The 56,989-nt window shown below is 69.3% G+C and carries 51 protein-coding genes (2 of these 51 only partly in view); 26 read left to right on the top strand and 25 right to left on the bottom strand.

From position 1 onward, the window contains the following. The 4 genes from DLJ59_RS17190 to DLJ59_RS17175 form a co-directional block, all read left to right on the top strand. Positions 1 to 74, top strand: partial view of a sensor histidine kinase gene (locus DLJ59_RS17190; protein ID WP_244236076.1) — the 3' portion only. 1,057 nt of this gene lie to the left of the window's left edge; only the last 74 of its 1,131 coding nucleotides appear in the window; the start codon falls outside the window, past its left edge; it ends in the stop codon at positions 72 to 74. Positions 75 to 99: 25 nt separating this feature from the next. Further along, on the top strand, positions 100 to 762 hold the full coding sequence (locus DLJ59_RS17185; protein ID WP_124773650.1) for a response regulator: 663 nt from the start codon (positions 100 to 102) through the stop codon (positions 760 to 762). A 106-nt stretch (positions 763 to 868) separates the two neighbouring features. Further along, positions 869 to 1,582, top strand: coding sequence for a hypothetical protein (locus DLJ59_RS17180; RefSeq protein WP_124773649.1), 714 nt, complete (start codon positions 869 to 871; stop codon positions 1,580 to 1,582). Positions 1,583 to 1,690: 108 nt separating this feature from the next. Continuing rightward, the gene (locus DLJ59_RS17175; protein ID WP_124773648.1) at positions 1,691 to 3,217 is read left to right on the top strand and encodes a gluconokinase; all 1,527 of its coding nucleotides are present in this window, start codon (positions 1,691 to 1,693) and stop codon (positions 3,215 to 3,217) included. Here DLJ59_RS17175 and DLJ59_RS17170 read toward each other — a convergent pair. The 4 genes from DLJ59_RS17170 to DLJ59_RS17155 are packed head-to-tail and all read right to left on the bottom strand — an operon-like array spanning position 3,195 to position 7,310. Next, positions 3,195 to 4,085, bottom strand: coding sequence for an ABC transporter permease (locus DLJ59_RS17170; RefSeq protein WP_124773647.1), 891 nt, complete (start codon positions 4,083 to 4,085; stop codon positions 3,195 to 3,197). The two genes, DLJ59_RS17175 and DLJ59_RS17170, sit on opposite strands and share 23 nt — an antisense overlap. Continuing rightward, the gene (locus DLJ59_RS17165) at positions 4,085 to 4,984 is read right to left on the bottom strand and encodes an ABC transporter permease (RefSeq protein WP_124773646.1); all 900 of its coding nucleotides are present in this window, start codon (positions 4,982 to 4,984) and stop codon (positions 4,085 to 4,087) included. Before DLJ59_RS17165 ends, DLJ59_RS17170 begins: the two co-directional genes overlap by 1 nt. After that, the gene (locus DLJ59_RS17160) at positions 4,981 to 6,093 is read right to left on the bottom strand and encodes an ABC transporter ATP-binding protein (RefSeq protein ID WP_124773645.1); all 1,113 of its coding nucleotides are present in this window, start codon (positions 6,091 to 6,093) and stop codon (positions 4,981 to 4,983) included. Before DLJ59_RS17160 ends, DLJ59_RS17165 begins: the two co-directional genes overlap by 4 nt. Beyond that, entirely contained in the window at positions 6,090 to 7,310 is a 1,221-nt protein-coding gene (locus DLJ59_RS17155) for an ABC transporter substrate-binding protein (RefSeq protein WP_124773644.1), read from the bottom strand. Before DLJ59_RS17155 ends, DLJ59_RS17160 begins: the two co-directional genes overlap by 4 nt. Before the next feature lie 187 nt (positions 7,311 to 7,497). On the opposite strand from DLJ59_RS17155, the gene DLJ59_RS17150 reads away from it, so the two are divergent. Then, the gene (locus tag DLJ59_RS17150) at positions 7,498 to 8,580 is read left to right on the top strand and encodes a LacI family DNA-binding transcriptional regulator (protein ID WP_124773643.1); all 1,083 of its coding nucleotides are present in this window, start codon (positions 7,498 to 7,500) and stop codon (positions 8,578 to 8,580) included. 147 nt (positions 8,581 to 8,727) lie between these two features. Next, positions 8,728 to 12,189, top strand: coding sequence for an alpha-glucuronidase family glycosyl hydrolase (locus DLJ59_RS17145; protein WP_124773642.1), 3,462 nt, complete (start codon positions 8,728 to 8,730; stop codon positions 12,187 to 12,189). Positions 12,190 to 12,345: 156 nt separating this feature from the next. Here DLJ59_RS17145 and DLJ59_RS17140 read toward each other — a convergent pair whose 3' ends face one another. Next, the gene (locus DLJ59_RS17140) at positions 12,346 to 15,345 is read right to left on the bottom strand and encodes a glycoside hydrolase family 95 protein (RefSeq protein WP_124773641.1); all 3,000 of its coding nucleotides are present in this window, start codon (positions 15,343 to 15,345) and stop codon (positions 12,346 to 12,348) included. Positions 15,346 to 15,799: 454 nt separating this feature from the next. On the opposite strand from DLJ59_RS17140, the gene DLJ59_RS17135 reads away from it, so the two are divergent. The 4 genes from DLJ59_RS17135 to DLJ59_RS17120 all read left to right on the top strand — a co-directional run bounded on the left by DLJ59_RS17135 (position 15,800) and on the right by DLJ59_RS17120 (position 18,206). Continuing rightward, complete coding sequence (locus DLJ59_RS17135; protein WP_124773640.1) at positions 15,800 to 16,276, top strand: hypothetical protein; 477 nt, start codon at positions 15,800 to 15,802, stop codon at positions 16,274 to 16,276. Positions 16,277 to 16,348: 72 nt separating this feature from the next. Beyond that, entirely contained in the window at positions 16,349 to 16,693 is a 345-nt protein-coding gene (locus tag DLJ59_RS17130) for a DUF1330 domain-containing protein (protein WP_124773639.1), read from the top strand. A 112-nt stretch (positions 16,694 to 16,805) separates the two neighbouring features. After that, positions 16,806 to 17,681, top strand: coding sequence for an alpha/beta fold hydrolase (locus DLJ59_RS17125; protein ID WP_208648732.1), 876 nt, complete (start codon positions 16,806 to 16,808; stop codon positions 17,679 to 17,681). A 126-nt stretch (positions 17,682 to 17,807) separates the two neighbouring features. Continuing rightward, positions 17,808 to 18,206 (top strand): hypothetical protein, encoded by a 399-nt coding sequence (locus DLJ59_RS17120; RefSeq protein ID WP_124773638.1) that lies wholly within the window; start codon positions 17,808 to 17,810, stop codon positions 18,204 to 18,206. A gap of 23 nt (positions 18,207 to 18,229) precedes the next feature. Here DLJ59_RS17120 and DLJ59_RS17115 read toward each other — a convergent pair whose 3' ends face one another. Both DLJ59_RS17115 and DLJ59_RS17110 read right to left on the bottom strand, forming a co-directional pair. After that, positions 18,230 to 19,399, bottom strand: a complete 1,170-nt coding sequence (locus tag DLJ59_RS17115; RefSeq protein ID WP_124773637.1) for a hypothetical protein — start codon at positions 19,397 to 19,399, stop codon at positions 18,230 to 18,232. After that, positions 19,396 to 19,911, bottom strand: coding sequence for a SigE family RNA polymerase sigma factor (locus DLJ59_RS17110; protein WP_124773636.1), 516 nt, complete (start codon positions 19,909 to 19,911; stop codon positions 19,396 to 19,398). The genes DLJ59_RS17115 and DLJ59_RS17110 overlap by 4 nt, the downstream gene beginning before the upstream one ends. A 323-nt stretch (positions 19,912 to 20,234) precedes the next feature. Here DLJ59_RS17110 and DLJ59_RS17105 point away from each other — a divergent pair, with 323 nt between their 5' ends. The 3 genes from DLJ59_RS17105 to DLJ59_RS17095 all read left to right on the top strand — a co-directional run bounded on the left by DLJ59_RS17105 (position 20,235) and on the right by DLJ59_RS17095 (position 22,947). Then, a complete protein-coding gene (locus tag DLJ59_RS17105; RefSeq protein ID WP_124773635.1) occupies positions 20,235 to 21,281 on the top strand; it encodes an SMP-30/gluconolactonase/LRE family protein in 1,047 nt (348 codons plus the stop codon). A gap of 128 nt (positions 21,282 to 21,409) precedes the next feature. Beyond that, a complete protein-coding gene (locus DLJ59_RS17100) occupies positions 21,410 to 22,090 on the top strand; it encodes a haloacid dehalogenase-like hydrolase (RefSeq protein ID WP_124773634.1) in 681 nt (226 codons plus the stop codon). Then, the gene (locus DLJ59_RS17095) at positions 22,087 to 22,947 is read left to right on the top strand and encodes an oxygenase MpaB family protein (RefSeq protein ID WP_124773633.1); all 861 of its coding nucleotides are present in this window, start codon (positions 22,087 to 22,089) and stop codon (positions 22,945 to 22,947) included. The genes DLJ59_RS17100 and DLJ59_RS17095 overlap by 4 nt, the downstream gene beginning before the upstream one ends. 163 nt (positions 22,948 to 23,110) lie before the next feature. Here the strand turns inward: DLJ59_RS17095 and DLJ59_RS17090 are convergent, their stop codons facing one another. Genes DLJ59_RS17090 through DLJ59_RS17075 form a run of 4 tightly spaced genes read right to left on the bottom strand, consistent with a single transcriptional unit; the run spans position 23,111 to position 28,639 of the window. Continuing rightward, a complete protein-coding gene (locus DLJ59_RS17090; RefSeq protein WP_124773632.1) occupies positions 23,111 to 25,435 on the bottom strand; it encodes a beta-xylosidase/alpha-l-arabinosidase in 2,325 nt (774 codons plus the stop codon). Positions 25,436 to 25,473: 38 nt separating this feature from the next. Next, complete coding sequence (locus tag DLJ59_RS17085) at positions 25,474 to 26,340, bottom strand: carbohydrate ABC transporter permease (protein ID WP_124773631.1); 867 nt, start codon at positions 26,338 to 26,340, stop codon at positions 25,474 to 25,476. Beyond that, the gene (locus tag DLJ59_RS17080) at positions 26,337 to 27,335 is read right to left on the bottom strand and encodes a carbohydrate ABC transporter permease (protein ID WP_124773630.1); all 999 of its coding nucleotides are present in this window, start codon (positions 27,333 to 27,335) and stop codon (positions 26,337 to 26,339) included. The genes DLJ59_RS17085 and DLJ59_RS17080 overlap by 4 nt, the downstream gene beginning before the upstream one ends. Then, positions 27,332 to 28,639, bottom strand: a complete 1,308-nt coding sequence (locus DLJ59_RS17075; protein ID WP_124773629.1) for an ABC transporter substrate-binding protein — start codon at positions 28,637 to 28,639, stop codon at positions 27,332 to 27,334. The genes DLJ59_RS17080 and DLJ59_RS17075 overlap by 4 nt, the downstream gene beginning before the upstream one ends. Positions 28,640 to 28,780: 141 nt before the next feature. Here DLJ59_RS17075 and DLJ59_RS17070 point away from each other — a divergent pair, with 141 nt between their 5' ends. The 6 genes from DLJ59_RS17070 (at position 28,781) to DLJ59_RS17045 (ending at position 37,722) form a co-directional block, all read left to right on the top strand. Then, on the top strand, positions 28,781 to 29,785 hold the full coding sequence (locus DLJ59_RS17070; protein ID WP_124773628.1) for a LacI family DNA-binding transcriptional regulator: 1,005 nt from the start codon (positions 28,781 to 28,783) through the stop codon (positions 29,783 to 29,785). A 110-nt stretch (positions 29,786 to 29,895) separates the two neighbouring features. Continuing rightward, positions 29,896 to 31,743, top strand: coding sequence for a glycoside hydrolase family 15 protein (locus tag DLJ59_RS17065; protein WP_124773627.1), 1,848 nt, complete (start codon positions 29,896 to 29,898; stop codon positions 31,741 to 31,743). Between the two features lie 128 nt (positions 31,744 to 31,871). Further along, on the top strand, positions 31,872 to 32,426 hold the full coding sequence (locus DLJ59_RS17060) for a hypothetical protein (RefSeq protein ID WP_124773626.1): 555 nt from the start codon (positions 31,872 to 31,874) through the stop codon (positions 32,424 to 32,426). A gap of 239 nt (positions 32,427 to 32,665) precedes the next feature. Continuing rightward, positions 32,666 to 34,846, top strand: coding sequence for a HelD family protein (locus tag DLJ59_RS17055; RefSeq protein ID WP_124773625.1), 2,181 nt, complete (start codon positions 32,666 to 32,668; stop codon positions 34,844 to 34,846). Positions 34,847 to 34,999: 153 nt separating this feature from the next. Then, entirely contained in the window at positions 35,000 to 36,787 is a 1,788-nt protein-coding gene (locus tag DLJ59_RS17050) for a glycoside hydrolase family 15 protein (protein ID WP_124773624.1), read from the top strand. Between the two features lie 155 nt (positions 36,788 to 36,942). Continuing rightward, entirely contained in the window at positions 36,943 to 37,722 is a 780-nt protein-coding gene (locus DLJ59_RS17045) for an SDR family oxidoreductase (protein WP_124773623.1), read from the top strand. A gap of 61 nt (positions 37,723 to 37,783) precedes the next feature. On the opposite strand, the gene DLJ59_RS17040 is transcribed toward DLJ59_RS17045, so the two are convergent. Beyond that, positions 37,784 to 38,383: a TetR/AcrR family transcriptional regulator gene (locus tag DLJ59_RS17040; RefSeq protein ID WP_124773622.1), complete on the bottom strand. Its 600-nt coding sequence runs from the start codon at positions 38,381 to 38,383 to the stop codon at positions 37,784 to 37,786. A gap of 126 nt (positions 38,384 to 38,509) precedes the next feature. Between DLJ59_RS17040 and DLJ59_RS17035 the strand changes: the two genes are divergently transcribed. Beyond that, complete coding sequence (locus DLJ59_RS17035) at positions 38,510 to 38,902, top strand: ester cyclase (protein WP_124773621.1); 393 nt, start codon at positions 38,510 to 38,512, stop codon at positions 38,900 to 38,902. Between the two features lie 124 nt (positions 38,903 to 39,026). Here the strand turns inward: DLJ59_RS17035 and DLJ59_RS17030 are convergent, their stop codons facing one another. Then, on the bottom strand, positions 39,027 to 39,641 hold the full coding sequence (locus DLJ59_RS17030) for a lytic polysaccharide monooxygenase auxiliary activity family 9 protein (RefSeq protein ID WP_244236075.1): 615 nt from the start codon (positions 39,639 to 39,641) through the stop codon (positions 39,027 to 39,029). A 280-nt stretch (positions 39,642 to 39,921) separates the two neighbouring features. Continuing rightward, positions 39,922 to 40,500: a hypothetical protein gene (locus DLJ59_RS17025; RefSeq protein WP_124773619.1), complete on the bottom strand. Its 579-nt coding sequence runs from the start codon at positions 40,498 to 40,500 to the stop codon at positions 39,922 to 39,924. A 457-nt stretch (positions 40,501 to 40,957) separates the two neighbouring features. Between DLJ59_RS17025 and DLJ59_RS17020 the strand changes: the two genes are divergently transcribed. Both DLJ59_RS17020 and DLJ59_RS17015 read left to right on the top strand, forming a co-directional pair. Continuing rightward, entirely contained in the window at positions 40,958 to 42,193 is a 1,236-nt protein-coding gene (locus DLJ59_RS17020) for a PQQ-dependent sugar dehydrogenase (RefSeq protein WP_124773618.1), read from the top strand. Between the two features lie 209 nt (positions 42,194 to 42,402). Next, on the top strand, positions 42,403 to 42,687 hold the full coding sequence (locus DLJ59_RS17015) for a hypothetical protein (protein WP_124773617.1): 285 nt from the start codon (positions 42,403 to 42,405) through the stop codon (positions 42,685 to 42,687). Positions 42,688 to 42,711: 24 nt separating this feature from the next. On the opposite strand, the gene DLJ59_RS17010 is transcribed toward DLJ59_RS17015, so the two are convergent. After that, the gene (locus DLJ59_RS17010) at positions 42,712 to 43,422 is read right to left on the bottom strand and encodes an alpha/beta fold hydrolase (protein WP_208648730.1); all 711 of its coding nucleotides are present in this window, start codon (positions 43,420 to 43,422) and stop codon (positions 42,712 to 42,714) included. Between the two features lie 186 nt (positions 43,423 to 43,608). Between DLJ59_RS17010 and DLJ59_RS17005 the strand changes: the two genes are divergently transcribed. After that, on the top strand, positions 43,609 to 44,217 hold the full coding sequence (locus DLJ59_RS17005; RefSeq protein WP_124773615.1) for a TetR/AcrR family transcriptional regulator: 609 nt from the start codon (positions 43,609 to 43,611) through the stop codon (positions 44,215 to 44,217). 30 nt (positions 44,218 to 44,247) lie between these two features. Here DLJ59_RS17005 and DLJ59_RS17000 read toward each other — a convergent pair whose 3' ends face one another. The 8 genes from DLJ59_RS17000 to DLJ59_RS16965 form a co-directional block, all read right to left on the bottom strand. Then, positions 44,248 to 45,687 carry a dihydrolipoyl dehydrogenase family protein gene (locus tag DLJ59_RS17000; RefSeq protein ID WP_124773614.1) on the bottom strand — a complete coding sequence of 480 codons (1,440 nt, stop codon included), beginning with the start codon at positions 45,685 to 45,687 and terminating at the stop codon, positions 44,248 to 44,250. A gap of 1 nt (position 45,688) precedes the next feature. Continuing rightward, the gene (locus DLJ59_RS16995) at positions 45,689 to 46,246 is read right to left on the bottom strand and encodes a hypothetical protein (protein WP_124773613.1); all 558 of its coding nucleotides are present in this window, start codon (positions 46,244 to 46,246) and stop codon (positions 45,689 to 45,691) included. Positions 46,247 to 46,321: 75 nt separating this feature from the next. Continuing rightward, positions 46,322 to 46,621, bottom strand: coding sequence for a hypothetical protein (locus DLJ59_RS16990; RefSeq protein ID WP_208648729.1), 300 nt, complete (start codon positions 46,619 to 46,621; stop codon positions 46,322 to 46,324). Between the two features lie 212 nt (positions 46,622 to 46,833). Beyond that, positions 46,834 to 48,201 (bottom strand): pyridoxal phosphate-dependent decarboxylase family protein, encoded by a 1,368-nt coding sequence (locus tag DLJ59_RS16985; protein ID WP_124773612.1) that lies wholly within the window; start codon positions 48,199 to 48,201, stop codon positions 46,834 to 46,836. Between the two features lie 34 nt (positions 48,202 to 48,235). Continuing rightward, positions 48,236 to 49,414 (bottom strand): GDSL-type esterase/lipase family protein, encoded by a 1,179-nt coding sequence (locus DLJ59_RS16980; RefSeq protein WP_124773611.1) that lies wholly within the window; start codon positions 49,412 to 49,414, stop codon positions 48,236 to 48,238. A gap of 165 nt (positions 49,415 to 49,579) precedes the next feature. Continuing rightward, positions 49,580 to 50,815, bottom strand: a complete 1,236-nt coding sequence (locus tag DLJ59_RS16975) for a low temperature requirement protein A (protein ID WP_124773610.1) — start codon at positions 50,813 to 50,815, stop codon at positions 49,580 to 49,582. A 148-nt stretch (positions 50,816 to 50,963) separates the two neighbouring features. After that, positions 50,964 to 51,440, bottom strand: a complete 477-nt coding sequence (locus DLJ59_RS16970) for a hypothetical protein (RefSeq protein ID WP_124773609.1) — start codon at positions 51,438 to 51,440, stop codon at positions 50,964 to 50,966. Further along, positions 51,437 to 51,949: a DUF1772 domain-containing protein gene (locus DLJ59_RS16965; protein ID WP_244236074.1), complete on the bottom strand. Its 513-nt coding sequence runs from the start codon at positions 51,947 to 51,949 to the stop codon at positions 51,437 to 51,439. The genes DLJ59_RS16970 and DLJ59_RS16965 overlap by 4 nt, the downstream gene beginning before the upstream one ends. 196 nt (positions 51,950 to 52,145) lie before the next feature. On the opposite strand from DLJ59_RS16965, the gene DLJ59_RS16960 reads away from it, so the two are divergent. Together DLJ59_RS16960 and DLJ59_RS16955 are read left to right on the top strand one after the other, a co-directional pair. Further along, on the top strand, positions 52,146 to 53,294 hold the full coding sequence (locus DLJ59_RS16960) for a sensor histidine kinase (RefSeq protein ID WP_124773608.1): 1,149 nt from the start codon (positions 52,146 to 52,148) through the stop codon (positions 53,292 to 53,294). Next, positions 53,291 to 53,953, top strand: coding sequence for a response regulator transcription factor (locus tag DLJ59_RS16955; protein WP_124773607.1), 663 nt, complete (start codon positions 53,291 to 53,293; stop codon positions 53,951 to 53,953). Before DLJ59_RS16960 ends, DLJ59_RS16955 begins: the two co-directional genes overlap by 4 nt. A gap of 68 nt (positions 53,954 to 54,021) precedes the next feature. On the opposite strand, the gene DLJ59_RS16950 is transcribed toward DLJ59_RS16955, so the two are convergent. Then, positions 54,022 to 54,954 (bottom strand): helix-turn-helix domain-containing protein, encoded by a 933-nt coding sequence (locus DLJ59_RS16950; protein WP_158630848.1) that lies wholly within the window; start codon positions 54,952 to 54,954, stop codon positions 54,022 to 54,024. A 183-nt stretch (positions 54,955 to 55,137) separates the two neighbouring features. Between DLJ59_RS16950 and DLJ59_RS16945 the strand changes: the two genes are divergently transcribed. Beyond that, positions 55,138 to 55,512 carry a CU044_2847 family protein gene (locus tag DLJ59_RS16945; protein ID WP_124773605.1) on the top strand — a complete coding sequence of 125 codons (375 nt, stop codon included), beginning with the start codon at positions 55,138 to 55,140 and terminating at the stop codon, positions 55,510 to 55,512. Here DLJ59_RS16945 and DLJ59_RS16940 read toward each other — a convergent pair. Next, positions 55,445 to 56,989, bottom strand: the 3' portion of a protein-coding gene (locus DLJ59_RS16940) for a peptide deformylase (protein ID WP_124773604.1). The gene runs 420 nt beyond the window's last position; only the last 1,545 of its 1,965 coding nucleotides appear in the window; the start codon falls outside the window, past its right edge — the gene reads right to left on this strand; the stop codon is at positions 55,445 to 55,447. The genes DLJ59_RS16945 and DLJ59_RS16940 overlap by 68 nt on opposite strands.

Raw genomic sequence — 56,989 nt, 5'->3', positions numbered from 1 at the left:
CACTGCGGACCGCCGCGCACGACGACCACGGCTTCACCGTACGGGCCACCTTCCCGCTGGACGGCCCGCGATGACCGTCCGACGGCCAACGGAGCCGGGATGATCCGGGTGCTGCTCGCCGACGACCAGGCGCTGATGCGAGCCGGTTTCCGGGCGCTGCTCGACGCCGAAGACCACCTGGAGGTCGTCGGTGAGGCGACCGACGGCACCTCGGCCGTCCAAATGTCGCGGTGCCTGCGCCCGGACGTCGTCCTGATGGACGTGCAGATGCCGGGCCTCGACGGCATCGAGGCCACCCGGCGCATCGCCGCCGATCCCGACCTTGCCGCCACCCGGGTTCTCATCCTGACCAACTACGGGCTCGACTCCTACGTCTTCGCCGCCCTGCGCGCGGGCGCCAGCGGCTTCCTCCTCAAGGACGCCGACCCCGCCGACCTGCTGCACGCCGTCACCGTCGTCGCGCGCGGTGACGCGCTTCTCGCGCCGACCGTCACCCGCACGCTGATCAGTGAGTTCGTGGCCGGCCCACCGCCAGCCGAGCCGACGGCCGGACGCGACGTGCTGACCGCCCGGGAGCAGGAAATCGTCGAACTGGTCGCACGCGGGCTGACCAACGACGAGATCGCCGCGCGCATGGTGATCAGTCCGCTGACCGCCAAGACACACGTCAACCGGGCGATGACGAAGCTGCACTGCCGCGACCGGGCCCAGTTGGTGGTGTGGGCGTACGAGTCGGGGCTGATCACGCCGCGTCGTCGGTGAGCGCCGTCCCTGAGAGCGGAGTCGATCAACCCCCTTGGCGACATGAGGGAGAGTCGACGCACTAGCATTGCCGCCGTCCGCGACGGCTCTGCTGAATCGAGGCGACATGCGTTGGCTCCGTCGGTTGCTGGGCGGTAGGCGAGTCCAGCTCGACCCGGGACGCCAGCAGGCGCTGCTGCACGACGTCCAGTCCCGGTACGGCTCCCACGCGCGGATCCGGTTCAACGACCAGGTCGAGGCGCTCACCGGCTCGCTCGACAGCGACGACGGCCTGGTGGTGGCGGCCCGGATCGTGAGTCAGGTCGCCGATGAGGCCCATGTGGACCTTCAGGCTCAGGCCCAGGAGATCCACCGGCGGACGGGCCGGCGACTGCTGGTGCACCGCCGTAACTACCGGCCGCTGTGGAAGGAGGCGGGCCCGGCCCTGCGCTGGCCGCTGTTCGCGTTGCCGTGCGGCTTCCACCCGTACGCGCAGGTGGCCGCCGCCGTCACGGTGGTCGGCAGCCGGGCGCCCCGGCTCGACCGGGTGACCGACCCGACCCCGGTGCTGACCCGCGTGTTCGAGGTGCTCGACCTGACCACCGCCGGCTGGGAGTACGGCCGGGTGCGGGTGGACACCGACGCCGCCACCCTGGCCGATCGACTGATCTCCAGTGCCGGGCAGGTGCTCCTGGCCATGGACGACCCGCCGCGACTGCCGCCCGCCGTTCGTGAGCTGATGCGTCGCAACAACACCGTCGCCGTGCACGATCCGGCCGGCCCACGGGCCGTCGGCGGGATCAACCTGGGCGCGCGGATGCGGGAGGAGTTCCTGGTCTGAGCACCCGCCGTCGCAGCGGGTCGGTTACCCGCCGCGGGTGCCCCCGCCGTGACGACAACTGCGCGCAACCGCTTGCCGGCGCGCCGAACGCCGCTCGACCATGGGCGAATGGGGCCGGAGCGTCGGGTGATCGTCGGAGTCGACGTGGGCACCAGGGCCGCGCGGGCGGCCGCGTTCGCACTGGACGGCACCGCACGACACGTCGCGACGCGGGAGTACCCGCTGCTTGAACCGGTGCCCGGCTGGCGGGTACAGGAGCCGGACGTCCTCGTGGCGGCGACCCTGGCGGCGACGTCCGCCTGTGTGGCCGGCACCGCCGGGGCGGAGGTGGTCGCCCTCGCGCTGAGTTCCGCCAGGTACGGCCTGATCGGGTTGGACGCGGCGATGACACCGGTGACGCCGCTGCTGACCCGCTGTGACACGCGGTCGTCGGAGGCGGCCCGTGAACTGCGGTCGTCCGGCCAGAGCCGGGAGCTGCACCGGTTGACGGGTACCCCGGTGCACCCGATGAACCCGCTCTGCAAGCTCCTGTGGTTCGCCCGCCACGAGCCGTACCTCTGCACGGCCACACGGTGGTGGGTCGGCCTCAAGGACTACGTGGTCCATCGGCTCACCGGGATGCTGGTGACCGAGTTGTCCTCGGCCTCCGGCACCGGGATGTTCGACGTGCACCGTCGGGCGTGGAGCTCCGCCGTACTCGATCTCGCCGGGGTGTCCGAGAGTCAACTGCCCCCGGTCCTGCCCACGACGGCGGTGTTGCGGCTGTCGCCGACGGCCGGACGCGCGATCGGCCTGCCGTCGGGCACACCGGTCGTCGTCGGCGCGGGTGACGGGCCGTTGCGGAGTCTGGGCGCGGCGGCGATCGACCCCACCGTCGGTGGCCTGACGCTCGGCGCCACCGGGGCTCTGCGGACTGTCGTCAAGGCCCCCCGCATTGACCTGGCCGAAACCTTCTCCTGTGGGGCGCTGACCGACGACGCGTGGGTTGTCCGCGGGGCGGTCGGCAACGGCGGCAACGTCGTGCGGTGGGCGGGACGGGTCCTCGGTGACGACCACGCCGTACCCGCGCTGCTGGATCTCGCCGAACGGATCGCACCGGGCAGCGACGGTCTCGTGATGCTGCCCTACCTGTGGGCCGACGAGGCCCCACCGGAGGGCTGCGCCCCGCCCGGCGCGTTCCTGGGGCTGCGCAGCGAGCACTCGCGCGGGCACCTGGTCCGGGCCGCCGTGGAGGGGGTCTGCCTGCAACTCGGCGATCTCCGTGACCGGCTGGCCGACGTGACACCGATCGGCAGCGTACGCCTCACCGGCGGCGCCTTCCGGTCTCCGTTGTGGCGCGAGGTGATGGCCGCGGTGCTGGACTGCCCCGTCCACGTCGCGGGTGCGGCCGACCACGTCACCCTCGGCGCGGCGGCGCTCGGGCTCTTCGCGATCGGCCACAGCGCCGATCTCCCGGCGGCGGTCACCCAGCTCGATCCCGGGGTCCCCGGCGGCGAGCCCGTCACTGTCGACCCGGCTCTCACCGCGGCCTACCGCGGTCTGCGGACCCGGCTGCCCGCGCTCATCACTGTCGCGGGTCGCCTGGGTGAGATCCTCGACGCCGGCGCCGACGTCAGTGCTCCGGCTCGTCCTTGACCTGCGCCACCAGCTGGGTCGGGTTGACGTAGCGCAGTGCGACGACGAGCAGGACCAGCATCATCGAGGTGTAGATGACGGCCATGGCGTCGACCGACTGCTGGGCCCTGATCCCGGACGCGGACATCGAGTAGTAGAGCGCCACCACCAGGGTCTGCGAGTCGGGCCCCGCGGTCAGGAAGGTCAGCTCGAACATGCCCACGGTCCGGACCAGCACGAGGATCGCGGAGGCGAGGATGCCCGGCACCAGCAGCGGCGTGAGGACCCGCAGGAACACGGTGCGCAGGCCCGCGCCGCACATCCGCGCGGCACTCTCGATCCGCGGGTCGATCTGCTCGATGAACGGGGTCATGGTCAGGATGACGAACGGCACCGACGGTACGAGGTTCGCGAGCACCACCCCGGACATGTGCCCGGCCAGGCCGAACTTGTACAGGACGGTCGCCAGCGGGATGCCGTACGTGATCGGGGGCATGAGGATGGGCAGCAGGAACACCAGGAAGATCAGCCGCTTGCCCGGGAACGAGCGTCGCGCGAGGGCGTAGGCGGCCGGCACGCCGATCAGCAGCGACAGACCCACAACGAGTACGGAGACCTCCAGCGTCACGACGATGACCTGCAGGAGCGCGAACTCGTCCCAGGCTCGGGCGTACCAACTGGTGGTGTAGCCGTCCGGGAGCCAGGTGTCGAACCATCGCTGGCCGAACGAGCTGACCAGCACGGACGCCACCACGCCCAGCAGGTTGAGGAAGAAGAAGATGACGACGCCCCACACGAGCCAGGCGGCCGGCCTCGCGGCGATGCGCCGCCGCCGGTCGGTGCTGGTGGCGGGGGGTCGCGCCGGCCGCGCCCGGGTGGTCGTTGCCATCAGCCCTTGCCTCCGGTGGAACCGGTGTAGAAGCGGCTGCGAGCGGCCAGCACCACCGCGATGATGACCAGCTCGACGAAGCCCATGATCATGGCGATCGCGGACGCGTACGGGTAGTCGTACCGCTCATACGCGGCCTGGTAGGCGGCGAGGGAGATGACCCGGGTCTCACCGGCCGGGTTGCCGACCAGGACCGCCGACGGGAACACGCTGAACGCCAGCACGAAGGTCAGGCAGAAGGTGGTGGCGAGGCCGGGCATCAGCAGCGGCAGGGTGATCCGGGTGAACCGGCGACGCCAGTCCGCGCCCAACGTCGCCGCGGCCCGTTCCAGGGTCGGGTCGATGCCGGACAGGTACGAGAGCACCAGCAGGAACGCGAACGGAAAGCCGGTGATCACCAGCGAGAAGAACACGCCCCAGTAGTTGTGGGTCAGCCGCACCGGCTCCTCGACGAGGTTGGTGGCCAGCAGGATCCGGTTGAACCAGCCGGTCGGGCCGAGGAAGTTCAACAACCCCTGCGCGGTGAGGACCGTGCCGAGCGTGATCGGCACGACCAGCAGCGTGGTGACCAAGCGCTTGCCCCGGAACCGGCCGCGCATCCGGTAGGCGATCGGCACCGCGGCGAGGACGTTCAGCAACGCGGCGGGCAACGCGATCCGCAGCGTGATCCAGATCGTGCCCCGCTCGTACGAGTCGGAGAAGAACCGGGCGTAGTCGCTGAACGGTCCGCCCCTGGTCGGCTGGAACGAGAGCGTCAACCCGTAGAAGAACGGGTAGAGGAACAGGGCGACGACGAAGACCAGCGCCGGGACCAGCAACCAGAGCTGACGGTCGACGCCCCGCTCGGCGAGACGGTGCTGCCAGTGCGTCAGCGGCCTCCCGGGCCCGGCGCCGCTCACCGCGTCGCCCCCGAGGCGTCCGCGAGGCGGTCGGCCCGCGCCGACACGTCGGCGGGGTAGACGAGCAGCCGCTGCGGGTCGACGGCGAGCTTGACCTGGTCGCCCGGGGCGATGCGCTGCTCGGTCCGCAGGTGCAGCAGCAGCCCGGTGTCGGTGCGGGCCTCGGCCGCCAACTCGCGACCCTGATACTCCACCACCTCGACGGTCGCCGACATGGTGTTGCGCGTTTCGCCGGGCCCGTCGACGCGGATGTCCTCGGGGCGTACCGCGACGACGGCCTCCGCCCGGCTCTGGAGGCCACCGACCGCCTCGCCGAGCAGGCGATGGCCGGACGACTCGACGGTGGCCTGGGCACCGTCGAGCTGCTCCACCCGCCCCCGCCACAGGTTGCGGTAGCCCATGAAGTCGGCGACGTGCCAGTTCGCCGGCCGGGTGTGCAGCTCGCGCGGCGAGCCGATCTGCTGCACCCGCCCCTCCCGCAGCACCACCAGCCGGTCGGCCAGGGAGAGCGCCTCCTCCTGGTCGTGGGTCACGTAGACGGTGGTGAGCCCCAGCGACTGGTGCAGCCGGCGGATCTCGGTCCGCATCTCCAGGCGCAGCTTGGCGTCGAGGTTGCTCAACGGCTCGTCCATCAACACCAGGGACGGCTCGAACACGACGGCGCGGGCGATCGCGACGCGCTGCTGCTGCCCACCCGAGAGCTGACCGGGGAGCTTGTCGACGTGGTCCTCCAGTCGCACCAGCCGTACCGCCTCCTCCGTACGCCGGCGGGTCTCCTCCTTGGGCAGCCGCCGCATCCGCAGTCCGAAGGCGATGTTCGCCCGGACCGTCAGGTGCGGGAAGAGGGCGTAGCTCTGGAACACCATGCCGAAGCCGCGCCGCTCCGGTGGCAGCGTGTCGATGCGGCGCTCGTCCTGCCAGATGCTCCCCGCCGTCAACGGCAGGAGCCCGGCCAGACAGTTCAACGCCGTCGACTTGCCGCAGCCGGACGGGCCGAGCAGGGCGATGAACTCCCCCGCCTCGATCGTCAAGTCCAGCTCGGTGAGCGCGGCCTGACCACCGAACCGGCGGGACACCCCGTCCAGCCGCAGCTGGGAGAAGCCGCTCATCCCTGCTTGACCTTCCCGCCACCGATCTCGCGGTCCCAGCGGCTGAACGCCGCCACCAGGCTCTTCGCGTCGAGCGGGACCTCGGTCGGGTTCCCGGCGATCAGCGCGTCGTACTCCGGGCGACCGAACTCCCGGATCGCGTCCTGACTCTTCTGCGGCGCCGACGAGAGCTGGACCTCCTTGATCGCCGGGCCCGGGTAGAAGTAGCCCTCGTCGTACGCCTTCGCCTGCTGTTCGGGGGTGAGCATGAACGCCAACAGGGCCAGCACCGCGGCCTGGGTGTCGGTCGACACGCCCTTGGGCATGACCGCGTAGTGCGCGTCGGTGACCCAGTGGAAGCCGTCGATCGGGGTGATCCTGGCCTCCTTGGGCACCGTGCCGAGCACCCGCGGGTTGATGTCCCAACCGGTCGTGCTGACGATCAGGTGCGCGGTGCCGTTGGCGAGGTTCTTCATCGTCTCGGTGGTGCCGGACGGGTAGTAGTCGACGTACTGGCCCAACTCCTTGAGGAAGGCCCACGTCTTGTCCCACCCCGCGGTGGGGTCCTTGGGGTTCGAGTCGCCGAGGATGTAGGGCAGACCCATCAGGAAGGTCCGGCCCGGGCCGGAGTTGGCCGGGCGGGCGTACTGGAACTTCTTGGGGTTGGCCTTGGCCCAGGCGAGCAACGCGTCCGCGCTGGTGGGAGGCGAGGCGAGGCGGGACGGCAGGTATTCGAGCAGCGGGCCGGACGGGTAGTAGGTGACGGTGACGCCCGCGTTGCCGGCGAGCTGCTGCATCGCGGCGGCCGGCGTCAGGTAGTCGCGCATGCCGCCGAGGCGGTCCTGGAAGGTCGGCAGCACGTCGATCCAGAGCCCTTGCTCGATCCCGGCGGCCAGGCCGTCGACGCCGGTCAGCACGAGACCGATGTCCACCCGGTCCGCCCCCTGCTGGGCCTTGATCTTCCCGGCCAGCTCGGGCGCCGGCGCCTTCGAATAGGTCACCCGGGAGATCACCTCGGGGTTCTTCGAGACGAACTCGTCGATCATCCCCTGGGTCAACTGGAGGTTGCCCGCCACGTCGAGGACGTTGAGCGTGACGGCCTTACCGGGCCGCTGTGGCACCTCGCCCGTGGTGTCGCCCTCGGTGCCACCGGGAGCTTCGGGTGCCCCGCACCCGACCGCGCCCACCAGGAGCGACGATGCCGTGACCAGGAGAGCTCCGCGCCGCGTCATACCCATGAGCCGTTCCCTCCGCCAGGTGTCATCCCCGCTGATTGAGACAGCCGGCCCGCCACCGCGGCAACGGGTTGCCATGTATTGCCTCGCGCGAATGCGATCCGGCGGCCCCGGATTGTTGCCGGGGCATTGCCGAGTATTCACGGCCGCCATACCATGATCACGCCGCGTAGCCGGGAGGAGCATGCAGATGCCCGACCACACCAGGCCGCCGGGAAAGAGAGTCACGATCTACGACGTCGCTGTCGAGGCCGACGTGTCACCGTCCACGGTGTCCCGCGCCTTCTCCCGGCCGAGTCGCGTCAACTCCGAGACCGCCGAACGGATCCGGCGGGTCGCCGAGCGGTTGGGCTACCGGACCAACCCCCTCGCCCGCGCCCTCACCACGTCCCGCACGCAGATGATCGCGCTGGTCATCGCCGACATCACCAACCCGGTGTACGCGGAGATCGTGCGCGGCGCGCAGGAGGCGGCGACCGACGGCGAATACACCACAGTGCTGATCGACGCCCAGGAGTCCGACCGGTTGGAACGGGCGGCTGTGGAACGCGCCATGTCGACGGTCGACGGCATCGTGCTGGCCAGCAGCCGGATGTCCGACTCAGCCATCCGGATGGTCGCCAAACAGCGACCGGTGGTGGTCCTCAACCGCGCTCTCGCCGACGTGCCGTGCGTCGTCACGGACGACCCACGTGGGGTGCGGCGGGCCGCCGAGCACCTCGGCGAGCTGGGGCACGACCACATCACCTACGTCGCGGGGCCGCAGGCGTCCTGGCCGAACGGCATCCGCTGGCGGTCGCTGCTCGAAGCGGGCATGGAGTTGGAGATCAAGGTTCGTCAGATCGGGCCGTTCAGCCCCACCATGGCCGGCGGTGAGCGGGCCGCACAGGAGTTGTACGCGCGTCCCGCGACGGCGGTCCTCGCCTTCAACGACCAGATGGCCATCGGGATCATCCGCGGCCTCAGCCGGATGGGCGTCAACGTTCCGGGCGACGTCAGCGTCGTGGGTTTCGACAACATCCTCGCCGCCGACATCGTCACGCCCGGCCTCACCACTGTCGCGGCGCCGCTCTACGCGGAGGGCTCAGCCGCGACCCGGCACCTGCTCACGATGATCGAGGGGGCGCCGGGGCACACCGGCCGACCGATGGTCCTGCCGGTTCGCCTCGTGGTCCGCGACTCGACGGCCGCGCGCAACCCGAGCCCCGGTCGCGCCCGACCCTCGTGGGCTCGGCAGCGGTCCGGGCCGGGCCCGGCGGCCCACCTGCCGTGAGGCCGCACGGCCCCACGACAAGAAACGACAACTCGTTGCCGAGGTCCGACCGCCCCCGACAGGATCGACGGGAATCCATCTGTCAACGTCGTTGCGCTCGCGGGACGGGCGCACCGGCGTCCCCAGCGGACGAACGAGGAGATGGCGATGAACCGAGCTTCGGTGCCCCGGCTACGGCGGACCCTCATCGTGCTGGGCACGGTGTTCGCCACCGTCGCGGCCACCCTCACGGTCGCCACCACCACGCCGGTCGCCGCGGCCGCGTCGCCGGGCGACTACAGCGGCTCCGACCTGTGGTTGCGGTACGTGCCGGTCGACGACGCGAAGCTGCTGCGCGACTACCGCCGGGCGGCCACGGCGATCGTGGTCGAGAACGCCGACGCCACCAGGGCCCACCGGCACACCACGGACCTCGCGATGGCTCCCGGTTCCAGCGAGAAACTCGCCGAGTCCACGCTGGGCGCCGCCCGGGACGAACTGGTACGCGGCCTGGGCGGGCTGCTCGGCCAGCCGACACCGGTGACGACGGGCGACGGCGGCACGGTCCCGGACGGCGCGGTAGTGGTGGGCACACCGGCGAGTTCGCCGCTGGTGGGGCGCAGCATCGCGGCCCGCGACCTGGCCAAGGTGGGCGACGAGGGCTACCTCGTCCGCTCGGTGTCGAAGGGCAGGGCACGGTTCACCGTCATCGCCGGCAACACCGACCTCGGCGCGCTGTACGGCACCTTCGCCTTCCTCCGGCTCCTGCAGACCCAGAAACCCATCGACCACCTCCGCGTCGCGGAGTCACCGAAGATCAAGCATCGGTTGCTGAACAACTGGGAGACCGAGCGTCTCTACGCGGGCAACAACGCCTCCGGGCTGGGCGGGCTGAACGGGGAGAGCGGTGCGATCTTCAACTTCGCCGCGACCGGTGCCAGCGCCGGCCGGAACCTGCCCGTCATCCTCGACCGCTACCTCGTCATGGCCCGCGCGCTGGCGTCCCTGGGCATCAACGGCATCACCATCAACAACGTCAACGCCGACAACGCGTACCTGACGAGCGCCCGCATCGCGCAGGAGGCGGCCCTCGCCGACGCGCTGCGTCCGTACGGCATCAGGTTGGGTCTGTCGATCCGCTACACCGCGCCCACCGACAGCCGGTTCGCGCCGGACACGCTGACCAACAGCCAACTCGACCCGTACGGTGCGGAGTTCCGGGGCTGGTGGCACCGCCGGGCCCAGCAGATCCAGGCCGCGATCCCGGACTTCATGGGACTCACCGTCAAGGCCAACTCCGAGGGACAGCCGGGGCCACAGGACTTCGGGTACGACCACGGTGACGGCGCCAACGCCATCGCCGCCGCGGTGGCGCCGCTCGGGATGACCGTGCACTGGCGGACGTTCGTCTACAACGCCGAGGTCGACAACGACCGGCTCAAGCGGGCCTACCTGGAGTTCGGGCCGATCGACGACGAGGCCCAGCCGGACGGCAGCCGGGGACGCTTCGCCGACAACGTGTTCCTGCAGACCAAGAACGGGCCACTGGACTTCCAGGCCCGGGAGCCCATCCACCCGATGTTCGGCCGGATGGAGAACACCAACCAGGCCCTGGAACTCCAGATCACCCAGGAATACACGGGTCAGAACTGGATGCTGACCTACCTCGGCCCGATGTACGAGGAGATCCTCAAGACCGACACGTACGCGACCGACGCGAACGGGAAGCTGCTCAAGGAGCGGCTGGTCGGCGACATCGTCGACGGGAGCGCCCAACACCACTCGGACACCGCCATCGTGGGTGTCGCCAACCTCGGCAACGCCGACAACCTGACCGGGCACCACTTCGCCCAGGCGAACCTCTTCGCCTTCGGCCGTCAGGCGTGGGACTGGACGCTCGACTCGGCGGACATCGCGACCGACTGGACGCGGATGACCTGGAGCAACGACCGGCGCGTCGTCGACACCATCCGCAGGATGATGATGGGCTCGTGGGAGTCGTTGGTCAGCTACCAGACCCCGCTGGGCATCGGCCACCAGTTCGCCGAGGGCGCCCACTACCGCCCCGACCCCGCCGACTGGGCGGGCCGCGACGACTGGAGCCCGATCTACTACAACAAGGCCGACAGCGTCGGTCTGGGCTTCGACCGCTCCCCCACCGGCAGCAACCTGGCCGCCCAGTACTTCCCCCGCCTCCAGCAGCGCTACGGCGACATCGACTCGGTCCCGGAGAACCTGCTGATGTGGTTCCACCACGTGCCGTGGGGCCATCGGATGGACAGCGGGCGGACATTCTGGGCGGAGTTGGTCTACCGCTACCAGATGGGTGTGCAGTACGTGACCTGGATGCGGGAGACCTGGGAAACGCTCCAGCCCGACATCGACGCGCGCCGGTTCACCGAGGTTCGCGCCAAGCTGGCGGTCCACGAGGCGGACGCGGCCAACTGGCGGGACACCTCGGTGAACTACTGGAAGGAGTTCAGCGGGCGGGACATCCCGGTCAACGACGCGCCACTGTCGGCCACGATCACCGTGAACGGGAAGACGTTCGGCGGCTTCAACCTGTCGGACACCTCGTACACCATCCCGGTGCCGGCCGGGGCGTCGCCGACCATCACCAAGGTGCGGACGGCTGACCGGAAGGCCCGCTACGAGATCATCTCCCAGGCGGCCGACGTACCCGGTCAGGCGGTCGTCAAGGTCACCACGGAGAGCTTCTTCGGCCCCCTCGTGAAGAACTACGTCTTCAACCTGGTGCCCGACACGACGCTGACGGCCCTGCGAGTCGACGGCAAGGGCCTGACGGCCTTCGCACCGTCGGTGCTGCGCTACAACGCCCTCACGCCGGCCGGCACCACGACCGTGCCGACGGTCACCGCCACCGCCGCCGACCCCGCCGCGTCGGTCGTGGTCGAGCAGGCGACCGACCCCACCGGGCAGGCTCGGGTCACCGTCACGAACGGCGCAGCGTCGTCGGTCTACACGGTGGAGTTGAACACCACCATCACCGGCAGCGACGAGTTCGAGTCGACACAACTCCGAGCGCAGTGGCAGTGGGTCCGGCCGGACGAGAGCAGGCGGCGACTGGCCGACGGGTCTCTGGTGATCACCTCGCAGCAGGGCGACCTCCAGGGCAACGTCAACACCGCGCGGAACCTGGCCCTCCAGGACGTCGACGGCGACTGGACGGCCGAGTCCGCCGTGGTCTTCTCCCGCCCACTCGCCACCAACAACGAGCAGGGCGGTGTTCTCGGGTACGCGGACGACAACAACTACGTGAAACTCGCGTGGGAGATGGGCAACGCGACCGCGGCCATCAACAAGGCCCGGATCGTCTTCCTACGCGAACAGAACGGCACGGCGTCGACCCTGGAGATCACCGGTGCCGACGCCCAGCGCATCGTCGGGGCCGACGGCGCCATCTGGCTCCGACTGACCAAGATCGGGAACAGCTACCGCGCCTACTACTCCAGCGACGGGGACGTCTACCGATACATCGGCTCCACGACCCTGAACGCCGAGCCGACGAAGGCCGGGCTACTGGCCTTCAACCGGGCCGGCACCTCCACCGACCTCGACGTCGCCTTCGACTACTTCCGGATCGAGAGCCGCGGAGAGCGCATCCGCTGAACGGGCAAGCCCCGGCATGTCATGTGTGCTGTTGAGCGGTATACCTCAGAGTCATATTCATACCTCTGAGGTATACCGCTCATTACCGCGTCCGCCTCGGGGGAGGCGACCGACGGTTACCGCCGACCGCCTCCCCCGAGGCGGGATCAGTTGCTGTCAGCTGCCGATCGCGATGGCGAAGACGTGCATGGTCGGCACGTTCGTCGCCGGCCGGGCACTGATGTTGGGCAACACCACCGAGGCCACCGCCTTGCTCTGCAACGCGACGCCCACGTAGTAGATGCAGCCGGCGGTGGACTGCCGGACGTTGTTGGGCCGGTTCTGGTACGCGGACACGATGGCCGCGGTACCCCCGGAGTGCGGCCCGCCATACCAGTCTGGCGAACTCAGCGTGAACGTCTGGCGGGTGCCGTCGGCGTAGACCACAGTGCCGGTCCCGGACACCGCGCCGTAGGTGCCGGTCAGCAGGAAGCCGAGCGTTCGGCCGGTGCCGGTCACGCTGATGGTCTGGCCCGACGCGATGGCGTTGTCGGCGGCCCCGGAGCTGACATTGGGCCAGCGGAAGTTGACTCCGTTGCGGCTCACCGTGCCTCCCGGGCTGGCGCCGGCCTGAGCCAGGGCCTGCGCGGAGAGCGAGGCCCCGCCGCCGTCGAAGTTTCCGACGTTGGTGTTGCTGTCGCTGGTGATGCCGACGTTGCTGAAGCTCTGCTCCAGCGTGGGGGTGGCAACGCCGGAGCTGGTGACCCGGTAGGTGCGTCCGGCCTGCACCGTGACGTCGATGAGGTCGGAGTCGATCCGGGTGGTCCGGGCCGCCGTACCGTCGCTGGTGTCCACCACAGTGACGGTGCCGGTCAGGATCCGGGAGCGGAGGCGGACGGTGCCGGCCCGATCCGGTCGGACGAGGATCTCGGTGGCCTGGCCGCTCGCCCACGTGATGCCGACCGTGTGCCCGCCCCGACCGCGTAGGCCGGTCACCCGCCCGCTCGGCCAGGCCGGCGGCAGCGCGGGCAGGACGTGCAGCTCACCCGCGTGGCTCTGCAACAGCATCTCGGCGATGCCGGCGGTGGCGCCGAAGTTGCCGTCGATCTGGAACGGCGGGTGCAGGTCGAACATGTTGGGCGCGAGTCGCGCGGTGGTGGCGAGGTAGCGGATCAGGTCGTGGGCTCGCTTGCCCTCCTCCATCCGAGCCCAGAAGTTGATTTTCCAGGCCAGTGACCAGCCCGTGCCGTCGTCGCCGCGCAACGCCAGGGTCCGGCGAGCCGCTTCGAACAACTGCGGGGTGCCGCGCCTGGTGATCTGGTTGCTGGGCGCCAGACCGTACAGGTGCGAGATGTGCCGGTGGTTGGGCTCGGTCTCCACCCAGTCGTAGAGCCACTCCATGATGTTGCCGCGAGAGCCGATCTTCATGGGTGGGAGCCGGTCCCGGGTGGCACGCACCTGCGCCCGGAAGGTGCTGTCCACGTCGAGGATCTCGCTCGCCCGGGCGCACGCGTCGAACAGGTCCCGCAGGATCTGGTTGTCCATGGTGGGGCCGGCGCACACGCTCGCGTTCGAGTGGTGGCTGAGCTCCGGCGAGTTCGACGGGTTGGTCACCAGGTATCCGAGGGTCGGCTCGGTGACAAGGGTGTTGAGGAAGAACTGCGCCGCGCCCTTCATCGCCGGATAGTTCGTCCGCAGGAACTCGATGTCGCCGTTGAACAGGTAGTGGTCCCAGATCAACGTCGAGAGCCAGGCGCCGCCGGTCTGCCACATGCCCCAGAACGCGCCGTCCACCACCGCGGTGGCCCGCCACGCGTCGGTGTTGTGGTGGGTGACCCACCCGCTCGCCGCGCCGTACTGCACCTGCGCGGTGCGGGTGCCGGTGACCGCGAGCTCCCGGACCATGTCGAAGACCGGGCCGTGGCATTCGGCCAGGTTGGTGGTGTTCGCCGGCCAGTAGTTCATCGGCAGGTTGGCGTTGATCGTGTACTTCGAGTCCCACGCCGGAGCCAGCGAGTCGTTCCAGATGCCCTGGAGGTTCGCCGGCTGGGTGCCGGGCCGCGACGACGAGATCAGCAGATACCGGCCGTACTGGAACAGCAGCGTGGAGAACTGCGGGTCGTTGACGTTGTTGTGCTGGGCGATCCGGACATCGGTCGTCTGGTCGGCCGCGGACGTACGGCCCAGATCCAGAGTGACCCTGCCGAACAGCGCCTGGTAGTCGGCCACGTGTCGGCTGCGCAGCTGGTCGTAGCTGCTGGCCCGCGCCGCGGTGAGGCGCTGCCGGGCGATGCCCTGGTAGTCGCCACCGACGTTGCGGTAGTTGACGTAGCTGGAGCCGATGGAGATCAGCAGTGTCACGCTGTTGGCGTTGGTCACCCGCAGGGTGCCGCCGGAGCTGGACACACTGCCGCCGCTGACCGTGGCGTTGGCCAGGGCGAGGAAGCGGACCGCGCCGGTGACGCCCTCCATGTTCCCGGAGACGCCGTCGAGGCCGATCGTGGTCCCGTCCGGGCTGGACACCGTGGTGCGCTGCGGGCTGTCGAAGGTGGCGGTGAAGCTGATCGAGCCGCTGCGGTCGGCGGTCAGTCGCATCGCGATCACCTGATCCGGTGCGCTGGCGAACACCTCCCGCTGGTGACGAACGCCGTTCAACACGTACGTCGTCGTGACGGTGGCGGTGGTGAGGTCGAGCGTCCGGTCGTACTGTGACGCGCCGCTGGCGGATCCGAAGGCGAGCCGGAGGTTGCCGACGGTCTGGTACGCGAGTTGGCCGCCCGGGTTGCCCATCATGGTCTGGTTGATCAGATCCTGGGCCTGGGTCCACTGGTTCGCGTTGACCAGCCGTCGGATCTCCGCGAGCGCCCCCGCGCCTCTGGTGTTGCTGGGATCGTGCGGGCCGCCGGCCCAGACGGTGTCCTCATTGAGCTGAAGTCGCTCGGTGTCGACGTTGCCGAAGACCATGGCGCCGAGCCGGCCGTTGCCGATCGGCAGCGCCCGCAGCCAGTCGCTGCCGGCCCCCTCGTCGTACCAGAGTGCGAGGTCCCCAGCGGCCAACACCTGTGGCGGCGATACCGAGTCCGCTCGTGCCACGGCGGTCCAGGGCACCGGCAGAAGGGCGCCGCCCGCGCCGGCTGCGCCGATCTTGATGGCTTGCCGTCGGGTCAGGTCTGACATCGATCCTCCAAACGGTGACCAGTCCGGCCACCCCGAAGCGTGACAACTGTGGGACTCGACATGGGGATCCGCTTGGTGGGGCCAACCGGGACCCTGCCTGCGCAGGCCGATGTCGACCTTGACGAGCCAGACATCGGATGTGTTTCGGGAAGGTTACTCCGGGCCCACAGAATAGGCAACGGTCGATCAATGCGTGGACACCGGGACGCTGTGGCCGGTCAGCAAGATGCATGGGCGGGTGAGCAGCGGCGCACCGACACGGCACAGCAGAGCGATCCGCCAGGATCACGTCGACGACCGCCCACCCCGATGGACATACATCAGATGTACGGGGGCGAACGGCCGAGTCAGCCACGCACCAGCTCCGATGGGCACCCCGAATCGGCAGCGCAACCCGGAGGGGTCCCAGAACGTGTACTGGGAAAGCCCTTTCGATGCCGCACCCGGAGGAACGATGAACCTGACCGCGCTCCGCACCCTCCTGCCCGTCGCCGCGCTGGCCGGTCTGGCAGCCTGCGCCACCCCCTCGCCCACTCCCGCCGCCGGGGCGAGCACCACGCCACCGGCCGACACCGCACCCGCCGCACCCGCCTCGCCCGCGACGCCACCCTCCGCCGTCAACGCCTCACCGACCCACAGCCCGCCCTCCGGCACCACCCCGGCCGCCTGTCCGGTGAGCGCGGCGACCCTGCAGGCCGCATCGGGACTGCCCAGCACCCACCGGATCGACCCGGATCAGATCAGGTGCGCGAGGCAGTGGGCCACGGCCGGCGTGCTCGCCGTCGACCCCGGGATGCAGGGCGACGGTGTGCTGCTGTTCAAGCACTCGGACGGCAGGTGGCAGAAGGTGGGCGAAGGCAGCGCTCTCGAATGCACCCCGTTCGGCATTCCGCCGGAGATCGGCGACCAGGTCGGCTGTCGCGACCATTGAGCAGGTGGGGATCGACGTGTCAGGCTGGCAGCGACCGCAGGGCAGAGGACCCGACACAAAGGACGGGCAATCATGACCGCGTACGTGATCGCACGCCTGGGCAAGGCACCCGTGCACGCCGAGGTGCTGACGTACCTGGAGCGAATCGACGCCACCCTCGTGCCCTTCGCGGGCCGGTTCATCGTCCACGGCGGCGCCGTCGACGTCCTGGAGGGCGACTGGTCCGGCGACGTGGTCGTCCTCGAGTTTCCCGATGCGACCCACGCCCGCTCCTGGTACCAGTCCAGCGACTATCAGGAGATCAAGCCCTTGCGGACGAGGCACCTCACCGGCGAGGTGATTCTCGTCGACGGAGTCGAGCCCGGCCACGTCGCGTCGCAGCTGGCCGCGACCATCCGCCGCGCCACCGACCGGTAGCCCCAGACCCTCGCCCCACCCGGGTCGACGCACGAGCGCCGTCCCGAAGAACCGGGTGGCTCGCCGCCCTCAAGGCACCCCGACTCAGGTCAGCCGGCCGTAGTCTCATCGGATGCAGGACATCCAGACGCACATCCTGGTCATTCCCGGCGTCGACCTGGTCTACGACGTCCGCGGCCCGCTACCTCCCGCCGGCGCCCATCGCCCGCTGCTCATGATCGGCCAGCCGATGACGGCGGAGGGCTTCGGAGCGGTCGCGCCGCACCTCACCGACCGCACGGTCCTCACCTACGACCCGCGTGGTCTGGGCCGCAGCGTCCGCAAGGACGGACGATCCGACCACACGCCGCAGCAGCAGGCCGCCGACCTGCACGCGCTCGTCGAGGCGCTCGGCGTCGGTCCGGTCGACGTGTTCGCCAGCAGCGGTGGTGCGGTGACCGCCCTCGAACTGGTCGCCACCCACCCCGGCGACGTCGCCACCCTGGTGGCGCACGAACCGCCGATCAACGCCGTGCTCCCCGACGCCACGGCCGCCGAGCGTGCCCGGGCCGGCTTCTACGAGGCGTACCAGGCGAAGGGCACGGGTGCCGGGATGGCCGCGTTCATCGCGATGACGTCCTGGCAGGGCGAGTTCACCGATGCCTACTTCGCCCAGCCCACTCCCGACCCGGCGATGTACGGCATGGCCTCCGACGACGACGGCAGCCGCGATGATCCACTGCTGTCGCAGAACTCGTGGGCGATCACCGACTACCGTCCCGACGCGAAGGTGCTCACCGCCGCGCCCACCCGGATCGTGGTCGCGGTCGGCGAGGAGTCGGCCGGGACGTACACCGCCCGCACCGCCCTGGGCCTCGCGGCGCTGCTCGGCCAGGAGGCCGTGGTGTTCCCGAGCCACCACGGCGGGTTCCTCGGCGGCGAGTTCGGCTACGCGGGCAAGCCCGAGGAGTTCGCCGCGCGGCTGCGGGAGGTGCTGGACGCCGACTGACGCCGGCGACAACCCGCCTGTCGTTCGGGTCTCCTACGGCTGGGCCGACCAGTCGTATGGTGTGACGTAGAGACGACGATCCGCCGTCTTCGATGAACACCACCTGCGGCGGTCGAGGAGAGCGTGATGATCGGTGTGGCGGCGATCGGCGCGATCGTGGGCGTCCTGCTCGTCGGTCTCGTGGTCCTGGTCCGTAAGCCGGCCGACACCCGGTCAGTGCTCCGCTGGTCGGCCCTGGCGATCACCGTGCTGGTGGCCGCCGCGCTGACCCCGTTCACCGTGGACGACTCGGGCGCCGCGGCCAGCTATCTGCTCGGCGTCCCCGTCGTCGCGGCGCTGCTGCCCGTGCTCGCGCAGCGAGCCGGTCGGCTGACAGTGGTCGCCGATCTGGTGGCCGCGCTCATCATCGCCGGATGGGGTCTGCTGCTCGGGCTGGGCATCGGTGGCGCGTTCCTACCCGCGGTGATCCTCCTGATCGCCAGTGCCGTGGGCAGCAGCGCGCCGCGACCGTCCACCACCACGTGACCCGGTCGTCTCCGCTCAACCCGTCAGCGCGCGCACCGCCACACCAGTGGCCGATACGCCTCGTTCTCGTAGACGGCCCCGACCACCGTCAGACCATCGTCGCTGATCCTCTCTGCCATGTACGTGCCCGGTTCGGTGGCCCGGACCTCGGGTCGGCCCGGCAGCCGGCGGGAGGTGCCGTCCGGGGCGACGACCAGCGGCGCACCGTCGCCGACCAGCACATCACCGTTGCCGGCGACGTCGCTCACCCCCGGGTACGGCAACAGGCTCACCGCGCCGGTGGAGAGGTTCCACCGCACCGGCAGCATCTGCACGGCGCCGCCCTGCCTGTCGCCGGGAACCATGCCGATCGCCCATTCACCCTGCGCCGATTCGACCGACGCACGCGGGTAGCCGTCGGGCACCGCCAGCGCCGCTCCGACGCCCTGCGGCGTCCACCGGTAGGGCCGATCGCCCATCGCGCCGACGATCGTGCCGTCCTCGGTGATCCCGGTCGCGGACGACCCCCGCTGGCCGATCAGCCGATACTTCTGTGGGTGCTCCGTCGACCACAGCACGGCCTGGTGCGAGTCGTCGGATCTGCGGGCCGTCCCGACGATGTCGCCGCGGGTGTTGACCGCGTGCACGAGCACCGCGTCGTAGCCGGGCGGGGTGGCCAGGAACCGCAGTTTCCCGTCCCGGTACACCCAGCCGGTGCCGTCGCCGTTGGTGCCGACCACATGGCCACTGGCGTTGACCGCCCCCGCGTGCCGCGCGGTCTTCGGCAGGACGACAGGCCGCCCGTCGGTCCACAGCACGACCCGCCCGTCCTCGTGCCCGGTCCCGATGTCGCCGATGATGTGCCGCCCGGAGCGGTCTACTCCGCTGGCCACCGCGACCGGGCCGCCGATCGGCTGCGACAACCACGACGCCTGGCAGGTGACCGCCGGGCGCGGAGCGGCCGAGCGGGTTTCGCCCGGTGACACCGCGAGCGCCGGTGTGGTCGCAGCGGGCGGGCTGGCGGTCCCGCCGACCTGCACGGCACCCACCACACCGACCCCGGCGAGCACTGTCAGCGCGGCGATTCCTCCGACGCGGCGATGCTGGCGGCGTCGCCGGCCGTCACGGACCGCCCGACGCACGTCGACCCGCGGCTCGGGAACCGGCACCGACCGCAGCAGCGCCGCGATTTCCTGATCGTCCGCCGTGGTCATCTCGGACTCCTCACTGCCATCTCGGTGACGTCGAGCACCTGGCGAACGGCCGCCAGCGCCCGGGACGTCTGCGCTTTCACGTTGCCTTCGGAGCAGCCCATCGCGGCGGCCGTGTCGGCCAGCGAGAGGTCGCACAGGAACCGCAGGACCAGCACGGTGCGCTGGCCGCGTGGAAGGCGAGCGAGCGCGGCGAGCAGGGTGTCCCGCTCGGCCAGGTCGTCATGCGGTGTCACCGGCGAGCGCTCCGGCACCGGCACCGACCCCAGCAGCCGCACCTTCGCCCAGCTCAACCGCTTCTCGTCGACGAGCTTGTGCACCAGCATCCGATGCACGTACGCGTCGACGTTGTCGGCCCGGCTCACCCGACGCCAGTTCACGTAAAGCGCCGTGATCGTCTGCTGCACCACGTCGTCGGCCAGATGGGCGTCGCCGCACATCAGGAACGCGGTCCGATGCAGGTTCGGTAGTCGCGCGGAGACGTACTCCACGAACTCACCTTCGGCATCCACCATCGAGGCTCCCTCCTCCGCAAGCTCGACGGGACCGGACGGTCATCAGGTTGCGTCCCTCGTCGAGGTACGGTCGGAGGTCGGACCACGAGGTCGACGCGGCAGGTGCCGCCCCGGAAGTATTTGTCGGCACCATTTCGCATTGACCAGCTTCTTTGTCGATCGCGCTGTGTTCGTGTCGGAATAAACGGCGAAAAACCGCTGCGGTCGGCTAGTTCATGACCTAGGCTCCCGAATACTCACGTCGACGGCCCGCCCTCACGCCGTGCCAGCCCCCGACCTTGCACGCCGGCCATCGCAACCCTCGACGACGATTGGAGTAGTCGATGACCTGGCGTCCCACCATTGCCACGCTGGCCGGCCTGTGCCTAGCGGTCAGCGCCACCACCTTTCCCGCCGGTGCTGCCGCCGACCCCGTGCAGGTCAGCGCTCACGCCGCGCTCGCCGCTCCGCCCGGCGCACCGCCCGGGGTCTGCCCGGCGGAGGCCAGTTACGGCCCACCGCTGCCGGCCAGCACCGTGTGGGCCCCGCGAATCCAGGGCGGGTTCTCCTTCCTCGAAGGGCCGGTCTGGGTCGCCGACGGCGGCTACCTGCTGATGTCCGACATGGCCGCCGGCACCGGACCGTACAACGTCCAGCCGTCGACGATCCGTCGGTTCACCCCTCCGGCGACCTTCGACACGTTCATCGCCGACGCCGGCAGCAACGGCCTGGCGCTCAGCGCCGACGCCCAGCAGCTCGTCGCGGCCACCCATGACCAGCGCAGCGTGTCCGCGTACCGACTCAGCGACCGGGCCCGCAGCACCGTCGCGGCCAACTACCAGGGCCGGGCGTTCAATTCGCCGAACGACGTCGCGGTCCGCTCGGACGGCGTCGTCTACTTCACCGACCCCAACTTCCAGCGCGGCAACCGCTCCGACCAGATGAACGGGCGTACCAGCGTCTTCCGCGTATCCGCCGGTCAGGTGTCGCTGGTGGACGACCGGTTGCGCCAACCCAACGGCATCTCGCTCTCACCGGACGGAACCGCGCTGTACGTCGGCGCCTACTCCGAGAACAAGATCTACAAGTACGCGGTCCAGCCCGACGGCAGCATCGGCGCCCGCAGCGTCTTCGTGAACTACATCGGCGGTCCGGACGGCGGCACGATCGACTGCGCCGGCAACGTGTACTGGACGTCGGGCAGGGACTCGTTGGTCCACGTCTACTCCCCCGCGGGCACCGAGCTCGGCACGATCCGGTCCGGAAACTCGGGCACGACCAACGTGGCGTTCGGCGGCCCCGACCGGCAGACCCTCTTCGTCACCTCGGGTCCGTGGGGCGACTCCGGGCTCTACAGCGTGCGGCTCAACATTCCCGGTTATCCGTACTGAGCACCACGGGCGGATTCACCGTCGATGTCCGGGGCGCCGAACCACGCCGCCGACTCCGACCGGCACTTTCGGCTCCCCGTACACTCGGCTGATGGTGAACCGCCCGTGGCACCGGGGTCGATAGTGCGATGGGAGCATCAGCCGACGGCACCGTGATCTTCGACTTTGACGGCGTCCTGCTGCGCGGGGACGCATTCGGGCTGTTCCTGCGACGCACCGCTTTCACCGGTGCCCGGCTGCCGCTCGCCGTCGTCCTGCTCGTTCTCCTCGCGCCCATCGCCGCCATTCCCGCCTGGCGTCCGTGGGCGGCGCGGTGGATGAGCCGGATCGGCTTGTGGGGCCGAAACGCCGACGAGTTGCAAGCAGCGCTCGAACGCTTCGGCACGGACCTCGGCGCAGAGCCGGGGCGGGTCATCGGGCCCGGTCTGCGCATGATCCGCACCCACCTCGCCGCAGGCGACCGGGTCATCGTGGTGACCGCGTGCGAGCACACCCTGGCGCGCGCGGTGCTCGACGGGATCGGCCTCGCCGGGGTCGAGCTCGTGGCGTCGCGCATTCACGGGCCGAAGCTGATCGTGCACAACCACGGGGCAGCCAAGATGGCCCAGCTCGCCGCCCACGGGGTGACACCACCGTGGCGGATGGCCTACAGCGACTCGCTGTCGGATCTCCCCATCCTCAGCGCCGCGGAGCAGCCAGTGCTGGTCAACGCGAAGGCGCGTCAGGTCACCCGGGCCCGGCGGTTGCTCGGCGCCCGGCTGACCACCGCCACCTGGACGAACCCACCCGCTGGAGACGCCCGCCGATGAGAGGCCGCTACGACAACCTGACCCGCACCCGTGCTCTCGATCCGCAGCGCGACTACCTGGACATCTACCAGACCATGCTGCGCCACGAGTTCCCGTGGGACATGAAGCTGGGGCTCAACCTCGCCTTCAACCGGTCCTTCTCCATCCCCGCCATCGCCACGGTGCACACCGCTACGGGCGAGCTGACCGAACGCACCCAGAAGCGGATCGACGACACCGGCCTGCTGATGTACGAGATGATTCTCAACGGCTTCGACCAGCCTCGGGGCCGCGACGCGTTGCGGCGCGTCAACCAGATCCACCGCCCGTACGACATCAGCAACGACGACTTCCGCTACGTCCTCGGCTGCCTGGTCGTGATTCCCATCCGCTGGTTGCAGGAGTACGGCTGGCGCCGGCCCTGCTGCCACGAACGGCACGCCACGTACCTGTTCTACCGGGAACTCGGCCGACGCATGGGCATCACCGACATCCCCGGGTCGTACGACGAGTTCGAGACCTGGTTCGACGCCCACGACGCGGCGCACCTGCAACCCAACGACGACGCGGCCGCCATCGAACGGGCCACCCGCATGCTGATGCTCACCCGGCTCCCCCGGATGCTCGCGCCGCTGGGAAACGCACTGGTCAGTGCCCTGTATGACGCACCGCTACGGCGCGCGACACGGGTCGACACGCCGGCCTGGCCGGTCCGGGCGGGGTTGCACCTGGCCTTGAAGACGCGCTCACTGTTGCAGCGGTGGTTCGGCGCACCGCGGGCGACGGCGTTGTTCGCCGACGGGATCCGGGCCAGGAGCTACCCCGACGGGTACGAGATCGGCCAGCTCGGGCCGCACCACGATCGGGCGCACGAATAGGTATCTCGGCGGAGCCAGCGAACAATCGACGCGGACCGCGCTGCTGGTCTCGGTGACGCGGCCGCATCAGCCCCGCGTTGAAAGCCGGACACCGCGGCCCTCGACCCATGCGGGTGGGGCCGGTCCGCCGACAGGTACCCGTGGACTGACGGCGGACCGGCTCTCAGCGGACGTTGGTGACGGTCCAGCGTGGGGAGGAGTTGGTGACCGGGACGGTGTCACCGACCAGCGTGGTCACCGCCTGGGTGTCCCGCTGCGCGCTGGTGCCGACCCAGAGTTCGACCTCGCCGGGCTCCACGACGCGGGTGTACGTGCGGTCGGAGAAGGCCAGGCGGGTGGTGGGGACGGTCAGCTCGACAGTGACGGACTGACCTGGTTCCAGGTGGACCCGCTGGTAGCCGAGCAGTTGCGCCAACGGCCGGGTCACCGAGGCGACCGGGTCGCGACCGTAGAGTTGGACCACGTCGTCGCAGGCGACCGCGCCGGTGTTCGTCACCCGCACGCTCACCTCGATCGCCCCGTCGGTGGGCACCGTGCTGGACACGGTGAGGTCGCTGTGCGCGAATGTCGTGTAGGACAGGCCGTGACCGAACGGCGCCACCGGCGTCGCCGGCAGGTTGGTCACCTCGCTGCCCGTACCGAGGGTGGGGTGCAGGTAGGAGTAGGGCTGCGCACCGGCCGGCCCGGGCAGGCTGACCGGCAGCCGGCCCGACGGGTTGACCCGCCCGGAGAGCACCCCCGCGATCGCCCCGGCGCCCTCCTCGCCCGGGAAGAACGTCTGCACCACCGCCGCGCAGCGCGTAAGCGCCCAGCCGACCGTGTACGGCCGTCCGGTGAGCAGCACGAGGACGACCGGCGTGCCGGTTGCGAGCACCGCCTCGACGAGTTCGCGTTGGACGCCCGGCAGCTCCAGATCGTCCCGGTCGCAACCCTCGCCGACCGTGCCGCGTCCGAAGAGGCCGGCGTTGTCGCCGACGACCAGGACGGCGACATCCGCGGCGGACGCCGCGGCGACAGCCTCGTCGAAGCCGGATCGGTCGTCGGTGTCCACGTCACAGCCGTGTGCCCAGGTGACGAGGTCGTCGCCGAACTCGACCCGCACGGCGTCGAGCACGGTCGGCACCTCGATGCCGGTCTCCACACCGGAATACTGGACGAGGACGTGGTTGAGGAATGAGTAGCACCCGAAGAGCGCGCCCTGCCGGTCGGCGTTCGGGCCGATGAGGGCCACCCGCCGACCCGCTGGCAGCGGCAGCGCGCCCTGGTTGGCGACCAGCACGATCGATTCCTCGGCGAGCCGGCGGGCGATCGACCGGTGCTCCGGCGAGTCGAGGTCGATCGTCTGGGGCGGCTCGTCGCTGAAGGTCGCGTCGAGCAGGCCCAGCTCCTGCTTCTGGCGCAGCACCCGCAGTACCGCGCGGTCGATGAGCGCCTCGTCGAGCTTGCCCGCCCGTACCGACTCCGGCAGGGTCAGATAGGCGTCGCCGGTCGGTAGCTCGACGTCGAGACCGGCCGTCAACGCCTGCCTGGCCGCCTCCGCGTGATCGCTCGCCACGTGGTGCAGCAGGTTGAGGAAAGCGACCCCGTAGTAGTCAGCCACCACCGTGCCGTCGAAGCCCCACTGGTCCCGCAGGATGCCGGTCAGCATCGTCGGGTCGGCGGCGACGGGCACTCCATCGATCTCGGTGTACGAGTGCATGACGCTGCGGGCGTCGCCGTCGATGATCGCCATCTCGAACGGGAGGAGCAGCACGTCGGCCAGTTCCCGGCGGCCGGCGTGCACCGGGCCGAAGTTGCGCCCGGCGCGCGAGGCGGAGTAGCCGGCGAAGTGCTTGAGGGTGGCGTGCACCCCCTGCGACTGCAGGCCCCGCACGTACGAGGTGCCGATGGTGCCGACCAGGTACGGGTCTTCGGCGATGCACTCGTCCACCCGACCCCAGCGGGGGTCACGGATCACGTCGAGCACCGGGGACAGCCCCTGGTGGATGCCGAGGCTCCGCATCGAGGCGCCGATCGCCGCGGCCATCTCGGTGACCAGTTCGGGGTCGAACGCGGCACCCCAGGCCAGCGGGGTGGGGAAGGTGGCGGCCTTCCACGCCGACAGCCCGGTGAGGCATTCCTCGTGGACGATCGCCGGGATGCCGAGCCGGGTCCCGTTGACCAGGTCCCGCTGGAACTTCCACAGCCAGGACGCGCGATCCGCCGGGTCCACTGGGCGGGTGCCGTAGGCGCGGGTGAGGTGACCGAGCCCGTGCCGGGAAAAGTCCTCGAGCTTGAAGACGTCGCCGAACTCCCCCTGCAACGGTGCGACCGCCTCGCCGTCCTCCTTCTGCCAGAAGCCGACGAGCTGGGCGATCTTTTCCTCGATCGTCATCCGGCCGAGGAGATCGCGTAGGCGTTCCCCGGCGTCGTGCCCGGCCTGTCGGCTGTGGTTCGGACCGGCCTGAGTCGGCACCGGTCCGTCCACCACCTCGTGGACCTCAGTCATGCTGTGCCTTTCCGTGGTTGTGCTCGTGCCGCTGCCGCTCAGCCCTTGACCGCACCTTGCAGGCCCCCGACGATCTGCTTCTCCGCGAGCGTGAAGAAGAGCAGTGCCGGCAGCATCGCCAGCGACGTGAAGGCGAGTACGCCCGCCGTGTCGGTGGTGTATTGGCTGGAGAAGTTCTGCACGCCCAGCGGCAGGGTGTGCAGGCTGACGTCGCTGAGGACGAGCAGCGGCAGCAGGAACGAGTTCCAGCTGGCCACGAACGCCAGGACGCCAACGGTGACGAGTGCGGGACGCGACAGCGGCATCGCGACGCGCCAGAGGAAACCGAGCCGACTCGCGCCGTCGATGGCGGCGGCGTCCTCCAACTCTCTCGGGATCGCCGAGAGGAAGGGCCGCAAAATCACGATCGTCAGCGGCAGTGAGAAGGCGACCTGCGGGAGGATCACCGCGTAGTAGGAGTTGATCAGATTCAGGTCACGCAGCATGAGGTAGAGCGGCAGGATCGCCGCCCCGGCCGGGAACAGCAGGCCGAGCGTGAAGAAGGTGTAGAGCCCCTCCCGCCCGCGGAAGCTGTAGCGGGCGAGCACGAACGCGGCGGCCAACCCGAGCACGACGACGGCGAGCGTGGTGCCCAGGGCGATGACCGCGCTGTTGAAGGCTTGCTGCCAGAAGTTGCTCTGGGTCAGCACCCTGGCGTAGTTGTCCCAGACGAGCGGGTTGGGCAGGCCGGCCGGGTCCGCGACGATCTGCGGGGTGGTGCGGAAACCGCCGATCACCACGTAGACGACCGGGGCGATCGACACGGCCGCGACCGCGAGCGCGATCGCGTAGGTGAGCGGCGTCCCCCAGGAGACCTGACGGCGCCCGGTGGACGGGGGCACAACGGTGTTCACGGCCATCGTCACTTCGCCCTTCCGGTGATGGCGCCATCGATGTCACGACGAAGCAGGAACCGCTGGAACAGCAGCGCCGCCACGAAGGAGATGACGAACAGGATTACCGCCACGGCGTTGCCGTAGCCCCAGAGCCGGGCGAAGAACCCGTTGTCCACCATGTAGGTCGCCATGGTGGCCGACGCGCCGAGGGACCGCACCGCGGGCACCGAGGTCACCCAGATCATGTCGAAGATCTGTAGTGAGCCGATCATGGACAGGAACATCCAGATCCGGATCGTCGGGCCGAGCAGCGGGATCGTGACGTGTCGTTGGATCTGCCACCAGCTCGCGCCGTCGATGGCCGCCGCCTCGGTCAGCTCGTCGGGCACGTTGGACAGCCCGGCGAGGAGAAGGATGATGGCGAAGCCGACGTACTTCCAGGTGAGGACGGCCAGCAGGGTCCAGATGACCAGGTCCAGGTCCGCGAGCCAGGCCTGCACCAGACTGCCCAGTCCCAGTGACCGCAGCAACGCGTCGACCGTGCCGCCGCCGGTCAGAAGCAGCTTCCACATGATGCCGACGGTGACCTCGGCGAGCACGTACGGCACGAACACCAGCAGGCGGAACACGGCGCGCCCACGGAAGCGACGGTTGAGCAGCAGGGCGACGCCCAGGGCGATCGGGCCCTGGATCAGCAGCGACCCAAACACGATGATGGCGTTGTTGCGCAACGCGTCGAGGAAGATCGGGTCCTGGAAGGCGAGGGTGTAGTTCCTCAGGCCGACGAACTCGGTGGGGGGCCCGACACCGCGCCACCGGAACAGGCTGTAGTAGACCGCGAAGCCCATCGGCACCAGCACGAACATCACGTAGATGAGGACGGCCGGCGTGGTGAGCCCGATGATCTCGTACCACTTGCGGCGGTTGTCGGCTCGACGGGCGGACGCGCGCCCAGCCTTGTGGGGGCCCGCCGGCGACGCGGAAGCGCCGCCGGCGGGCATACGGATCTGGTTGGCGGATGTCACTTGCTTGCGGCCGCCTTCATCGCCGAGACGACCTTCTCAGGCGTCCCGTTGCCGGCGAAGATCGCGACGACCGCGTCGTTCATCGCGGTGCCGACGGTGCTGCCGTAAGCCGTGTCCAGCCAGAGCTGGACGTAGCTCGCGCTGGAGGTGGACTCCAGGATGGACTTCAGCGCGGGGTCCTTCACGGCGGCGTCCGTACCCTTGACCACCGGCAGACCGGTGCCGGTTTCGGCGTAGCCCTGCTGCACCTCGGGGCTCAAGAGGTACTTGAGGAACTCGACGCACTCGGCCGGGGCGTTCTTGGAACAGGAGAACCCGTCGCCACCACCGAGGGCCGCCTTCGGGTCACCCGGGGAACCGGTGATCGCCGGCACCGGGAACCAGCCGAGGAACGAAGCGAGCTTGGCCTTGTCCGTGGCGACGGTGTCCAGCGTGCCGCGGTTCCAGTCGCCCATGAGCTCCATCGCGGCCTTGCCGTTGGCGAGCATGCCGTTGGCGCTGGTCGGGTCGTTCTGGCCCGGCGTGGCGATGAAGTTGTCCTGGAACGGCTTGGTGTCGATGAACGCCTTCAGGTCCTGGCCGGCCTTCACGAAGCACGGGTCGTCGAAGACCTTGTCCGTGGACGCCTTCTTGAGGGTGTCGACCGAGCAGGCGCGCAGCGCCATGTTGTACCACCAGTGCGCGGCCGGCCACTTGTCACCGGCGCCCACCGCGATCGGAACGACGTTGATCGCCTTGAGCTTGGCGACCGCGGCGTTGAGCTCCTCGAAGGTGGTCGGCGGCGCGGCGATGCCCACCTGGGCGAACATGTCCTTGTTGTACCAGAGGCCCTCGACGCCCATCCGGTACGGCAGGCCGTACTGCTTGCCCTTCACCTGCCAGATCTCCGCGGCGCTGCCGATGCTGGCGACCTCGGTCTTGACCTGGTCGGTGACATCCTTGAGGTAGTCGGCCTCCACCTGCTCGGTCATCTCGCCGCCGCCCCAGGTCATGAAGATGTCCGGCGGGTCATTGCTCAGCAGCGCGGCGGGGATCCTGGTGCGCTGGAGCTGATTGGTCTCGATCGCCTCAATCTCGATCTTGACCGTGGGGTGGAGTGCGGAGAAGTCCTTGGCGACCTTCTCCCAGTAGGTCTTGCCGGGCCCGTCCTGCGGGGCGTTGTGCCACCAGGTCAGGGTCACCGGGTCCTTGTACAGCTCGCCCTGAGGGGCTGCCTCTTCGTCGCCGCCGCTACAGCCGGCGACCACGAGAACACCTGTCATCAACAGTGCCAGGACGGCACTTCTACGCTGCTTCGTTGCCATCGATGTCTCCTCGACTAGTCAGTCGCGGTACTCGGCTTTGCGGCGAAGTTTTACAGCCATGTAACTTGGTGTCAATCGGTATCGATAACGTTTTCGAGTCGGTCCGACACACCCCCGGGCGACGGCCCTATCATCATCGACGTGGTGTTTCAGCAGCGCGTCAAGATGTCCGATGTCGCACGCACTGCCGGCGTCTCGGTCGCGACCGTATCGAAGGTCGTCAATGGCCGATACGGCGTTGCCCGGGCAACGGCGGAGCGCGTCCAGCAGGTCATCCACGAGCTCGGCTACGAGGCGAGCCTGGGGGCGCAGAGCCTGCGCAGCCACCGCACCAACGTGCTCGGCATCCTGGTAGCCGAGTTCGAGCCGTTCTCGACCGAGTTGCTCAAGGGGGCGTCCCAGGAGGTCGCGGGCAGCGGATACCAACTGCTGGCCTACTCCAGCGGAGACGGCGAGGGCGCCGCCGTGGGGTGGGAGCGGCGCTCGCTCGCCCGCCTCTCCGGCACCCTCATCGACGGCGCCGTGATCGTCACGCCGACCGTGGTCGAGACCGAAAACAGCTTTCACGTCGTGGCCGTCGACCCGCACACCGGGCCGTCCGACCTACCCACCGTCGACTCGGACAACTTCGCCGGCGCTGTGCTGGCGACCAACTACCTGCTCTCCCTCGGCCACACCCGGATCGGGCACATCAGCGGACGCTCCGACCTGAAGTCGGCGCAACTGCGCGAGGCCGGCTTTCGCAGTGCGATGGCCGAGGCCGGCGTGCCGGTGGACGAGCGGCTCGTCCGCGTCGGCGGGTTCCGGATCGAGAGCGCCGCCGGCACCGCCGCGGAGCTTCTCTCCCTCATCGACCGGCCGAGCGCGATCTTCGCGGGTAACGACCTCTCGGCGATCTCCACGATGACCGTGGCCCGCGACATGGGCCTGTGCGTGCCCAACGACCTGTCGGTGATCGGCTTCGACAACGTACCGGAGTCCGCGCTGGTCAACCCGCCGCTGACGACCATCATGCAGCCGCTGCAGCGGATGGGCGCGGAGGCGTTGCGTCTGCTCGTCGACCTCATCGCCGGCGTCGAACGCGACACCCACATCCGGCTCCCCACCGAACTGGTGATCCGCTCTTCCTGCCGCCCGCTCCGCTGACCCCGTAGGGGCCGGGCACGCGACAGGGTGGCAGAACGTGAATCTCACCTAAGTCGACAAATTCTCCCCCTAGGTTCGATGCGCAGGACGCAGCCGAACCGGGGAGAGACGTGGACAGCTATCCGGCGATCGAGGATCACGGGCTCATCGGCGATCTGCAGACCGCCGCGCTGGTGACGTGTGACGGGACCGTCGACTGGTTCTGCGCGCCGCGATTCGACTCGCCGAGCATCTTCGCCGCGCTGCTGGACAAGGAGAAGGGCGGCTACTTCCAGATCGCGCCGCACGACGTGCGGTACGTGACCAAGCAGCTCTACCTCCCCGGCACACCCATCCTGATCACCCGGTTCATCAGCGCCGACGGTGTGGCCGAGGTGATGGACTTCATGCCGGTCACGGGCGAGCGGGTCACCGACGCGCACCGCCTGGTCCGCCTCATCACCATGGTCCGAGGCAGCATGCGCTTCCGGGTGGAGTGCCGGCCACGGTTCAACTACGCCCGCGACGAGCATCAGTTGGAACGCCATCACAGCGGCTACGTCTTCCGCAGCCGGTCGGCGACGCTGACGTTCAACCCGGTCGACCCCGTGCGGCGGTTGATCTCCGAGCAGGGTGACATCCACCTTGAGGGCGGCGACCTGGTCGCGTACGGCACGCTGAACGAAGGTGACACCGGCGGGGTGGTCCTGGAGACGGGCGGTACCGAGCCACGCATCTTCCCACCGGAAGAGATCCAGGGCATGTTCGAGTGGACCCAGGACTACTGGCGGCGCTGGCTCGAACGCTCCCGCTACACCGGCCGCTGGCGGGAGATGGTCGAGCGCTCCGCCATCACGCTGAAACTCATGACGTACGCGCCGACCGGCGCGATGATCGCCGCGCCCACCGCCGCACTGCCCGAACTGGTCGGCGGAACCCGTAACTGGGACTACCGCTACACCTGGGTACGTGACACGTCCTTCTCCGTGCACGCGCTGCTCGGCCTCGGCTTCACCGAGGAGGTCAGCCGGTACATGAACTGGCTGGACGAACGGATCCGCGAGGCCGGCGACCACCAGGACCCCCTCAAGATCATGTACCGGGTGGACGGCTCCTCCGACCTGCACGAGGAGGTGCTGGACCATCTGGAGGGCTACCGCGGATCGCGGCCGGTGCGCATCGGCAACGGCGCGGCCGACCAACTCCAGCTCGACATCCACGGCGAGGCGCTCTACGCCATGCACCTCGCCGATGAGCAGGGCATCCGCGTCTCGCACCAGGTGTGGAAGAGCACCGTCCGGCTCGTCGACTGGCTCTGCCACAACTGGGACCAGCCCGACGCCGGCATCTGGGAGAGCCGCCATCACCCCCGCAACTACACCTTCGGCCGGGTGATGTCCTGGGTGGCGCTGGACCGGGCCATCCGGCTGGCCACCCGCACCGGCCGCCCTGGCGACATGGCCTGCTGGACCGAGCAGCGCAACCGGATCTACGACCAGGTCATGGCCCGCGGATACAACCGGGATCGCGGCACCTTCGTGCAGGCGTACGACGAGGCCGTGCTGGACGCGGCACTGCTCGCCATGCCGGCGGTCGGTTTCGTCACGCCGAGCGACCCACTGTGGCAGTCCACCCTGCAGGCGATCGAGCGAGAGCTGGTCTCCGACAGCCTGGTCCACCGGTACGACCCGGTCCACTCCCCCGACGGCCTCCCCGGCCACGAGGGCACCTTCAACATGTGCACCTTCTGGTATGTCGAGGCACTGGCCCGCGCCGGCCGCCTCGACGACGCCCGGCTCACCTTCGAGAAGATGTTCACCTTCAGCAACCACCTCGGCCTCTACGCCGAGGAGATCGCCGCGACCGGGGAGCAGATCGGCAACTATCCCCAGGCGTTCAGCCACCTCTCCCTGATCAACTCGGCGCTGACCCTCAACGACCTGCTCGACAGCGAGGCGGACGCCCGCCGCCGCCGGTAGCGCCGACCCGCTCCAGGCAGCCACCGCCGATGCGGAGCCCACGTCGGGAAGAGCTTGACGCACCCACGCCCATCGCGCATGGTCGATGCGCATCGACCATCTCGAATGTATTAACGCTGGGAGAACTGATGAAAGCCTTCGTCACCACCACCCTGGCTGCGGCCCTGCTGCTCCTGACCACGGGCAGCGCCTCCCACGGCCAGCCCGCGGCCGACCCGCCCTGCGGCGGACAGATCCACCCGAATCCGGGGTTCGAGCGCGGCACCACGGGCTGGACCGCCGGCCCCCGCATCGTCGTCTTCGGCAACGCGACCCGGCCCGCACACACCGGGCGCGCGTACGCCACCTTCGCCGGACTCGACGTGACGCGTGCCGACCTGCTGCGCACCACAGTCACCGTGCCGGCCAACTGCGACCTGACGGTCCGCTTCTGGGTGCGCACCATCACCACGGAGATCAGCCGCGGTGACTATCTGAACGTCGGACTGGCGGCCACCGGAATACCCCCGAAGACGAGGTTCTCGCTGGCCTTCGACGGCGGTGCGCAGTGGCGGCAGTACGCCATGTCGAGCGGAACCGCCACCACCGAACGCACCGCGACGGCCAGCTTCCTCGCCAGCGAGACGGCCGGCAACGGCGCCACCGCCTTCGACGTCGACGACGTGACCTTCACGTTGAGCTGACGGGAACCAGCGCTGGCTTGGTGCCTGGCTCCGGTCCGATTCCTGTGCCCGATGACCACCGCCGCGAGGTCGCCGGAAGCCAGCTCAAGGCCACAAGCAACCCCGGAACTGCAAGGCATTGAGATTCCGATCTCCGCCGGCGGATTCCCTGGGCGGTGAGGGAAACCGACTCTATGCTTGCCGCCGAACACGCCGCGGCTCATCCGGTCCACGGGTTACTTCGATACAAGGATTTGCTGATGCGCCGGGAGTCTGCTCTGACCAACAGCACTGCTGGCGTCAGCGACGTGACACCGGAGGACCAACTGCCGGCCCCTGTCGCGGAAGGCGTCGCGCGCCGATCCGCGGTCGCCGAGGAACAGGCGTTTCTGGACGTGGCCACCGCCCGACGGGACAGGTTGACCAGCCACCTGGAGGTCGAGCTTTCGGCAGCGGCTCTGGACGCGATGGAACAGGCCCGGCAGCGCATGCTCCGCCAGCAGTACGACGAGCTACGGCGAGCAGAGGAAGGGCTGGTCTTCGGCCGCCTCGACAGCCGTGATGGCACCGTGCGGCACGTGGGCCGGGTCGGTCTCCGCGACGAGGGCGACGGCGGTGAGCCACTGCTGGTGGACTGGCGCGCTCCCGCGGCTCGGCCGTTCTACACCGCGACGGCTGGCGACCCGCAGGGTCAGGCACGGCGTCGGCATATTCGCACCAGGGGATCGACCGTCGTCGGCGTGGACGACGAGCCACTGGACGGGACCATGACGGCGGAACTCGTCGGTGAGGGCGCGCTCCTTGCCGCCCTCGACCAGCGCCGCACCGGTCGCATGTCGACGGCGATCTCCACTCTGCAACGCGAACAGGACGACATCATCCGCGCCGAGGCGACCGGCCCGCTGATCGTTCAGGGCGGTCCCGGCACGGGCAAGACCGTGGTTGCTCTGCACCGCGTCGCGTACCTCCTGTTCACGTACCGGAAGATGGCCGACCAGGCGGTCCTGGTCCTGGGCCCCTCGCCGCGGTTCCTTCAGTACATCGCCCAGGTGCTGCCCGCGCTCGGTGAGACCGCCGTCGTCTCGGCGACCTGTGACACCCTGCTGAGCGGCGTCCAGGTGGGCCGCGACGAGAGCCGCCCTCTCGCCGAAATCAAGGGCCGTGCGCTCTGGCAGGCCACGCTCGAAAGCTACGTCGCGTCGCTACTCCCCCGGCCACGCGAGCTGAAGCTGCGCTGGGATGGCGAGTTCTACGTCATCCCAGCCGCAACGGTGGCGCACGCGCTCGCCTCGGCGATACAGGGACGCCCGTACCACCGGGCCCGCGCGGCGTTCGCCGAGCAGTTGCACCTGCTCCTCGCCGATGTCGTCGCCGAGCAGCGCGAGGCGCTGATGGACGAGATGGAGGAGGGCTTCGAGGACATTCTCGCCGGCGTCGACCGGAGCATGGCGCACGAGCACCACGCCACCGGGACGTCCACCGGCAGCGAGATCGACGGATTGCTCTCCGAGGAGGAGGTCCAGCACCTGCGTTCCCGCATCGCCGAGAACGCCACCATCGCCCGGTTCGTCGAAGCATGGTGGCCCACCCTCGACGCCGAGACCCTGCTGGGTGATCTCCTGACCGACCCCGCCCTGCTGACCCGGTTCGCCCCACAGCTGTCTCCCGAGGAGATCACCGCCGTCTCGGCCGAGCCGGCTGCCTGGGCATCAAGCGACATCGCTCTGCTCGACGCCCTCGCCGAGCTGCTGGGCGAGGTCGACGCCCCGCAACCACAGGGCGAGTTCGTCGCCGACCGTGCCCGCCGGCAGCGCGGCTGGGTGTACGGCCACGTCGTCGTCGACGAGGCGCAGGAACTGTCCGAGATGCAGTGGCAGATGGTTCTGCGGCGTTGCCCCAGCCGCTCCATCACCGCCGTCGGCGACATCGACCAGGCCGAGGCAGCACACCGGCACACCAGTTGGGCGCAAGCGGTGCAGGCCGCTTTCGGGGACCGCTGGACCGCCGCGGAACTCACCATCTGCTATCGGACCCCGCGCGAGGTCATGGACCTGACCGCGCCGGTCTTGAAGAGGGCTGGCAGCCACAACGCCCCGCCACGAGCGGTCCGCTCCTCCGGCATCGTCCCCTGGGAGCTCACGATCACACCCGCCGAGCTTGCCAGTGCCGCCGTCGACGCAGTGCGGCAGTTGCAGAAACGGTGGCACGGCGGCACTGTCGGCGTCATCGCCCCCGCGGACCGCGTCGCCGAACTCCTGGCCGTGCTGAGTGATGTGCCAGTGCTCACCGCAAGCCAGGCCAAGGGGTTGGAATGGGACGCGACCCTCCTCGTCGACCCTCAGGGCATCGCCACTGAACCGCGCGGCTGGAACGGCCTCTACGTCGCGCTCACCCGATGCACCCAGGAACTCGGACAACTGCTGCTCACGCCGCGCCCATGATCCCGGCCGCGTCCCCCGCGCGGATCGCCCGGGCGGTGGCACGTGCACAACTGTTCTACACCCCACGCGACGCCCCCTGACCGCACCCGACGAGGTCCCGGGCCCTGGAACCGCCCGGGGCGTAGGGAGCGCCACGACGGGTACGAGCCGGGCGTGGCTGTGATCAGTGACTACGCACTTCTCGGCGACTGTCAGGGCGCGGCATTGGTCTCCTCGGACGGCTCAGTTGACTGGTGGTGCCCACCCCGGTTCGACGCACCGAGCATCTTCGCGCATCTGCTCGGCCCCAGCGGCGGTTTCTGGTCGATTCGACCGCTCGGTCGTTACACAACCTCCCGCCACTACCTCGACGGGACGATGGTGCTCCAAACGGAGTTCCACACCGAAAGCGGTGTACTGCGGTTGACCGAGGCCCTCAGCCTCGGTGCCGGTGAACGCGGTCACCGCATCGGCTACGCCTCCCCACACGTCCTGTTACGGCAGGTTGAGGTCGTCGCCGGCACGGTGGAGGTGGCGGTCGAGGTCGCGGCCCGGCCGGAGTACGGACTGGTAGGTCCCACGGTCACCAGAAGCCCGTTGGGGATAGAAATATCCGGAGGCGCCGACCGCCTGATCCTGACCACTGACCGTGATCTTGCCATCGACGGTTCACTGGTGACCGGCCGATTCATTCTCGCGGTGGGCGAGAGCGCCATGTTCGCGCTGCACCATCGCCGGGCCGCCGACCCGCTGACCGTGCCGCTCGATGGGCGCGCCGCGCTGCGGGACACCGTCGCCGCCTGGCAGTCCTGGGACGGCATCCACCAGGACTACCAGGGTGCCTACCGGGACGAGGTCCGGCGCAGCGCCCTGGTCCTTCAGTCGTTGACCTACCAGCCCACCGGTGCGGTGGTCGCGGCCGCCACCACCTCGCTGCCGGAGGAGGTGGGCGGCACGGCCAACTGGGACTACCGGTTCGGCTGGCTCCGCGACGGCAGCTTCACCCTCAAGGCGCTGTGGGTCGCCGCCTGTCCCGACGAGGCGCACCGTTTCTTCGACTGGATGGCCGCCTCGATCGGATCGGCGGATGCGGAGGACCACGTGCCGATCATGTTCGGGGCGGGTGGCGAGCGGGACCTGACCGAACACACCCTGGAGCACCTCGACGGCTACCAGGGCAGCAGACCGGTGCGGATCGGCAACGACGCCTGGCAGCAGAAGCAGCTCGACGTTTTCGGCGAGATCCTGGAATGCGCCTGGGTCCTGCGGGACAAACTCGCGGATCTGTCGCCCGCCACCGTGGGTCTGCTGCGGTCATTGGCCGACCGGGCCGCCGACACGTGGCGGGAGCTCGACGCCGGTGTCTGGGAAGGACGCGAGGGCGAGCGGCACTATCTGACGTCGAAGCTGATGTGCTGGGTAGCCCTGGACCGGGCCGTCAAGATGGCGGGCGCCCTGGACGCCGAGGCGCAGGTCCCACGGTGGTCCCAGGCCATGAAGGAAGTCCGAGCGGCAATCCTCAGCGACGGTTGGAGCGCCTCGCGGGGGGCTTTCTCCGGCGCGTTCGGCTCGGACCACCTCGACGCCGGGGTGCTCGTGATGTCGATCGTCGGGTTTCTTCCCGCCGATGACAGCCGGGTCCTCGCCACTGTGGACGCCATCAGACGTGAACTGGAGCAAGACGGCCTCGTGCAGCGCTGGACGGGGTCGGGGTCGGAGGGCGCCTTCATCGTCTGCTCCTATTTGCTGGTCAAGGCGCTGGCCCTGGCCGGGCAGGTCGACGAGGCCAAGCAGATCTTCGAGGAGGTCACCGGCCGGGCAAACGATCTCGGTCTGCTGTCGGAGGAGATCGACCCTAGCGACGGCAGCCTGATCGGCAATTTCCCCCAGGCGCTGTCCCACATCGGTCTCATCAACGCCGCCTGGATCATCGACCAGGTCGAGGCCGGCGCCATGCCGTGAGGCCGTTGTCCCGCGCGAGTTCCGCTGCGGCGATGTCAGCCGCCAGGCATGCGAGCGGTGCATTCGGCAGCGTCAGCACCCGGCGATCCTGTTCGGTTGGCGCGGCGGTCAGCGGGTAAGCCCGCTGAGATGACAGCCACGGAGGGAGCGTGCTGATGACCGGACGACTGGCGGGCAGGACCGCACTGATCACCGGTTCCGACTCGGGCATCGGACAGGCCACCGCGATCGAATTCGGTCGGGAGGGCGCCGACGTGGTGGTGCACTACCTGGACGACCATGCGGGCGCGAACCACACGAAGGCCGAGATCGAGAAGACCGGCCAGCGGGCTGTCGTCGTGCAGGGCGACATCAGCGTCGAGCATCAGGTGGAGGCGATGTTCGACGAGGCTCTTGGGGAGTTCCGCAGGCTGGACATTCTGATGAACGACGCGGGCGTGGACGCCTCCGGCACCCCGGTGGCCGACCTGGACACCGCGACCTGGGACCGGGCCATCCGCACCAACCTCTACGGGATGTTCTTCTGCTGTCGCCGGTTCATCCAGCATCGCCGCGACCAGGGCGGGCACGGGAAGATCATCAACATCACCTCCGTCCATCAGGAGGTGGCCCGTGCCGGCGGCTCCGACTACGACGCCAGCAAGGGCGGCATGCTGGAGCTGGCCAAGAGCATCGCCCTGGAGGTCGCCCCGATGCACATGAACGTCAACAACATCGGGCCCGGCATGGTGCTCACCCCGTTCAACCAGCAGGCGATCGACGACCCGAAATTCCTGGAAGAGCAGGTGCAGTCCATCCCGTGGAAGCGGGCCGCGCAGCCGGAGGAGATCGCCAAGCTCGCCGTCTTCCTGGCCAGCGACGACGCCGACTACGTCACCGGGTCGACGTACTTCATGGACGGTGGGCTGATGCAGAACCAGGGACAGGGCGCGTAGGCAGAGTGATCCACGCGCAGCCCGGGCGGAACGTGGCCGACCAGGTCGCAGTGCGGTTCCGTCAGGTCGGCGGCCAGTTCCGTAGAACGGTGTCGGCGACGCGCTGTAGATCGTCGCAGGCCGCGCCGCCGGACGCCTGCACGGCCAGGCCGTTTGCGATGGTCATGACGTAGAGGGCGAGCCATTCCGGATCCGCGTCGGCGGCCAGGTCCCCCTCCTCGACGGCCCGCTGGAACCGGTCGCGGAGGAGCTGTTGGCCGTGGGCACGCCATTCACGCAGGGTGTCGCGCGCGACCTGGCCAGTCTCACCGACAGCCAGCGCGCCCTGTACGCCGAGGCAGCCAGTGGGCCAGCCGGGCCGGGTGTTCGCCTGGACCGCACCGGTCAGGAACGCCATGGCCACCTCGCGTGCGGTAGGGGCCAGCAGTGCCTGGGCGACGTAGGCGCCGGGGCCTTCCGAGTAGCACTGCAAGGCCTTGCGGAACAACCGCTCCTTATTGCCGAAGGCCGCGTACATGCTCTTGCGGGAGATGCCCATGGCTTCGGTGAGGTCCGCGAGGCTGGCCCCCTCGTATCCCTGGCTCCAGAAGACCACCATCGCCTTCTCGAGTGCCTCCTCGGCGTCGAACGCTCGCGGTCGACCCAGCTGCGCCTTCTCCATTGCACGATCCTACACCTTGTGCACCGGTCGGTGCCGAAGTACAGTAGCTTTCGGCACCGATCGGTGCACAAGGTGAGTGCGGGCTGCGGGGTCCCCCGCAGTCCGTACGGAGGAGGGGCATTCCCCATGACTGACAGCGATCTACGCAGCTGGTACCTGCGCTACGCCGAGGCGCTCAACAACCATGAGCTCGACGGCATGGACGAGTTCATCAACGACGACGTCCTCCTGGACGGCACCCCCGCCAGGCGGGATGACGTCGTCACTGTCCTGAAGGGGATCGTCGACGCCGTTCCCGACATTCACTGGGAGCTCAGCGAGCTGCTGATCGACCGCGACCGCATCGCCGTGCGCGCGATCAACACCGGCACTCCGGTGAAGGAGTGGCTCGGCGTTCCTGCCTCCGGGGCATCGTTCGAGATCGTCGAGTACGCCATCTACACCGTGGGCAACGGCCGATTCGTGAAGATGACGAACCTGCACGACTCGGGCGAGATGGTTCGCCAACTGGCCGCCTGACATCAGGCGGGGCGCCCATTGGGTCGTTGCACCCACAGGCAGGGCAGGCATTACCTGAAGAACAATCCGGCCCAGGGCGCTGACGCCCTGGGCCGGATTGTGTTGCGGTTGTCGGTCGTGCCGATCAGGTGATGTTGATGTCGCTGCACCACATGTAGGTCTGGTCCAGGTGTGACGCCTTCCAGATCACGAACAGGACGTGCTCTCCAGAGCGCCCGGAGGCCGAGACGTTGAACGAGATGTTCTGCGCCGGCGCGTAGCGCCCGGTCGTCGCGATCAGGTCGAGATTGCCCCACCCGACCTGCTGGGTGCTCCGGTTGAACCCCTGCTTGGTGACGTAGACCCGGAAGTAGTCAGCACCGTGGCTGGCCTGGTCGTACAGCTGGACCGTGAAGTTGGGGCTGACATTGGTCGCCTTCCACGCTCCGGGCTGGTTCAGCGAGTTGTTCCTGGAGAGGGCGTTGCTGCACAGCTGGCCGTCCGGGGTACGGGCCTGGTACTGGCCGGCGAGGCCGTCGCGCAGCTGGCTCATCCAGTTCCACATGGTGTCGGGGTTGGCCTGGAACGCCTGCCAGCACATGGGGTCTTGCTGCTGCATGACCGGGTTCATGTGCTGGTTGCCCCAGGTCTTCCAGCACTGATAGGCCCGACTCGCCGGGTTGATGATGGTGCCGTGGGCCTGGGCTGCGCCGATCGAGGGCAGCGTACCGACCACCATGGCGAACAACACGACGAGCACTCGGATGGACTGACGGACGGGTGACGGAGTTCGCCCCCCGGATTGATCGGGCTTGTGTGAACGCACTGTTCATCCTCCGCTCTTCGGTACCAGAGATCACAATGGGAACGCTCCCAAACCAACTGTTACATCTATGAGCTTAAATATCAATACGGATCTATTGATGGTCGAATGTGGATCAAGCCGACCATGCTGACCAGAGCACCTGATCAACGACGGGTCTGCGCACCGAGGTCGGCAGCCGCGCCAGCGCCGCACGGATCGCGACCGACCGGCATGGTCAAAGCCCGGCCGCGGCGTCGTACCGGCGGCGCTGGTCGGCCATTTCCGACTCGGTCAGCGCCTCCTTGAGCGCCACCTCCTCGTACTTGTCCGGGAACATCTCCCGCAGCCGGTCGACAAACCTGACGTCGGCGGTCGCCTCAACCACCTGGATGCCAGGGGGCTCGGTGGACATATCCATGATCACGGGGCCGGCCAGCTTGACCGCCACGTCCCAGGGGCGCTTCTGCTCGGCGACCCCACAGAGGTGAAAGCCGTAGACCGTTCGCACGTCGGCGAGCGCGGTGACGTCGGACGGCTCGTAGCCGTAGACGCGGACCCCACAGATCACTGCGGGCTTTTCCTTGCTGGCGGCCTGCTGGGCACTGTGTCCGGCATGGTTGTGCTGCCCCGGGTCGGCCTGTTCGAGAGTGGTACGCATCCGGGCCATGATCTGCCCGTGCAGATCCGCCGGCTCCGTCTTCTGGTCGGCCCGGTTGACCAGTACGAGCGCGCCGGCCGACACCGCCAGCAGGATCACCGCCACCCATACGAAGCGGTTTCGATACCAACCCGCGAAACTCTCTCGGGAAATCATGACTGCTTCTCACCTCGTCGCCGCTTCTGGTGCGCTGGCAGACCGAATCGGACGCCCCCGGGCGGGTCAGACGTCGAGCGCGTCGGCCGCCGGGGACACGGACCGGGAGATACGCACGGGCGGACGAGGACGCCTGCCCGGCGAGTGCCGGTGGGCATGAAGATGGCCCAGCGATGCGGCGTGCGAGCCGTCTGCCAAAGCGACGCCCCGCCGACACTGCGATGCTCCCGTGCTGGCCGTTCCCAGCGCGGTTGCCCCCGCGCTGCGGCGATTTGAGCCATTCCAACACATCTGGATCCACTCTCGCAACATCGACGTAACTCAACATGGACCGGTCCCGTTACCCACCCGTGCGACAGGCGGCAGGGCGGCAGGGCTTGAGATCGGTGCGAATCGATGTATCGTGGGAACGCTCCCAGATTGCGTCCCCAATCCCACTTGCTTGAGGAGCTGAATCATGTCGCGACGGCGTCGTCGCCCGGCCACCATGCTGGCCGGGCTGCTCATTCTGGCCCTGTGTGCGTTGCTGCTGCCACCGGCGCCGGTAGCCGGCACCGCAGCGGCCGGCCCATCCCGCACCCGCGCGGTGCCACTCACTGAACTGACAGTGGTATCCGAACAGGTCGCCTTCGGCCTGCAGCGTCCGATCGCGATCACCGGGCTGCCAGACGGCCGGATGCTGATCGCGGAGAAGAACGGCACCGTCCGCGCCTATCACCCCGACACCGGCTTGGCCGCCGAGCCGGTGCTCGACCTGACCGCCCGGATCGACACGTCGGACAACGAGCGCGGCCTCCTCGGCATCACTCCGGCGCCGAATTTCGCACGGACCGGGATCCTCTATGTGGCCTACACGAGTCTTCCGGCCGGGGCGTTGACCCTGGCACGAGTGCCCATCAGCGCTCCTGATCGACTGCAGGTGCTGCTCACCCAGGAGCACGCCGAGTACGGCAACCACAACGGTGGACAGGTGGCGTTCGACCGCGACGGCTATCTCTACTGGTCGCTCGGCGACGGCGGTCACGCGAACGACCCGTTCAAGTCCGGTCAGAACCTCGGCACCCTGCTCGGCAAGATCCTGCGGATCGACGTCAACCGCAGCTGCGGCCCAAAGCCCTACTGCGTGCCCTTCGACAACCCGTTCGTCCGCGTGCCGGGCGCGCGGCCGGAGATCTGGGTCTACGGGCTTCGCAACCCGTGGCGGTTCTCCATCGACCCGGTCGACAACTCGCTGTGGATCGGTGACGTCGGCCAGGGCCTGGTCGAGGAGATCAACCACATCCGCCCGCATCAGCGTGGGGCGAACCTCGGCTGGTCCTGCCGCGAGGGCACGCCGGTCTTCGACCAGGAGCAGTGCCGGCCGGGCGTGCGCTACACCGATCCGGTCTTCGAGTACGAGCACTACCTCACGGAGAACTGCTCGGTGACCGGCGGCGTGGTGTACCGAGGGTCCGCCACCCCGGAGGCGCGGGGTACCTACATCGCGAGCGACTACTGCTCGACTCTCGCGTTCGCGGTGCGTCCGAAACCGACGGGCGGCTACGAGTCCGCGACGATCGGCAACTTCCCGATTCAGCCGACCGCGATCGGCACCGACGTGAATGGCGAGCTGTACGTCCTCAGTGACCTTCCCGGATGGCTGAGCCGGGTGCGGTTCGAGCGGGTCCAGCCAGCCCCCACCGGCGGGGCGTGATCCGCAAATCACGTCCTCAGAACGTGAGCACCACGGGCTCGGACGGCGTCGGTCCCAGGCAATCTGACCGGCGCCGTCCAGGGCGCTCCCGTATCAGGGCGTCACGTAACGCCTCATCGACGGCAGAGGGACGCACGCGGCCAGGAGCACGGAGTGCCTCGATTGCGCACCGCTGATTAGATGTACTGATGGATCCTTGGGAAGCAACATTGCTCGTCATCGCCACGATCGGGTCGATCGCGGCTGCGACCGGAGCTTGGTTCCAAGAGAAGCGCAGCTCGGCGGCCCAGCTCGGGGCCCTCCAGCGGAAGCTCGATCTGGTGATGGATCACCTCGGCATCGCCGCGCCGGTGGAATCAGAAGTTGTCCGGCACCTGGAGAGCGGTCGGACGGTTCAGGCTGTTCGCGCCTACCGCAAGCAGACCGGCACGAGCCTGGTCGAGGCGAAGCAGGCGGTGGACCGTATCGCCAGCGGGCTTCAGCCCAACGGGTAGCCCCGGCGAGGCCACTGCGAGCACCTAGCTCATGGTGGCGCGGGCGGCGGTGTCGATGAGGTCTGCGACCGGGTCGGGCTGCGAGACTGCCACGGCGTGGGAAGCGGCGACCTCAACTGTCGTGGACCCCGCCCTCTCGGCGAGGAAGCGCTGCAAGTCTGGCGGAATGCCCTTGTCCTGTGTGGTGATCAGGGTCCACGAGGGGATCGTCTTCCAGGCGACCTTGGTCACAGCCTCCTCCTGGGCGCTCGCCGAGGCAGGGCGCTGCGTTGCGGCCATGATTTCGGCGGTGCCGCGGTCGACGTCGGCGGCGAACACCTCCGGGTACGTGTCCTGCAGGATGTACTGATCCGTCGTCATGCCGCCCCCGTCGGCGGGGATCGGCACCATTTTTATGCTTGAGGCGAGTTGACTGCCGGGGTACTTGCCGAGCAACCCGATCACGCTCTCCCCCACGTCCGGGCTCACGCTCGCGACGTACACCAGCGCCTTGACGTTGGAGGCGCCATCCGCGGCCTCCGTCATGACCAGCCCGCCGTAGGAATGGGCGGCCATCACGACCGGTCCGGGCAGGCTGTCCAAAAGAGCCCGAACGTAAGCGGCGTCCTTTTGCACACCGCGCAGCGGGTTGGCAACGGCAATGACCGGATAGCCTCGACGCTTGAGATTGGCAATCACCCCGTTCCAACTCGACGAGCCGGCGAATGCCCCGTGGACCAGCACGACTGTCGGCATCCCTGCCCCTTGGGCAGACCTGTCAGGAGCAGAACTCATCTGGGACTCCTTTCGAGATGCCTCGCCGCAGCAGACCCGGCGGTTGTCGCATCCAGAATCCCGCATTATCGAGCCACTGTGGCTGAGATAGAGAAACTGAGCGGTCACGCCAGCTCGACCGAACGTTCTGTTCGCTAAGATGGTTTGATGACGCGCGACGAACCCGACGCCCGGCCCTCCGAGGCACGACTCCGGCTTCTCCGCACGGCGACCAGGATCTTCTACACGGAGGGCATTCACTCCGTCGGCGTCGACCGGATCATCGCCGAGGCCAAGGTGACCAGGGCCACTTTCTACCGACACTTCCCCAGCAAGGACGACCTCATCCTGGCCTACCTGCGTGAAGTGCATCAGATGGACCACGCAATGGTGGAAGAGGCCCTCGCCGCAAACCAATCGCCGGTCGATCCCCTCCTGGCCATCGCCGGTTCCATCGCGCGGAACATCCAGTCCCCCGGGTTCCGTGGGTGCGCGTTCCTGAACGCCGCAGCCGAATACCCCGACACGAACCATCCCGTGCACCAGGAACTCACGGCCCACCGGCAATGGTTCCTGGACACCATCACCATGCTCATGACGCAGGTCCACGAAGAAACGGCGGATCCGGCGGCGCGTCACTTCATCATGCTCCGGGACGGCGCCATGGCGGCCGGATGCCTCTCCGACCCGACGCTGGTGTCCGAGACCTTCCTGCGCGGCGTCGAAGGGCTCCTCAGGATCAACTCGGAGCGTCAGTCGGCAGAGTCGACACGTTAGCCGCAGAGCGCGCAGGCCGACCGGCTCGGGTCAGCGGCCGTACGCCTCCAGCAGCCGCAGCCAGACCTCGCTCACTGTCGGATACGCGGGCACGGCGTGCCACAGCCGCTCCAGTGGGACCTCGCCGACGACGGCGATCGTCGCGGCGTGGATCAGTTCCGCGACGTCCGGTCCGACCAGGGTGAAGCCGACGATCACCCGCCGGTCCTCGTCCACGACCATCCGGGCGTGCCCCTGGTAGCCCTCCGCGTGCAGCGCTGACCCGGCGACGGCCGCCAGGTCGTAGTCGACGACCCGGACCCGCAGCCCGGCGGCCTCGGCGGCGGCTGCGGTCAGCCCCACCGAGGCGACCTCCGGGTCGGTGAAGACGACCTGCGGCACGGCGCGCGCGTCGGCGGTGGCGACGTGCCGACCCCACGGGCGGTCGTCCACCGCTTCGCCCCTGGCCCGCGCCACGATGACGTCGCCCACGGCGCGAGCCTGGTACTTGCCCTGGTGGGTCAGCAGCACACGCCGGTTGACGTCCCCGGCCGCGTACAGCCATCCGTCGCCGATCAACGCCCCGGCACCGTCGACCACCCGCAGGGTGTCGTCGACCGTGAGCCAGGCGCCCGGGTTCAGGCCGATCCGGTCGAGGCCGACGTCGTGCGTGTTCGGCGTACGGCCGATCGCGACGAGGACTTCATCGGCGTGGACCTGGTCGCCGTCGGTGAGCGTGATGTGCACAGTGCCGTCGCCGTCGCGGCTCACCGACGTGGCCTCGGCACCGAGACGGACCGACACGCCAGCTTCCCGCAGGGACCGCGTGACCCACTCGCCGACGAACGGCTCCGCCGGCGTGAGCACACCGTCCCGGGCGAGCACCGTCACCGTCGATCCGAGGCCCGCGTACGCGGTCGCCATCTCCGTGGCCACCACGCCACCGCCGATGATGGCCAGCCGGCCGGGCACCGCGCTCGTGGCGGCTGCCTCCCGGCTGGTCCACGGCGCCGCCTCGCGCAGACCGGCGGTGTCCGGCAGCAGAGCGCTACTTCCGGTCGCGATGACGACCGCGTGTCGGGCGGTGAGCGAGGTCGGTGCGCCGTCCGCGCCGGTCACCTCGACGCTCCGGTCGGAGCTGATCCGTCCCTGGCCCCGGTACAGCACGATCCCCGCCGAGTTCAGCCAGGAGACCTGCCCGTCGTCCTTCCAGTGCGAGGCGAAGGAGTCTCGGCGGCGCAGCACGGCCGCCGCGTCCAACTCGCCGGTCACCGCCTCGCGCGCTCCGGGCAGCTGGCGGGCGGCCCGGAGCGCGCTCTGGCTGCGCAGCAATGCCTTGGTCGGCATGCAGGCCCAGTACGAGCACTCACCACCTACCAGTTCCCGCTCGACGATCGCGGCGGTCAGGCCGCCGTGCACGACGCGGTCGGCGACGTTCTCCCCCACCGGCCCCGCGCCGATGACAATGACGTCGTAGGTGGCGCTCTGCACGTCAGTTTCCCTTCGCGGTGCGGCCGAGGCGGATGGCCGCGATGAGGAAGAAGATGGCACCGGGGATTGCGTAGCCGATCGCGTTGGTCAGTGCCGGGTTGTCCGCGGCGGCAGCCGCGATGAACGATCCACCGGCGAGTACGGAGAGACCACCGCTGATGATCATCGGCCACTGGCCACCCATCTTGCGGCGGGTGACGCCCACGATCAGCTGCACCAGCCCGGCCACCACCGCCCAGGCACCCCAGACACGCAGGACCGCCGGGACGCCGGACGCACCGGCGATGCCCAGGCCCACCGCGGCGAGCAGGCTGATCGCGACGTTGACGTACAGCAGGGTGGGCGATCCGGTAGCCCGCGACGCGCGGACGTCGACGATGGCGGCGGCCACGTCGAACAGCGGGTAGAGCACGAGCAGCGCGGCGGTGAGGGGGTTGAGGTGCTTCGCGAGTGGGAACGTCACGGCAGCCCAGACGATTGCGAATGCGAAGCGGCCGAAGTACAACCGCCGCAGGGCGGCGGCCGTCGTCGAGATGCCGGGAACGGCAACGGTGGTCATGGTCATCCTCTCGGTGTTTCCAAGGCGAACGGACGCCCAGCGGGGTGCGGGCCACCGCCGGGACGGGCGGCGGTGCTATTCGACGTCTGAGAACAGCCCGGTGATCTCCACCTGAGCGCCCTGGAGCCCACCGAAGACGGTGCCGGCAGCGGGTGTCGCGACCGCGGCGGAGGCGTCCTCGTAGCTGGCGAAGTAGAGGTCGAGCGTCCGGTAGGCGGGGGTGGGCGTGCCGTCCTCCTTCGGCCACACCTTGGCCGACTCGACCCGCTGAAGCTTCGGGAACGTCTCCGCGGCCCGGCGTACGTCGGCGTAGACCTTCTCGAACTCGTCGGGGTTGGCGGGATTGCCGATGATCAGGGTGATCTTGGTGGGCATGGCGCTCTCCTTCAGTCACGGCCGCACAACCAGCCGACCCAGGCAGAACGAACGTTCTGTCTGCGGCAACCGTACCGAGCCGGGATCCCGCCGTCAAGACCGATCGTTCTATCCGCTTGAACGAGGGCGTGGGGAGCGCGGTGGCACTCGCCACTACGCGTGCACGAAGCGCCGGTTCGACATCAACGCACGGTGCGTGCCCTGCCGGTCGGTTACCCGGCGAGGCGGGTGATCGCGGCGATCGACCGGTCCACGTCCGCTTCGGTCGTCGCGGCATTGGACACGGAGATCCGCATCAGCCGCCGTCCTCGCCACGTTGTTCCGCCCATCCAGCAGGTGCCGTCAGCCTGGACCGCGGCCACCACCCGGTCGGTGCGCGCATCGTCGCCGAACCCGACCAGCACCTGGTTGAGGACCACCTCGTTCGCGACCTCGAAGCCGGCCCTGGCCAGGCCGGTGGCGAATCGACGGGCCAGTTCGCAGCAGCGCTCGACCAGTGCGGCGACACCGAGGCTGCCCAGTTCCCGCAGTCCCGCCCAGACGGCGAACCCCCGAGCCCGTCGTGAGGACTCCGCGGTCAGGTCCGCTCCTGCTGGCAACCCGCCGGAACCGACCAGGTACGCGGCGCTGTAGGACATCGCAGCCGCGTGCACATCGGGCCGGGCGCAGAACGCGAACGCCGAGTCGTACGGAAGGTTGAGCCACTTGTGACCGTCGCAGGCCCACGAATCGGCCAACTCCAGCCCGTCCACCAGGTGCCGGGTGGCGGGGCTGGCCGCCGCCCACAGCCCGAATGCCCCGTCGACGTGCACCCAGCCACCGTGCCGGCGGACCAGTTCGCAGGCCTCGCGGAGTCGGTCGCAGGCCCCGGTGTTCACGTTGCCGGCCTGTAGACACACGATGGTCGGACCAGACGAGCCGGCGCGCAGCACCGCCCGCAGCGATTCGAGGTCGATGGCACCGTTCGGCTCGGCGGACACCGGGTGCACCGCGTCGGTCCCGAGGCCGAGCAGCCGCAGCGACCGGTCGATGGTGCCGTGCCGCTCCTGACCGGCGATCACCCGGATCGGTGGCGCCCCGAGCAGCCCGCGCCGTTCCACGTCCCAACCCGCATCGGCCAGCACCTGGTGCCGGGCGGCGGCGAGCCCGGCGGTGTTGGCCGCCTGGGCACCGGTGACGAAACCGACCGAGGCCGATGCGGGGATACCCAGCAACTCCTTCAACCAGTCACCCGCGGCGGCTTCGGCCGCGACAGCGGCTGGCGATGTCACGGCGTTGGTCGCCAGCTGGTCCCAGCCAGCTGCCAGGATGTCCGCCGCGGTCGCCGCCGGCAACGCGCCACCGACCACGAACCCGAAGTACCGCGGGCCGGCGCTGGCCACCAACCCCGGCTCGGCCGCCGCGATCAGATCGGCGAGCACCCGCTCCGGCGGGCACGCCGCGGAGGGCAGTGGGCCGGAGAAGGCATCGGTCAGCGCCACCTGGTCGACGGGAACTCCGACCTGACGCTCCGACAGCGACGTTCGATAGTCAGCGGCATGCTCGGCGGCTGAGCGGAACAGGTGCCCGAGGTCTCCCATCGAGCCAACCTATTCGAGCCGATCCGCCAAACGCTTAGCCGGTCTTCGTGGCGAAGGGGCCGCCGTCACCGAATGCGAGCCGCCCGAAGTTCTCGGCGATGCGGCGATGTCCGGCGGGGTCGGGGTGGACCTCGTCGGGTAGCGGGAGTTCGGCGTAGTCGGCCTCGCCGTACAGGTCGCGTCCGTCGAGGTAGTGCAGGTTCGGGTCGTCGGCCGAGCGCTGTTGGACGATCCGGGCGAGTTCGTCACGGATGACGTTGAGGGTCAGCCGTCCGGCGCTGCGTTCGGCCGGATCTCCCGTGGCCTTGAATCGCAGGCTCCCCCCGTCAAGGTCCGGCGCGAGCGGGCCGGGCGTGTCTTCCTGGACCGGGCACAGGATGGCGGAGACGACCAGCAGTGGTGTGGTCGGGTGGCCCTCGCGGACAGTGTCGAGGAAACCGTGGACCGCGGGGGTGAAGGCGCGTAGACGCATCACATCACCGTTGACGATGTTGATGCCGATCTTGACGCTGATCAGGTCCGCCGGTATGTCCCGCATCGCGCGGGCGGTGAACGGGTCGAGCAGCGCGCTGCCACCGAACCCCAGGTTGACCAACTCCACGCCGCCCGCAGCCGCGGCCAGAGCCGGCCAGATGGCGCTGGGATGGCCGGCGTTCGAGCCGTGGCTGATGGAACTGCCGTGGTGCAGCCACGTCCTGCGTCCGTTGGCCGGAGTCGGCTCGACGGGCGCGTCGGTGCGCAGCGCGATCAACTCGGTGATCTCCGTGTGCGGGAGCCAGATCTCGACGTCTTTCTCACCAGCGGGCAGATCGGCGAAGCGGGCGGTGCCGGCCGGCCCTTCGGCGAGCACGGACGTCTGGCTGAACATGTCGGTGACGGTCCGGACGTTGCCTCCGGCCACCGAGGCCTGCGCGGTCAGGCGGCCGTCGATCAGCAGGTCGTAGACGCCCTCCGGTGGGGGCGGAAAGCCTTGGTAGACCCGCTTGGTGGGCAGCGTGTCCAGTTCGATCGTGGTGGCCTGGGTGCGGAACGCCAGTCGCACCCCGGAGGGCTGGGCCTCGGCCATGGCCAGTTGGTCGTCGGGGATCTGCCGGCGCGCACGGGCGGTCAGCCGATGCGGCAGCAGACCGCGCGTTGTCGTCTCCAGGTCGACGAAGCCGCGGAGCAGGTCTGGAGTGATCGGGGTGGTCCAGTGATGGTGCTCGGTGGTCACTGCCTCAAGCCTCTCCAGGGATGTCGGTGGTCATCGGCGCGCCGCGCCGCTGCCCAGCAGCCGGACCCTGGCCGCCACCTAACACTATCAGGCTGCAACCTAATACAATTAGGCGACCGTTGACCGGTCACGGGCGCTGCCGGGTTGGCTGCGGCGGCCCGCGCGTCACGCCTCGGAGTCGCCGCCGTCGGAGGTCCGCCCACCGATCGGTGAAGCGGGGCCCTCCGTCGGCCGTCCCCACTTCCAGAACGCGTCGAGCAGCGCGACCAGGGCCAGCGCTCCGGCCACCACGCTCAGCCCGGCCATCGGCGCCCAGTGGGCCAACGCCGGCGTGAACAGCAGCAGGGCGGCCAGGCCGATCAGGTGGGAACGGGAAACCCGACCAAAGATCTCGTACTCCAGCCGCACACGGGCGACGAGGAAGAGCATCGGACCGCCGACCACGAACAGAAGCCAACTGGGCCGCGGCTGTCCGAACGGCTGATCGATCACCAACTCGTAGCCGACCGCCGTGCTGAGGACGCTGAGCACGATCAACAGGTGCGTCCGTTCCGACGCCGCGCCCAGCCGAGCGGGCATGGCCACCCGTCCCAACGCGTCGTTCAGCAGCAGACCTGTGCAGTAGAAGTAGATTCGCCAGAGCAGCGCGCTGGTCGCGAAGGCGACCGCGAAGGCGGCGGCCCGACCCACGGAATAGTCCGCGCCGCTGAAGACCACACCGATGACCAGAATCGACTCACCGAGTGCGATGAGAAACATCTGCTGATAACGGTCGGCAAGATGTCTCCCCGCGATCCGCCAACGGCCCACGTTCGAGGCCCCGAGCCACGGCAGCGGCCAACCCAGGGCCCACGCCACGTAGTCGACGGCGATCGCGGCGACCCACAGCGGCAGGCGGAGGTCATCCGGACCCAACGCGCCGGCCAACCACAGCGGCGCGCTCGCCAAAGCCCACACGGCAAGCCGGATCGGCACCATCCGTCGCGGATGACCATGCAGCGCGGCGGCCACCACCAACGGCCGCACCACCATCACCATCAGGTACGCGGCCGTGAACGGCAGCGCTCGCTCCTCCAGCGCACGCGGCAGCGTCACCGCCATGATCAGACCGGCGAACATGGTGCCGACCACGACGGCCTGAATGACCGGCTGCTCCGGTTCGTAACGGCTGGTGATCCACGCGGTGTGCGACCAGATCAACCAGAGCGCCAGAAAGAGCAGCAGCGTACGCCCGAAACCCAGGACAAGGGTCCAGCCGGTGTCATCGCCGAGACCAGCGAATCGCTGCGAGACCCGGGTGAGGGCCACAACGAACGCCAGATCGAAGAACAGTTCCAGGAACGTCGCACGGCCCGAACTCGTCGGAGGACGCAGCAGCCTGGCACCTCGCCCCGCCGCCATCGCCGCCTCCATCCGCCCCTTGTCGCACCAACGAACCGCAGCGGAAGGAGTTGCGTCAGGAGGGCCAGCGGCATGACCGACCGCACCGCGCCACCCCGGCCCGCCCGGACGGACCCCGCAACCACCTACACCTCCCTCGCCGGTGCGACTACGGCCCGCGCCGCGCCTTCTCGACCTGCCGCTCGGTGGCGCGCCGCGGCCCGATGACGACGCGACTCAGCACCACCGCCACCGCCCCGGTCACCACCCCGGTGAGCACCCCGGTAACGAGACTGGAGAACACCGCCGCCAGCCGAAGGATCGCTTCCTGCACCCGAGGATCGAAGTCCCCGAGCCTCGGCCCGGTCGCACCGAACGCCTCGTCCCACAGAATCTGGTGACCGACCGCGAGAAGCACACCGTGGATCGCCCCGATTGCCAGAACGGTCAGGAACGGGCGCGGCGGACGCCGCCACAGCACGGCGACCACCCAACAGATCAGCGGTACGACCGCGAGCAACACGGCGGCGGGCTGCCCTTCCTCCACGACGTGCAGGTCGTGCAGGACCACCCGCGGCGCGGCCAACCCGGCGAGCGCGACCAGGGCCGGCCACGAGAAGCCGAGAGTACGACGTCCCGCGCTCATCGCTCGCCCCGTACCGGCGCGGTTTCCCGGGCGAAGCGCAGGAGGGCGGTGAACGCCAACGCGGATGTCACCGCGCCGCCGACGAGGCGTACCCAGTGGCCGGCGACGAACTCCTCGGCGACCTGGCGCAGGTACTCCGGGGAGTGCGTGCCGACCGGGTCGACGAACATGATCTCGTTGCGCGGCCAGAAGAACACGACCGAGAACAGGAACTCGCAGGCGATGAAGACCGCCGCGGCGGCGGCGACGTACCACCGCAGTCGCCGATTGCGCCACGTGAGGGCGGTCGCGGCGAGGCTTGTCAGCACGACCGAGGCGCCCAACGGCGGGAAGTAGTCGCTCGGGCCACCGGCGACCAGGAACTCACGGGCCCGGTCCAGCGAGGCGGGTGCGTCCCCGAAGATGTTCGGGTAGAGCATCACGGTCTCGGCCGCGACCCCACCAAAGGACATCATCGCCGCCCAGACGAGCACGATGAGCACGATCCACGTCAGCTTGATACGGGACACAGCGGCACTTCTCCCCCGAGTTTCGGACCCCTGCGGGCACGATCTGTTATGTCGCCATCGACGCTAGGTCGCCGGACCGGGACCGTCTGCCGCGCGGCCGCGCGAGCTGGCATCGCTTCTCGACGTACCTGCCGGGGCGCGGGTGTTGCCTGCGGACGGCAGCGGCGCGGACCCACACCGACTTAGGCTCACGAACGTGCAGGCCACCTCACCCACCCGTACCGAGGCGCTGCTCGCTGTGGCCGTCCTGAGCCTGGTCACGGCGGCGGTCGTGACCGAAGACGCGTCGACCTCCCAGGTGGCGTTGGCCGGCGGATTCGGGGTCGGATTGGCCGTACTTCTGCTGGTGGCCCGGCGTTGGACGGTCCCGGCGCTGCTGGCGACTGCAGCCGGCATCCTCGGCTACTACGCGCTGGAGCTGCCGCCGGTCGGTGTTGCCGCCCCGGCCGCCGCCATCCTCTACGTGGCGGCCCTGCGGGGCCGGGTGGTCCCGGCCGTCGCCGTCGGCGGGAGTCTGCTGGCCGTTTCGGTGGTCGCCCGGCTCATCGAGGGAGACGACATCTCCGTCGTGATCGGTGCTGGTCTCGGCTCCGAGGCGGCCCTGATGCTCGCCGTCATCGCTCTCGGTGACGCCGTCCGCAACCGGCGTTCGCTGCGGCTCGCGTTGGCCCGGCAGGCCGCCTCGGCGGCCGAGGAACGCCGCCGGGAGGCCGCCCAGCAGGTCGAGGCCGAGCGGCTGCGCATCGCCCGGGAGGTGCACGACACGCTCGGACACACGATGTCGGTGGTCACCCTGCAGGCGGCCGTGGCGCGGGAGGCCCTCGCCGATGCCGAGCCCGGGCAGGCCGAGGCCGCCCTGGCCGCGATCCACGCGGTGAGCGGCAGCGCCATGGCCGAGCTGCGTGCCACATTGGGCACGCTGCGTCGGGACCCCGGACCGCGCGAGCCGGCCCCCGGTTTCAGCCAGCTGCGTACGCTCGTTGAGGGCGTCCGCCGCGGCGGGCTGCCGGTCGAGCTGCACCTCGACGGCCCGGTCGACGCCCTGCCCGCGGTGGTCGGCAGCACCGTTTACCGGATCGTGCAGGAGGCACTGACCAATGTGCTGCGCCACGCCCACGCCACCCGCGCCACGGTGACGATCCGGGCGACCCCGGCCCGGATGTCGGTGGAGGTCGTCGACGACGGCCGGGGATCCGGCGGCGGCACCGCGGTCGAGACGGGTCAGGGACTGCGCGGTATGTCGGAGCGGGTTGCGCTGCTCGGCGGAACCCTCGAGGCCGGCGAGACCGCCGGCGGCGGCTTCCGGGTCTCGGTCCACCTACCGCTGGCCGGGGTCGTGGTATGAGCGAGGTACGCGTCGTCCTCGTCGATGACCAGCACCTGGTGCGCACCGGCCTTCGCGCGTTGCTGGAACGCGCCTCGGGCGTCACCGTGGTCGGTGAGGCCGGCGACGGCCGCACCGGCGTGGCAGTCGTTCGCGAGCAGCGACCCGACGTCGTCCTGATGGATGTCCGAATGCCCGGCGGCGACGGTATCGAGGCGACCCGCCGCATCCTCGCCGACCCGACGCTGGCCGACGTCCGGGTGGTCATGCTGACCACCTTTGACGACGACGAGTACCTCTTCGAGGCCATCCGCGCCGGCGCGGCCGGCTTCCTCCTCAAGGACACCCCACCCGACGCCCTGCGAGACGCCGTCCGCGTGGTGGCCGGCGGGGACGCGCTGCTGTCACCGGCGGTGACCCGGCGGGTCATCGCCGCGGCGGCCCGCTCCCCCGTCGCGGACCCGGCCCGGCTGACCGGGCTCACCGGGCGGGAACGCGACGTCCTGGCACAGGTGGGCACCGGTCGGTCGAATGTGGAGATCGGAGCGGCCCTGCACCTCAGCCCGGACACCGCCCGCACGTACGTGAGTCGCCTGCTGCACAAGCTGAACGCCCGTGACCGCGCCCAACTCGTGGTCATCGCGTATGAGAGCGGGCTGGTCCGCCCCGGCGACCGCTGACCCTTTGAGGCCACCGTGACAGGGGCCTGGCGTCGGGCATTCGCTGAGCCGCGCGCGCACCGCTGCGGTCACTGCCGGCTCAGGTCGGGGTAGCGCCAGTTCAGCCTGTACTGGGCGCGTAGCCGTGGCCGGGGCACCTCCCACTCGTACTCGACCAGCCCGTCGCACTCTCGGGGAGACGGAGTGACAGTGGCAGCCACGTCGGTGGTGAAGGACGTCTCGCTGCCCCAGACCACAGGACGGCTGGAGGACGGAAAAGTAAGCCGGATGTTCAGCCGACGCGTGGGCAGGCGGATGTCCCGCTGGAGCCAGTCACCAAACTTCCACTCTGGCACCCGGTAGGCGTAGTGGATCCACGTGCGCTGGCCCGGATAGAGCGGGTAGGGCACCTCTTCGGTGCCGAACATCAGCGCGATCTTCATAAAGGCGTTTCGGGTACGGGTGACCTTCCACCTCATCGGCTCAGGCTGGTCGGCGCCGATCGAGGCCCGGAAGTCGACTTCGTCGACGCTGAGCGGATGGCGAGCGTGAAAGGCCATGGAGCGTTCCGGGTCTTCGGGAAAACGGTCGATGTCGATCTGCACCGTGTGCCGGGTGATCGGCTCGGTGCCCACACTGTGCAGGTGACGCTGGATCCGGCATTCGTACCAGCCATCGGCGAGTGAGAGGGCGGCCAACTCCTCCTCGATCACCAGGTGCGGGCCACTCGGTGGCGGGATCGCGGTGGGAGCGGGAGCCAGGCGCAGACCACGCTGGAGCTTGGTGCCGGCGAAGGCCACGTATCGCTGCCAGACCCGGTTTCCGGTCTCAAGCACCGCCTCTACGCGGCGGGCGAACTCCTCAGTGGGCTGATGTCGCCCGCTCTCGATGTGACTGACATACGAAGGGTCGAAACCGATCCGGCCAGCGAGCGTCTTTTTGGACATGGCCCGGTGGTGCCGCCAGTACGCGAGTTCCCGGACGAACGCCGCAGCCGCCTCACCTTGAGCGGAGGCGCCCATCCCCCATCCCTCCATTGATCTCAAGTCTGGCCTACGCGATGCGTCCACGCCAGCGCCTCGGACCTGGGTCGGGACCCGCCACACCGGTCGCGACCCGGGTCGTCTTCCGCAGACGGGCGTTCGACTGCTACACATTGCTCAAACGACAGACACCGCGCGTCACGGGAGACTCAGGGAGGGCGAATGAGCACTGTGCTGCTCAAGGTTCCGGTCACCGAGGGTAGCGATGAGTACATCGAGGTAGTGGTTGACCGCCGTGACATCGCAGGGATCGAGCTGGCCGCGGCGGGCGATGGACGCGGTCAGTGGTCGGCGACCACGTTGGCGGCGTCGCTGGAACGGGCGCTGCCCGCGTTACGTACCGTCATCGACCGCCTCCGGTCGGCGGCCACACCGGACGAGATCTCCGTCGAGCTCGGCCTGGCCATAGGCGGGGAGACCGGCCTCATCTTCACCAAGGGCACCACCGAGGCGACCTTCACGGTCAACATCATGTGGCGGCGGAGTGAGCCTCCGGCTGCTGCCAACTCAACCGCTCAGGCGGCACCGGCGGAGTGAACAAGCCACCCTCGCGGAGCTGACGGTAATGTGAGACATCGATAGGACCCTCGCCGTCGGGCATGCGGTCGGCATCGGTGTAGACCTTGCCGTTCAGGTGGTCGATCTCGTGGGCGACGCTGCGCGCGAGTCCCCCGGTGAGTACGACATCTCGCATGTCGCCCTCTGCCGTCCAATGGCGCACGCGAAGACCGTAAGGCCGCTGGACGATGCCCCGGACGTCGAAGAAGCTCAGGCACCCCTCATAGTCACGGACCTCCTCGTCGGTCCGCTCGACCACGCTCGGATTCACCAGCTCGATGTAGTCCCGCGAACCTGGCTCCTTGACGATCGCAATGGCGTACGCCATGCCGAGTTGAGGGGCGGCGATTCCCATGCTCACCTCAGGCTTGAACGAGTGATACCGGTTGACCCATCCGGCGACGCGACGCAGGTGCGCGAGCACCCGACCGGCGAGTAGCCGGTCGCTTGGCGACTCGAAGTTGATGGCCCTGGTCTTGGCCGGCAACTCCGACAACCTTCGCCCTCGGGCCGGCCTACGCAACTGCCTGATGCCGAACTGTCGAAGGACGCTGGGCGCGTCGTCGTAGGCACTGCTGTCGGGGATGCGCTTCCAGAAGAACCAGTCCAGACGGATGCGGCGCTCCTGGGCGAGGTCGTCCTCCTCTGCCGTACGGTCCCAGGAGTAGATCGTGCGGTCGTCCTCGACCCGCATCTCAACGTCCGGCAAGGGTTCAAGGTCCGTCTCCGACGGCAGCGACGTCACGCCCCAGCACTCCGGTTCCAACTCTGTCGGCAAGTGCGCCTCTACCGAGAGCCGATCGGTGTTCGGCTTGATGTTGCGCTTGTACCACTGGCCCCACTTCTCGTCACTGACGCGGTACGTGTACTCGACAACGACCTGTTGGCCCGGCGCCAGCAATTTCGAGCCGGGAAAACAGAGGTCGAAGTTGATTTCCTCGTGACGCACCTTTGTCGGCTTGGCATCCATGGGATGGGATTCGCCGTCGACGACGCACCAGGCCCTCAGGTCGATGTCACGGACGGGGTCTTCAACACTGAGTGGGTGCTGCGCGTGGTGGCGCAGGTTGCGCACGGCCTCGTCGTTGAGAAAGCGCTGCACCGATACTTTCATCTCGTACTTCGCACGAGGGGTGCCGCCGCCGTGGTGCAGCAGGCGCCGTTGGCGCAGGGTGTATTGCGTACCGTCGTAGTGAACCTCGCCGTGGTCATGGAGTAGCACCAGCCCGGGTCGCGCGGTGGCGACCGCGGCCAACGCCCGCTCCAACAACGCACCATCGAGCACCAGCACCTCGGCGGAGTCGTCGGTGGTGATCGCCTGGAGCATGCCGAACACCGCAGAGGTGGAGGGATCCCAGACCGGCCCGCCGCTGAACCCGTGCTGAACCCGGAAGACCCGGTGCACCACCTCATCGACTTGCAACCGGTGTTTGCCGACCGCGCCGAGCAACCGGCC

Origin of the sequence: Micromonospora inaquosa (assembly GCF_003857055.1) — a bacterium.
Classification (GTDB): Bacteria; Actinomycetota; Actinomycetes; order Mycobacteriales; family Micromonosporaceae; genus Micromonospora; species Micromonospora inaquosa.
The sequence above is the reverse complement of the archived record's forward strand: the minus strand, read 5'-3'. Positions and strand labels throughout refer to the sequence as shown.

Excerpts from the sequence above, each read along its gene's own strand:
- DLJ59_RS17185 (WP_124773650.1), top strand. The coding sequence starts at position 100 with ATGATCCGGGTGCTGCTCGCCGACGACCAGGCGCTGATGCGAGCCGGT.
- DLJ59_RS17180 (WP_124773649.1), top strand. The coding sequence starts at position 869 with ATGCGTTGGCTCCGTCGGTTGCTGGGCGGTAGGCGAGTCCAGCTCGAC.
- DLJ59_RS17175 (WP_124773648.1), top strand. The coding sequence starts at position 1,691 with ATGGGGCCGGAGCGTCGGGTGATCGTCGGAGTCGACGTGGGCACCAGG.
- DLJ59_RS17170 (WP_124773647.1), bottom strand. The coding sequence starts at position 4,085 with ATGGCAACGACCACCCGGGCGCGGCCGGCGCGACCCCCCGCCACCAGC.
- DLJ59_RS17160 (WP_124773645.1), bottom strand. The coding sequence starts at position 6,093 with ATGAGCGGCTTCTCCCAGCTGCGGCTGGACGGGGTGTCCCGCCGGTTC.
- DLJ59_RS17155 (WP_124773644.1), bottom strand. The coding sequence starts at position 7,310 with ATGGGTATGACGCGGCGCGGAGCTCTCCTGGTCACGGCATCGTCGCTC.
- DLJ59_RS17150 (WP_124773643.1), top strand. The coding sequence starts at position 7,498 with ATGCCCGACCACACCAGGCCGCCGGGAAAGAGAGTCACGATCTACGAC.
- DLJ59_RS17145 (WP_124773642.1), top strand. The coding sequence starts at position 8,728 with ATGAACCGAGCTTCGGTGCCCCGGCTACGGCGGACCCTCATCGTGCTG.
- DLJ59_RS17140 (WP_124773641.1), bottom strand. The coding sequence starts at position 15,345 with ATGTCAGACCTGACCCGACGGCAAGCCATCAAGATCGGCGCAGCCGGC.
- DLJ59_RS17135 (WP_124773640.1), top strand. The coding sequence starts at position 15,800 with ATGAACCTGACCGCGCTCCGCACCCTCCTGCCCGTCGCCGCGCTGGCC.
- DLJ59_RS17130 (WP_124773639.1), top strand. The coding sequence starts at position 16,349 with ATGACCGCGTACGTGATCGCACGCCTGGGCAAGGCACCCGTGCACGCC.
- DLJ59_RS17125 (WP_208648732.1), top strand. The coding sequence starts at position 16,806 with ATGCAGGACATCCAGACGCACATCCTGGTCATTCCCGGCGTCGACCTG.
- DLJ59_RS17120 (WP_124773638.1), top strand. The coding sequence starts at position 17,808 with ATGATCGGTGTGGCGGCGATCGGCGCGATCGTGGGCGTCCTGCTCGTC.
- DLJ59_RS17115 (WP_124773637.1), bottom strand. The coding sequence starts at position 19,399 with ATGACCACGGCGGACGATCAGGAAATCGCGGCGCTGCTGCGGTCGGTG.
- DLJ59_RS17110 (WP_124773636.1), bottom strand. The coding sequence starts at position 19,911 with ATGGTGGATGCCGAAGGTGAGTTCGTGGAGTACGTCTCCGCGCGACTA.
- DLJ59_RS17105 (WP_124773635.1), top strand. The coding sequence starts at position 20,235 with ATGACCTGGCGTCCCACCATTGCCACGCTGGCCGGCCTGTGCCTAGCG.
- DLJ59_RS17100 (WP_124773634.1), top strand. The coding sequence starts at position 21,410 with ATGGGAGCATCAGCCGACGGCACCGTGATCTTCGACTTTGACGGCGTC.
- DLJ59_RS17095 (WP_124773633.1), top strand. The coding sequence starts at position 22,087 with ATGAGAGGCCGCTACGACAACCTGACCCGCACCCGTGCTCTCGATCCG.
- DLJ59_RS17090 (WP_124773632.1), bottom strand. The coding sequence starts at position 25,435 with ATGACTGAGGTCCACGAGGTGGTGGACGGACCGGTGCCGACTCAGGCC.
- DLJ59_RS17075 (WP_124773629.1), bottom strand. The coding sequence starts at position 28,639 with ATGGCAACGAAGCAGCGTAGAAGTGCCGTCCTGGCACTGTTGATGACA.
- DLJ59_RS17060 (WP_124773626.1), top strand. The coding sequence starts at position 31,872 with ATGAAAGCCTTCGTCACCACCACCCTGGCTGCGGCCCTGCTGCTCCTG.
- DLJ59_RS17055 (WP_124773625.1), top strand. The coding sequence starts at position 32,666 with ATGCGCCGGGAGTCTGCTCTGACCAACAGCACTGCTGGCGTCAGCGAC.
- DLJ59_RS17045 (WP_124773623.1), top strand. The coding sequence starts at position 36,943 with ATGACCGGACGACTGGCGGGCAGGACCGCACTGATCACCGGTTCCGAC.
- DLJ59_RS17040 (WP_124773622.1), bottom strand. The coding sequence starts at position 38,383 with ATGGAGAAGGCGCAGCTGGGTCGACCGCGAGCGTTCGACGCCGAGGAG.
- DLJ59_RS17035 (WP_124773621.1), top strand. The coding sequence starts at position 38,510 with ATGACTGACAGCGATCTACGCAGCTGGTACCTGCGCTACGCCGAGGCG.
- DLJ59_RS17025 (WP_124773619.1), bottom strand. The coding sequence starts at position 40,500 with ATGATTTCCCGAGAGAGTTTCGCGGGTTGGTATCGAAACCGCTTCGTA.
- DLJ59_RS17020 (WP_124773618.1), top strand. The coding sequence starts at position 40,958 with ATGTCGCGACGGCGTCGTCGCCCGGCCACCATGCTGGCCGGGCTGCTC.
- DLJ59_RS17010 (WP_208648730.1), bottom strand. The coding sequence starts at position 43,422 with ATGCCGACAGTCGTGCTGGTCCACGGGGCATTCGCCGGCTCGTCGAGT.
- DLJ59_RS17005 (WP_124773615.1), top strand. The coding sequence starts at position 43,609 with ATGACGCGCGACGAACCCGACGCCCGGCCCTCCGAGGCACGACTCCGG.
- DLJ59_RS16995 (WP_124773613.1), bottom strand. The coding sequence starts at position 46,246 with ATGACCACCGTTGCCGTTCCCGGCATCTCGACGACGGCCGCCGCCCTG.
- DLJ59_RS16990 (WP_208648729.1), bottom strand. The coding sequence starts at position 46,621 with ATGCCCACCAAGATCACCCTGATCATCGGCAATCCCGCCAACCCCGAC.
- DLJ59_RS16985 (WP_124773612.1), bottom strand. The coding sequence starts at position 48,201 with ATGGGAGACCTCGGGCACCTGTTCCGCTCAGCCGCCGAGCATGCCGCT.
- DLJ59_RS16975 (WP_124773610.1), bottom strand. The coding sequence starts at position 50,815 with ATGGCGGCGGGGCGAGGTGCCAGGCTGCTGCGTCCTCCGACGAGTTCG.
- DLJ59_RS16970 (WP_124773609.1), bottom strand. The coding sequence starts at position 51,440 with ATGAGCGCGGGACGTCGTACTCTCGGCTTCTCGTGGCCGGCCCTGGTC.
- DLJ59_RS16955 (WP_124773607.1), top strand. The coding sequence starts at position 53,291 with ATGAGCGAGGTACGCGTCGTCCTCGTCGATGACCAGCACCTGGTGCGC.
- DLJ59_RS16950 (WP_158630848.1), bottom strand. The coding sequence starts at position 54,954 with ATGGGCGCCTCCGCTCAAGGTGAGGCGGCTGCGGCGTTCGTCCGGGAA.
- DLJ59_RS16945 (WP_124773605.1), top strand. The coding sequence starts at position 55,138 with ATGAGCACTGTGCTGCTCAAGGTTCCGGTCACCGAGGGTAGCGATGAG.